56 protein-coding genes are annotated in these 57,671 nt (G+C 40.9%); 32 read left to right on the top strand and 24 right to left on the bottom strand.

Annotation, left to right across the window (positions count from 1 at the left end; all coding sequences use genetic code 11):
• Window positions 1-968: 968 nt before the first annotated feature.
• Both RMZ43_RS33100 and RMZ43_RS33095 read left to right on the top strand, forming a co-directional pair.
• Window positions 969-3,509, top strand: a complete 2,541-nt coding sequence (locus tag RMZ43_RS33100) for a beta strand repeat-containing protein (RefSeq protein WP_322655850.1) — start codon at window positions 969-971, stop codon at window positions 3,507-3,509.
• 552 nt (window positions 3,510-4,061) lie between these two features.
• On the top strand, window positions 4,062-4,403 hold the full coding sequence (locus RMZ43_RS33095; protein WP_322655849.1) for a BON domain-containing protein: 342 nt from the start codon (window positions 4,062-4,064) through the stop codon (window positions 4,401-4,403).
• A gap of 318 nt (window positions 4,404-4,721) precedes the next feature.
• On the opposite strand, the gene RMZ43_RS33090 is transcribed toward RMZ43_RS33095, so the two are convergent.
• Both RMZ43_RS33090 and RMZ43_RS33085 read right to left on the bottom strand, forming a co-directional pair.
• Window positions 4,722-7,310 carry a DUF3987 domain-containing protein gene (locus RMZ43_RS33090; RefSeq protein WP_322655848.1) on the bottom strand — a complete coding sequence of 863 codons (2,589 nt, stop codon included), beginning with the start codon at window positions 7,308-7,310 and terminating at the stop codon, window positions 4,722-4,724.
• A 343-nt stretch (window positions 7,311-7,653) separates the two neighbouring features.
• Complete coding sequence (locus RMZ43_RS33085) at window positions 7,654-7,908, bottom strand: helix-turn-helix domain-containing protein (RefSeq protein WP_292788834.1); 255 nt, start codon at window positions 7,906-7,908, stop codon at window positions 7,654-7,656.
• Between the two features lie 109 nt (window positions 7,909-8,017).
• Between RMZ43_RS33085 and RMZ43_RS33080 the strand changes: the two genes are divergently transcribed.
• From RMZ43_RS33080 to RMZ43_RS33045, 8 genes are all read left to right on the top strand, one after another.
• Window positions 8,018-8,431, top strand: coding sequence for a hypothetical protein (locus tag RMZ43_RS33080; RefSeq protein WP_322655847.1), 414 nt, complete (start codon window positions 8,018-8,020; stop codon window positions 8,429-8,431).
• A 2-nt stretch (window positions 8,432-8,433) separates the two neighbouring features.
• Window positions 8,434-9,141 carry a hypothetical protein gene (locus RMZ43_RS33075; RefSeq protein WP_428850961.1) on the top strand — a complete coding sequence of 236 codons (708 nt, stop codon included), beginning with the start codon at window positions 8,434-8,436 and terminating at the stop codon, window positions 9,139-9,141.
• A 183-nt stretch (window positions 9,142-9,324) separates the two neighbouring features.
• Window positions 9,325-10,005, top strand: coding sequence for a hypothetical protein (locus RMZ43_RS33070; RefSeq protein WP_322655845.1), 681 nt, complete (start codon window positions 9,325-9,327; stop codon window positions 10,003-10,005).
• 68 nt (window positions 10,006-10,073) lie between these two features.
• The gene (locus tag RMZ43_RS33065) at window positions 10,074-10,652 is read left to right on the top strand and encodes a hypothetical protein (protein WP_322655844.1); all 579 of its coding nucleotides are present in this window, start codon (window positions 10,074-10,076) and stop codon (window positions 10,650-10,652) included.
• Window positions 10,653-10,880: 228 nt separating this feature from the next.
• The gene (locus tag RMZ43_RS33060) at window positions 10,881-12,314 is read left to right on the top strand and encodes a hypothetical protein (RefSeq protein ID WP_322651698.1); all 1,434 of its coding nucleotides are present in this window, start codon (window positions 10,881-10,883) and stop codon (window positions 12,312-12,314) included.
• 117 nt (window positions 12,315-12,431) lie between these two features.
• A complete protein-coding gene (locus RMZ43_RS33055) occupies window positions 12,432-13,715 on the top strand; it encodes a hypothetical protein (RefSeq protein ID WP_322651697.1) in 1,284 nt (427 codons plus the stop codon).
• A gap of 90 nt (window positions 13,716-13,805) precedes the next feature.
• Window positions 13,806-15,578: a tetratricopeptide repeat protein gene (locus RMZ43_RS33050; RefSeq protein WP_322651696.1), complete on the top strand. Its 1,773-nt coding sequence runs from the start codon at window positions 13,806-13,808 to the stop codon at window positions 15,576-15,578.
• Between the two features lie 192 nt (window positions 15,579-15,770).
• The gene (locus RMZ43_RS33045; protein ID WP_322651695.1) at window positions 15,771-16,169 is read left to right on the top strand and encodes a hypothetical protein; all 399 of its coding nucleotides are present in this window, start codon (window positions 15,771-15,773) and stop codon (window positions 16,167-16,169) included.
• Between the two features lie 56 nt (window positions 16,170-16,225).
• On the opposite strand, the gene RMZ43_RS33040 is transcribed toward RMZ43_RS33045, so the two are convergent.
• The 4 genes from RMZ43_RS33040 to RMZ43_RS33025 form a co-directional block, all read right to left on the bottom strand.
• The gene (locus RMZ43_RS33040) at window positions 16,226-17,056 is read right to left on the bottom strand and encodes a hypothetical protein (RefSeq protein WP_322651694.1); all 831 of its coding nucleotides are present in this window, start codon (window positions 17,054-17,056) and stop codon (window positions 16,226-16,228) included.
• Window positions 17,057-17,280: 224 nt separating this feature from the next.
• Entirely contained in the window at window positions 17,281-21,252 is a 3,972-nt protein-coding gene (locus tag RMZ43_RS33035; RefSeq protein ID WP_322655843.1) for a DUF3466 family protein, read from the bottom strand.
• A 644-nt stretch (window positions 21,253-21,896) separates the two neighbouring features.
• Window positions 21,897-22,643, bottom strand: coding sequence for a hypothetical protein (locus RMZ43_RS33030; protein WP_322651692.1), 747 nt, complete (start codon window positions 22,641-22,643; stop codon window positions 21,897-21,899).
• Window positions 22,644-22,687: 44 nt separating this feature from the next.
• Window positions 22,688-23,422, bottom strand: coding sequence for a hypothetical protein (locus RMZ43_RS33025; RefSeq protein WP_322651691.1), 735 nt, complete (start codon window positions 23,420-23,422; stop codon window positions 22,688-22,690).
• Window positions 23,423-23,510: 88 nt separating this feature from the next.
• On the opposite strand from RMZ43_RS33025, the gene RMZ43_RS33020 reads away from it, so the two are divergent.
• The 6 genes from RMZ43_RS33020 to RMZ43_RS32995 all read left to right on the top strand — a co-directional run bounded on the left by RMZ43_RS33020 (window position 23,511) and on the right by RMZ43_RS32995 (window position 28,621).
• Window positions 23,511-24,002: a hypothetical protein gene (locus tag RMZ43_RS33020; protein ID WP_322651690.1), complete on the top strand. Its 492-nt coding sequence runs from the start codon at window positions 23,511-23,513 to the stop codon at window positions 24,000-24,002.
• A 508-nt stretch (window positions 24,003-24,510) separates the two neighbouring features.
• Window positions 24,511-24,780, top strand: coding sequence for a hypothetical protein (locus RMZ43_RS33015; RefSeq protein ID WP_322651689.1), 270 nt, complete (start codon window positions 24,511-24,513; stop codon window positions 24,778-24,780).
• Window positions 24,781-25,332: 552 nt separating this feature from the next.
• Window positions 25,333-25,809, top strand: coding sequence for a hypothetical protein (locus RMZ43_RS33010; RefSeq protein ID WP_322651688.1), 477 nt, complete (start codon window positions 25,333-25,335; stop codon window positions 25,807-25,809).
• 9 nt (window positions 25,810-25,818) lie between these two features.
• Window positions 25,819-27,828: an NACHT domain-containing protein gene (locus RMZ43_RS33005; protein WP_322655842.1), complete on the top strand. Its 2,010-nt coding sequence runs from the start codon at window positions 25,819-25,821 to the stop codon at window positions 27,826-27,828.
• Between the two features lie 175 nt (window positions 27,829-28,003).
• A complete protein-coding gene (locus tag RMZ43_RS33000; protein ID WP_322651686.1) occupies window positions 28,004-28,249 on the top strand; it encodes a winged helix-turn-helix transcriptional regulator in 246 nt (81 codons plus the stop codon).
• Between the two features lie 222 nt (window positions 28,250-28,471).
• A complete protein-coding gene (locus tag RMZ43_RS32995) occupies window positions 28,472-28,621 on the top strand; it encodes a hypothetical protein (RefSeq protein WP_428850960.1) in 150 nt (49 codons plus the stop codon).
• Between the two features lie 80 nt (window positions 28,622-28,701).
• On the opposite strand, the gene RMZ43_RS32990 is transcribed toward RMZ43_RS32995, so the two are convergent.
• On the bottom strand, window positions 28,702-28,830 hold the full coding sequence (locus RMZ43_RS32990) for a hypothetical protein (protein WP_322651684.1): 129 nt from the start codon (window positions 28,828-28,830) through the stop codon (window positions 28,702-28,704).
• A gap of 173 nt (window positions 28,831-29,003) precedes the next feature.
• On the opposite strand from RMZ43_RS32990, the gene RMZ43_RS32985 reads away from it, so the two are divergent.
• Complete coding sequence (locus RMZ43_RS32985) at window positions 29,004-30,437, top strand: cytochrome P450 (protein WP_322651683.1); 1,434 nt, start codon at window positions 29,004-29,006, stop codon at window positions 30,435-30,437.
• Between the two features lie 132 nt (window positions 30,438-30,569).
• Complete coding sequence (locus tag RMZ43_RS32980; protein ID WP_322651682.1) at window positions 30,570-31,043, top strand: hypothetical protein; 474 nt, start codon at window positions 30,570-30,572, stop codon at window positions 31,041-31,043.
• Window positions 31,044-31,143: 100 nt separating this feature from the next.
• Here RMZ43_RS32980 and RMZ43_RS32975 read toward each other — a convergent pair whose 3' ends face one another.
• From RMZ43_RS32975 to RMZ43_RS32930, 10 genes are all read right to left on the bottom strand, one after another.
• Window positions 31,144-31,518 carry a hypothetical protein gene (locus tag RMZ43_RS32975; RefSeq protein ID WP_322655841.1) on the bottom strand — a complete coding sequence of 125 codons (375 nt, stop codon included), beginning with the start codon at window positions 31,516-31,518 and terminating at the stop codon, window positions 31,144-31,146.
• An 84-nt stretch (window positions 31,519-31,602) separates the two neighbouring features.
• Window positions 31,603-31,899, bottom strand: coding sequence for a hypothetical protein (locus RMZ43_RS32970; protein WP_322651680.1), 297 nt, complete (start codon window positions 31,897-31,899; stop codon window positions 31,603-31,605).
• Entirely contained in the window at window positions 31,896-32,531 is a 636-nt protein-coding gene (locus tag RMZ43_RS32965) for an AAA family ATPase (protein WP_322651679.1), read from the bottom strand. Before RMZ43_RS32965 ends, RMZ43_RS32970 begins: the two co-directional genes overlap by 4 nt.
• A 192-nt stretch (window positions 32,532-32,723) precedes the next feature.
• A complete protein-coding gene (locus RMZ43_RS32960; protein ID WP_322655840.1) occupies window positions 32,724-33,278 on the bottom strand; it encodes a hypothetical protein in 555 nt (184 codons plus the stop codon).
• A 3-nt stretch (window positions 33,279-33,281) separates the two neighbouring features.
• On the bottom strand, window positions 33,282-35,696 hold the full coding sequence (locus tag RMZ43_RS32955) for a type I restriction endonuclease subunit R (protein ID WP_322655839.1): 2,415 nt from the start codon (window positions 35,694-35,696) through the stop codon (window positions 33,282-33,284).
• Window positions 35,697-35,766: 70 nt separating this feature from the next.
• The gene (locus RMZ43_RS32950) at window positions 35,767-36,144 is read right to left on the bottom strand and encodes a XisI protein (RefSeq protein ID WP_322651677.1); all 378 of its coding nucleotides are present in this window, start codon (window positions 36,142-36,144) and stop codon (window positions 35,767-35,769) included.
• On the bottom strand, window positions 36,132-36,548 hold the full coding sequence (locus RMZ43_RS32945; protein ID WP_322651676.1) for a XisH family protein: 417 nt from the start codon (window positions 36,546-36,548) through the stop codon (window positions 36,132-36,134). Before RMZ43_RS32945 ends, RMZ43_RS32950 begins: the two co-directional genes overlap by 13 nt.
• 96 nt (window positions 36,549-36,644) lie before the next feature.
• On the bottom strand, window positions 36,645-37,940 hold the full coding sequence (locus RMZ43_RS32940) for a restriction endonuclease subunit S (RefSeq protein ID WP_322655838.1): 1,296 nt from the start codon (window positions 37,938-37,940) through the stop codon (window positions 36,645-36,647).
• Window positions 37,940-38,938 (bottom strand): hypothetical protein, encoded by a 999-nt coding sequence (locus tag RMZ43_RS32935; RefSeq protein ID WP_322651674.1) that lies wholly within the window; start codon window positions 38,936-38,938, stop codon window positions 37,940-37,942. The genes RMZ43_RS32940 and RMZ43_RS32935 overlap by 1 nt, the downstream gene beginning before the upstream one ends.
• Window positions 38,929-40,275, bottom strand: coding sequence for a type I restriction-modification system subunit M (locus RMZ43_RS32930; protein WP_322651673.1), 1,347 nt, complete (start codon window positions 40,273-40,275; stop codon window positions 38,929-38,931). The genes RMZ43_RS32935 and RMZ43_RS32930 overlap by 10 nt, the downstream gene beginning before the upstream one ends.
• 212 nt (window positions 40,276-40,487) lie before the next feature.
• Here RMZ43_RS32930 and RMZ43_RS32925 point away from each other — a divergent pair, with 212 nt between their 5' ends.
• From RMZ43_RS32925 to RMZ43_RS32895, 7 genes are all read left to right on the top strand, one after another.
• The gene (locus tag RMZ43_RS32925) at window positions 40,488-41,360 is read left to right on the top strand and encodes a hypothetical protein (RefSeq protein ID WP_322651672.1); all 873 of its coding nucleotides are present in this window, start codon (window positions 40,488-40,490) and stop codon (window positions 41,358-41,360) included.
• Window positions 41,361-41,815: 455 nt separating this feature from the next.
• The gene (locus RMZ43_RS32920; protein ID WP_322651671.1) at window positions 41,816-42,088 is read left to right on the top strand and encodes a hypothetical protein; all 273 of its coding nucleotides are present in this window, start codon (window positions 41,816-41,818) and stop codon (window positions 42,086-42,088) included.
• Window positions 42,085-42,450: a clan AA aspartic protease gene (locus RMZ43_RS32915; protein ID WP_322651670.1), complete on the top strand. Its 366-nt coding sequence runs from the start codon at window positions 42,085-42,087 to the stop codon at window positions 42,448-42,450. The genes RMZ43_RS32920 and RMZ43_RS32915 overlap by 4 nt, the downstream gene beginning before the upstream one ends.
• Window positions 42,451-42,499: 49 nt before the next feature.
• Complete coding sequence (locus RMZ43_RS32910) at window positions 42,500-42,622, top strand: hypothetical protein (protein WP_322651669.1); 123 nt, start codon at window positions 42,500-42,502, stop codon at window positions 42,620-42,622.
• A 238-nt stretch (window positions 42,623-42,860) separates the two neighbouring features.
• Window positions 42,861-43,247, top strand: coding sequence for a hypothetical protein (locus RMZ43_RS32905; protein WP_428850959.1), 387 nt, complete (start codon window positions 42,861-42,863; stop codon window positions 43,245-43,247).
• A 287-nt stretch (window positions 43,248-43,534) separates the two neighbouring features.
• Window positions 43,535-43,801: a hypothetical protein gene (locus tag RMZ43_RS32900; RefSeq protein WP_322651667.1), complete on the top strand. Its 267-nt coding sequence runs from the start codon at window positions 43,535-43,537 to the stop codon at window positions 43,799-43,801.
• Between the two features lie 510 nt (window positions 43,802-44,311).
• Window positions 44,312-44,827 (top strand): hypothetical protein, encoded by a 516-nt coding sequence (locus RMZ43_RS32895; RefSeq protein ID WP_322651666.1) that lies wholly within the window; start codon window positions 44,312-44,314, stop codon window positions 44,825-44,827.
• Window positions 44,828-44,965: 138 nt separating this feature from the next.
• Here the strand turns inward: RMZ43_RS32895 and RMZ43_RS32890 are convergent, their stop codons facing one another.
• The 3 genes from RMZ43_RS32890 to RMZ43_RS32880 all read right to left on the bottom strand — a co-directional run bounded on the left by RMZ43_RS32890 (window position 44,966) and on the right by RMZ43_RS32880 (window position 46,533).
• Entirely contained in the window at window positions 44,966-45,160 is a 195-nt protein-coding gene (locus tag RMZ43_RS32890) for a hypothetical protein (protein WP_322651665.1), read from the bottom strand.
• Between the two features lie 74 nt (window positions 45,161-45,234).
• On the bottom strand, window positions 45,235-46,164 hold the full coding sequence (locus RMZ43_RS32885; RefSeq protein ID WP_322651664.1) for a tyrosine-type recombinase/integrase: 930 nt from the start codon (window positions 46,162-46,164) through the stop codon (window positions 45,235-45,237).
• 210 nt (window positions 46,165-46,374) lie between these two features.
• Window positions 46,375-46,533: a hypothetical protein gene (locus tag RMZ43_RS32880; RefSeq protein ID WP_322651663.1), complete on the bottom strand. Its 159-nt coding sequence runs from the start codon at window positions 46,531-46,533 to the stop codon at window positions 46,375-46,377.
• Between the two features lie 131 nt (window positions 46,534-46,664).
• Between RMZ43_RS32880 and RMZ43_RS32875 the strand changes: the two genes are divergently transcribed.
• The 7 genes from RMZ43_RS32875 (at window position 46,665) to RMZ43_RS32845 (ending at window position 52,893) form a co-directional block, all read left to right on the top strand.
• On the top strand, window positions 46,665-47,237 hold the full coding sequence (locus RMZ43_RS32875) for a ParA family protein (RefSeq protein ID WP_322651709.1): 573 nt from the start codon (window positions 46,665-46,667) through the stop codon (window positions 47,235-47,237).
• A gap of 2 nt (window positions 47,238-47,239) precedes the next feature.
• Complete coding sequence (locus RMZ43_RS32870; RefSeq protein WP_322655837.1) at window positions 47,240-47,710, top strand: hypothetical protein; 471 nt, start codon at window positions 47,240-47,242, stop codon at window positions 47,708-47,710.
• Window positions 47,711-47,728: 18 nt separating this feature from the next.
• Window positions 47,729-48,007, top strand: a complete 279-nt coding sequence (locus RMZ43_RS32865; protein WP_322651661.1) for a hypothetical protein — start codon at window positions 47,729-47,731, stop codon at window positions 48,005-48,007.
• A gap of 30 nt (window positions 48,008-48,037) precedes the next feature.
• A complete protein-coding gene (locus tag RMZ43_RS32860) occupies window positions 48,038-48,259 on the top strand; it encodes a hypothetical protein (RefSeq protein WP_322651660.1) in 222 nt (73 codons plus the stop codon).
• Window positions 48,260-48,631: 372 nt separating this feature from the next.
• On the top strand, window positions 48,632-49,279 hold the full coding sequence (locus tag RMZ43_RS32855; protein WP_322651659.1) for a hypothetical protein: 648 nt from the start codon (window positions 48,632-48,634) through the stop codon (window positions 49,277-49,279).
• Between the two features lie 1,148 nt (window positions 49,280-50,427).
• The gene (locus tag RMZ43_RS32850; protein WP_322651658.1) at window positions 50,428-51,630 is read left to right on the top strand and encodes a DUF7453 family protein; all 1,203 of its coding nucleotides are present in this window, start codon (window positions 50,428-50,430) and stop codon (window positions 51,628-51,630) included.
• Between the two features lie 942 nt (window positions 51,631-52,572).
• Window positions 52,573-52,893, top strand: coding sequence for a hypothetical protein (locus RMZ43_RS32845; protein WP_322651657.1), 321 nt, complete (start codon window positions 52,573-52,575; stop codon window positions 52,891-52,893).
• A gap of 449 nt (window positions 52,894-53,342) precedes the next feature.
• Here the strand turns inward: RMZ43_RS32845 and RMZ43_RS32840 are convergent, their stop codons facing one another.
• From RMZ43_RS32840 to RMZ43_RS32825, 4 genes are all read right to left on the bottom strand, one after another.
• A complete protein-coding gene (locus RMZ43_RS32840; RefSeq protein ID WP_428850958.1) occupies window positions 53,343-54,449 on the bottom strand; it encodes a WG repeat-containing protein in 1,107 nt (368 codons plus the stop codon).
• Between the two features lie 167 nt (window positions 54,450-54,616).
• Entirely contained in the window at window positions 54,617-54,841 is a 225-nt protein-coding gene (locus RMZ43_RS32835; protein WP_322651655.1) for a tyrosine-type recombinase/integrase, read from the bottom strand.
• A gap of 591 nt (window positions 54,842-55,432) precedes the next feature.
• Window positions 55,433-55,561, bottom strand: a complete 129-nt coding sequence (locus tag RMZ43_RS32830) for a hypothetical protein (RefSeq protein ID WP_428850957.1) — start codon at window positions 55,559-55,561, stop codon at window positions 55,433-55,435.
• A gap of 483 nt (window positions 55,562-56,044) precedes the next feature.
• Window positions 56,045-57,439, bottom strand: coding sequence for a hypothetical protein (locus RMZ43_RS32825; protein ID WP_428850956.1), 1,395 nt, complete (start codon window positions 57,437-57,439; stop codon window positions 56,045-56,047).
• Window positions 57,440-57,671: the final 232 nt, after the last annotated feature.

Below are 57,671 nucleotides of genomic sequence, written 5' to 3'. Positions count from 1 at the left end.
TTACTAGACATGCAGTACAGAGAGAGCGATCGCGGTGAGTGAGAAATCCCGACGTGAATAATCGCTTTAATTCGTCTTGGGTTAATATCTTGCCTTGTCCGTTGCCGCTAACCTTCATTGAGAAACTGGAAAATTTTTCTTTCTCCCTATTTCTAAAATCCCCTTGAAAACTGCTTCACAACCTTAACTTGTGACCAATGAATACCATCTGATCTACCAGTTGTAAATTCCTTGATTGGAATTGTCCAAACCCGAAGTGTAGTTAGATCATACCGGAGCAAAGCAATTTACTTTACTTTAAATCAAGAGTGAAGGCTCATGAACAACCAACCAAATCAAAAAAGTTACACATCACAAGAAACGCTATGTCCGATCTGCGATTCACAGAATTTTACTTGGGGTCGTACTGTTGGAGAATCAGCAAATCTCTGGGTATATTTTCGTGCTGATCAGGCTGGATGGGGAGGAGGTGAAAAGCTACGGGCACGTAAATGCCTTAATTGTAATAATGTTCAGTTATTTACATAGGATTAACTGGTGAGTAGCTACCAGTATCCATTAGTGAACAAATACTTGGCATTACTTACCAATCAAATGACTGATGATGCTGTAGAGATTGAAGATACTTTACTATAACCCATTTGTGAAATCGAAAAACGCTCCTCCTCAAAGCTGAAAACTACTCATCACCTTCGATTAACTCTTGTGGATCATCGTCCGATAACTACCACCAGTGCTTGTCCAACGCGAGATTCCTAATGAGGAGCGATGAATTCCTTGACATAACGACAAATTATTTGTCACCGATCTAAATCCTTCTGCATCACTTATCCAAGCGATTTCTACGTTTGGAATGTTTTGTAAAAAATGGTATGTTTTGTCTAAACCCTTAATTTATCTTTTCCCGAGTTGATATATTAACTACGCAGTCAATAACTATTTAATAACTACATGTGGGAGAGGTGATTATGGCTAATTCATTATTCAATTTCCTTAACCTCTCTGATTTAAATGGCACTAATGGCTTTATAATTAACGGCATTGCAGAAATTGACGAATTAGGCAACTCAGTCAGCAATGCAGGGGACATCAACAATGATGGCATTGACGACCTGATTATTGGGGCATCGCAGGCCTCCCCCAACGGCAACTTTGCTGCTGGGCAAAGCTATGTAGTATTTGGGGGGAGGAATCTGGGCAGTAGCGGCAGTCTCAACCCCTCTGATTTGAATGGCACTAATGGCTTTATAATTAACGGCATTGCAGAATCTAACTTCTTAGGCAACTCAGTCAGCAATGCAGGGGACATCAACAATGATGGCATTGACGACCTGATTATTGGGGCAAATAATGCCTCCCCCAACGGCAACTTTGCTGCTCGACCTGGGCAAAGCTATGTAGTATTTGGGGGGAGGAATCTGGGCAGTAGCGGCAGCCTCAACCCCTCTGATTTGAATGGCACTAATGGCTTTTTAATTAACGGCATTGCAGCAGGTGACAATTTAGGCAACTCAGTCAGCAATGCAGGGGACATCAACGCTGATGGCATTGACGACCTGATTATTGGCGCAAGTGGTGCCTCCCCCAACGGCAACTTTGGTGCTGGGCAAAGCTATGTAGTATTTGGGGGGGCAAATCTTGGCAGTAGCGGCAGCCTCAACCTTTTTGATTTGAATGGCACTAATGGCTTTTTAATTAACGGCATTGCAGCAAGAGACTTCTCAGGCTACTCAGTCAGCAATGCAGGGGACATCAACAATGATGGCATTGACGACCTGATTATTGGGGCAAATAATGCCTCCCCCAACGGCATCACCGAAGCTGGGCAAAGCTATGTAGTGTTTGGGGGGAAGAACATCGGTAGTGATGGCAGCCTCAACCTCTCTGATTTGAATGGCACTAATGGCTTTTTAATTAACGGCATTGCAGAAATTGACAATTCAGGCATCTCAGTCAGCAATGCAGGGGACATCAACGCTGATGGCATTGACGACCTGATTATTGGGGCACTATATGCCTCCCCCAACGGCAACTCTCTTGCTGGGCAAAGCTATGTAATATTTGGGGGGAAGAACATCGGCAGTGGCGGCAGTCTCAACCTCTCTGATTTGAATGGCACTAATGGCCTTTTAATTAACGGCATTGCAGCAGGTGACAATTCAGGCTACTCAGTCAGCAATGCAGGGGACATCAACGCTGATGGCATTGACGACCTGATTATTGCGGCATCAGGGACTGGGCAAAGCTATGTAATATTTGGGGGGAAGAACATCGGCAGTGGCGGCAGCCTCAACCTCTCTGATTTGAATGGCACTAATGGCCTTTTAATTAACGGCATTGGATCTACAAACATCTCAGTCAGCAATGCAGGGGACATCAACGCTGATGGCATTGACGACGTGATTATTGGCGCACCTCTTGCCTCCCGCAACGACATCTCTGGTGCTGGGCAAAGCTATGTAATATTTGGAGGGAAGAACATCGGCAGTGGCGACACCCCTGGTAAGCTAACTGGAACTCCTGGTGCAGATACTTTCTTTGGCAGACCTAGCAACAACATTGATGGGTTAAATGCTAACGATACCCTAACAGGCAACGGTGGTCAAGATAAGTTTGTTTTTCACTCTAGCGATCGCAATGACATTATCACCGATTTTGCTGGCGTAGGTCAGGGCTACAACCCATCATCGGCTGTGATTGCCAATGTTGATACACTGCAATTTATAGGTAATGGCTTAACTGCCCAAAATCTGCAACTCACTCAAAAAGGCAACAACTTAGAAGTTACCTTTGAAAATGTTGCATCCACCAAAGTAACTCTGCAAAACTTCCTCTTAGAAAACCTGGATAACCTGCCAGTAATTTCTTCAAAACCTGCACTCGGCAATATTTTGTTTGATGGGCAAACTAGCATTACTGATAGCTTTGATGTTATTGATGCTAATTCCACTCAAACTAGCATTTTCAACAGAAACACTGTCACTTTCCTTAATGATTTAAATAATAACATCACAGGTTTTGATAACTCCAATGATGTGATTAATGGTCAAGGGGGTAACGACAAAATTAATGGCTTGAGTGGCAATGACTTGCTACGAGGTGACGCTGGCAATGATATTCTCATCGGCGGTGCTGGCAATGATACTCTTGTCGGTGGTGCGGGTGCTGACAATTTCCTTTACAATACCAATGCTCACTTTGCCTCGGATGCTGTTGGTGTAGATACCATACGGGACTTTAACAGTTCCCAAGGTGACAAGATTATCTTAGATAAAACTACCTTTAATGCAATCGCTTCTGCTGCGGGAACAGGTTTTAGTAACGCCAGTGATTTTAAAATCACAACTTCCGCCGCCACAAGCACGGCGAAAATTGTCTACGATTCTGTGAGTGGACAGTTGTTCTACAATCAAAATGGCAGCGCGGCAGGTTTTGGCTGTGGTGGTTTATTTGCAACTCTAACTGGTGCCCCAACTCTTGCAGCATCAGATTTTATCTTGCAAGCCTAACACTAGAGAAATAATGGCAGATTCAACTTTTAACCTCTTGGATCTCAACGGCACTAATGCAGAGCTATTTAATTCCATTCCCAGGATGGGAATGGGCATATTTCCGACAAAACAAGACTTGGCTTAAACCATTGTTATACAAGGATTAAAGCCGAATAGCATTAAGAAAAGCTTTAAGCGATGCTCTGTAATCATTACAGGCATTTATACCCTTAAGCAGTCAAGGAGTAGTTGCGATCGCTATTTTTTGTAAGTGTTGTGAATGGAGGCAGTAACTGTGCGGGTTGCTCAAAAAACCTGATCGCCCCGGTCGAAGTGAACCACGGGTTCGCAAACGTCGCCCAAAAGCCAGCCTTTAATGACGAAACCTCGGCATAAATTACGAAAGCAATTTAAAACTGCTTAACCACAAGTGTTTCAGCTTTTCTTAGTGCTATTCGCTCATAAAAACTCACAAACCTGTGATATAACCTCAGCCTTGGTAGTAATGTTGGGATGATTAGTTGTGTTTGGTAAAATTCTCTGTGTAAATCAAAAGGGGAATATTTAATTATGGGTTGGTTACAAAGACTTTTTGGTATGGAAAAACCGGATGATGCTCAAGTCAATCCGGAATCAATTGCTGCTGATGACTCAGGGGAAGACATTGCACTAGAGCGAGTGGGATTAAATGGAGAATATGACCAAAGTGGTTTAGCAAAACGAGTTGCGCTTGCTTTTGACGAAGACTCGCAGTTTGATGATATTGATTCGCTATACGTCGCTCAAACAGGCAGCACAGTTGTGTTAAAAGGGCAAGTCCCCAATCAAGAAATTTTAGATCAAATGGTGGAGATCGCAAGTGGGGTTAGCGGTGCTACCGATGTCAACACAGACCAAGTTACAGCCGGCTAAAATATTTTGTAACCTCATTCCCAGTTTTAAGACTGGGAACGTATTCCGAGAGGGCTGCTGGCTCTGGTTAAGAAAGAAAAGGCGGAGCCTCTCAGAATCTGTTCCTAGTCTGGAGGCGAGAAATTTAACAAGCCTTATTAAGAAGCAGCGTTCATAGTCGATAAAATCCCACTACTGGGATTTTAAGTATTACTTTGTATCGATAGCAAAACCTACCTTAAACCATTGCTATACAAGGATTAAAGCCTTATTCTTCTTGCGTTGGTAAAGGAACTAACACAATCCCCTCTTCAGTTATTTCAACTCCTGGTGTACGCGCTACCCCATCACAAAGACTTCGCGGAAATCGACATCTTTGTTGCCCTCCTCGGTCATGAGGGTAATAAATCCATTCTTCAAGTTGAAGCTAACCATCTCCCCAATAAACTTGATAACGCCACTGAGCGATCGCACTTCTACCTGGCACCCAATAAACCCTTCAACATCTCCGCCGTCTTGTTCAAACTGCAACAGTGAATAGGAGTTGTCGCTCTCAGCTTCAACGCTAGGTATTGCCTCCTCCATTATTTCAGACTCATCAATCACAGCCTCTTCTCCGTGGTCTAAGTGTAAAGTGCTATTGGCACCGGTGACACTAAGCTCTTGGCAGTGATTATCACTGACATTAACTTCTTCGGCAGATAGGCAATCTAGCCCGTTTTCTTCATCTGTGGCAGTGGTGTCACTGACCCTAAAGGCATTTTCTGAACTATCTTGCTTTAATGCAATGAATTTTACACAACGTCCTACCCGTGTAAGCAGTCCATAACCCATTTCCACCAATTTATTAAATAGGTCTTGAGTGTACGCGGCCACTTCTCTACCTGCTGCTTTGGCGCGGGTCTTGATGCTGTTCAGGGGGCGGTAAATGTCCCTGGCAGAAACACCATCCTTAGATTTAGAAGCGCGATCACAAATTTGCAGCAAGATTGTACTAATTTCATCGCTGTTGCTGACTTTCTCTTGTAAGACATGAAAGGCACTGCGATAATATTGTCCAAGCCTTACAGCCCTTTCTAGCGTCTGCTTGGTAAGGACTTTGACGTTCTTGGATGGGGAATAGAATTGCTCAATCAAATGTAAATTTAGGGCAATTCTCAAAATCTGGGTAGGAAGTTTTGACATCCAGGTGCGGATAGCTGGGTGAACAGTTTCCTCAATTTGGTTGCCAAGCACGTCAACTACCTTCTTGTAATATGCTTTTGCTTCTGGACTAAGCTCTACATTGGTTTCTGGTAATTCTTCTAAAAACTGATAAAGCAAGGGCAAGCGTTCACTAAGTTGGCAGAATCCCTCTACATATCGCTGCCTTCTGGCTTTAGCAACTGCAAAAAGTATTCGAGCTTGAAGTCCATTACTATCGTCGGCATCGCTGAATATTTTACGAAAAACCCCAGGTTGGATTCCCCCGCTCAACGAAATAGCTGTTTTATCAGCAAAGTAGCTGTCCGCTACTCCTACGCGGTCAACGCAAATCCCGGCAGCATCCCAAAGCTTGAGCAGAACTTGTAAACTTTCATCATCACCTTTAGAAAATTGCCCCAAAGAATTGAATAGCCCAGCTATCTCATCTCTGGCCCAGAGTGCGCCATGCCCTTTATTTTCAGATGAGCGTTTCAGAACAGCTTGAATGGTCGCCACGTCGTACATGAGCTTTCTTAAGATTGGTGGCACTGGCATCTCTTCATCTTCTTGTTCTTTCCCCCGCGCCTTAAGCTCTTGCTCGTAAGTCTTGTACTCTTCCTGGTAGCGTTCCATCGCATCAGCTTGCATTTTTCGCAATGGTGCCACGACAAGACTATCTGCACGGGTTTTACCACCTCCGGACTCTAGGACTACAACCGACCACAGTACAGATGGGATTCTGCGAGAACCTAGAAGAAGATTAGTCTTAGTGCCACCTAGAGACGCTACAGCAGCCATTAACGGTTGCCAGATTACAACTGGATCAACATTCAAAACGTCCGCATCATGGATTAAATCACGGGCTAATGGTGCAGGTAAAATAGCCTCCCAATCAATTTGAGTGTTATCCCAGTCCATGAGGGCTTTTAGTCGCATCTCATCTTCTGGCGAAACTTCATCTAGCCTTACCCGTTCTCTAGCAACGATTTTCTCAAACAGCTTTGGATTAATCCCTGATTCAGTACAGAGTAAGTCTAATTTAAAACTCTCTTGGATATCGCTTAAATTGGAGCTGAGAATACCAGTGACAGCAGTGCCAATAGCCTTAATCTCTTTGCTCTCATAAGAATCTACTGTCACTGGTGGCACTGCCAATAAGCTAGTGTCACTGCTGCCAATAGCCTTTTCTACTGAACCAGATTTCTCTACTGGTAATAATTGTTCCTTTTTTAACTTCCAAATAATCTTATTCCAGTCATAAGAATTTTCACCGCACCGCACCCGCAGCATACCAAGCTGGGTATTTAGCTGGGAGCCGGACTCGTAAGTTATTACCACCTGGGCTATCTGTACCGCTTCTTGGAGAGTTAGCTTATTTTGTGATCGCCGTTCTAACCACTTTTCCCAAAGTTGGGAAAATTCTACAATCTGACCAGCTAATTCGCTTGGTGATGAAGATTCATCTGCCGCCAAAGTTGCGATCGGTAATTGAGTCTCGTAAATTTCTGGGCTGTTACCAGACGCGAGTATGCGGTAAATCCCTTGCCACACGGCTGCTTCTGGCGTATCTCTATCCACCAGAATAATGTGCATCCCAGGGGATAGAGTTTGGGGAACATTCAATAAGTCTCCTGTTGCAAACCGTCCAGCCAGAATTACTATCGAGCTTAAGTCGCTAGTCCAAAGACAGGGTGTATCATTTGAGTGAAATGATACACTTGTAGATGTTATATTAAATTTCAATTGTGTCGCTCCTTTCTAGCGATACTCCCGGTGGCTGGTGACACAGCATGACCGGGTTTTATATTGGTTTTACACTTGTGAAACTAAACGTACCAGAATACGGGGGTTTTTAATTAAAAAATTACCTTGCATATATACTTCGTAGCTTCAAATGCAAGCACAGCAAGGGTCGCAGTTGTCGCATAACACTTAGACTTCGCAAAAATTGACATAGAAGACACCGAAAACGGCGGCGACACAGCGCGATCGCAGGGCTGGAAGCATTGATATTTCGTTGTCGCTGTCGCTATTTTGCAACTTAGGATTCATAAAAAATTTGCATATATAGTTCATAGCTCATAGTTCATTCAAAATTTACCCCCAAGTCAATACCAAGAGCGGCTTCGATTTTTCGGATTACTTCCTCGCTTACGCTTGCATAAATTTGTTCATTCTCCAGTTGATACCAGTAAGTCCTGGAGACTCCTGATTCACGGCATATTTGGAGCAATGACCGACCATCGCCCTCTCGCGCTTTTCTGATGCGGTCGCCCAATCCTGGGAACTCCCGAACCATTTCAACTACTCGCTTCACTTGCACGAAAATTAATAGATCCATATATTTTCTCAACATCATCATATTTTATTTGTCTACGAACAGTTGCCCTATGTCTACGGATAGTGTACAGTAATTTTGGGTTGAATTGCAAATCACGTTTTCGTTGCTTATGAAGGAATCAAGTCAACCAGATTATTACAGAAATGCTTTTGAGACGATTTCAGGGACTTTGAACAATAGGAGATGGAAGCAAGTTAAAAGCGAGTTAGAACGCTCTGGATTAGTACTTAATCTTAAATCTGTGCAAAGCTATGCACTGCTGAAAACCCAATATCCGCGAACTGTTTTAACAAAAAAAGCAATCAAGATAGTTGAGGAATTTCAAGATAGTCATGACTCAACAGATGAATTTAGCGGAGAAGAATTATTGGTCATCCTCAGAAGGATAAAGCCAAAAGTAGGTGATCGGATGCTAGCTAATTTTTTCTATAAAGCGTGTTTACAGTTTGGTAAACAGAATAGATACACCTTGGCTGAGGCTTCAAAAGTTGTATTTTTTGCTGCAATCACAAGGAATAAATAGACATGAGCAAATGCTTGAAAAACAAAGTAGACTCTATCCGCCGCACTCTCAAAAATAATGCCTTAGAAGTTTCAGCAGCAGCTATTGAATCAAAAATTTTAGAGTTGTACCCCAACTACGAAACTGATTGGAGTAGTGATGTTCGCGCAGAAGTGATTAAGGCTATCACCCAAGACCACCAATCAACTGAAATAGTAAACTATGCATCCCCCGTCCAAGAACCCCTCACCCAGCACCAAGAGTCTGAAATCTTTACACAGGAGAAAACAGTAAACGCGATGCCTACGGTGGTAAACTACGCCCTACCAGAAACTAATAATAGTCATTCGCTAGCTGTAACCAATGCTGACAAACAAGCATTGGTATCTACTCAATCTCTGGCACTGGGCTTTGAACTGAGTGAACAAGAATGTTTACTAGTTGCCGATAATGTTGATGATGTTTTCAATGATTATGCAAGTTTTTTAACCGGCGTAACGACTGCCATTAAAGGCTATGTAGATCATCGATTTAATGAGGCGGAGAGCGCCTTAGATACCAATGCTGATGCTGTGCGATCGCACATAGCGGATAGGGCGGCTAGGTTAAATCAGAAAGTAGAAAATTTCTCAACTAATGTCAAAGCGGATATAGGAGGTATCCGCCAAAATATCAAAAGTTCAAAAGTCAATATCTTATCAAGATTCGCATTACCCAGTAAAACAGGGTGAAGGCTACACAATCAACTTTAATCCTTATAGAGCAGGAATAATCATTGTAGCTATTGCCAGTTTACTATTCATCCTACAAACCTACGATGACTGGAGGCTATCACAATTCCGAGTTAAGCGGATAGAGTACAGGGATTTTGTAGACCCAAATAAATATTTAGAAATACCGAAGGAGTTACCAAAATGGTGAAAAATAATTCTCAACTGAAACTGAAAAATCATGTCACACCCAAAGCACGGAGGATTAACCAAGTTCTCAAGACTAAGTTTGGTGTAAGTCTGGATGATTTTACAAATGCAATGATGGGGGACGTTACCAGCGCCCAGAGAATTGGAGAGCTAGCACGGCAAGGCAGATTATCAGTAGAATTCGCACCTAAACTAGCTGAAGCATATCATCAAATAATAAACGGCACTACTGCCCAAAATAAAGCCATTTCTGAGGTATTGGTAAATGCTGGTAAGAGTGCGATCGAGATTGATAAGGCAACAATGAACGCCACGCTTGCAAATGCTCAGTATGGTCATAAACGCAGTGAGCTAGCTGCTGAATATATAAATGCTCGTCACACCGAGAATCAGCGTCATAACTACCAGATGAATTACACCCAGATTAAGGGTTATATCGATGCTTACTTGGTAGGAGTTGATAACCAAGCTAATCTAATCGACCAATCGAACAGACCTGAAGTTAAGCAAATAACTGCCAATGAAGCTTATCAATCTAAGGTAATGAGTGAAGCGCTGAATCGTGGTGATGATGCTCGATTTGATTTGATAACTCAGAAAAAATATCAACCTAATACAGTACGCGGAGTACTGGTTGAGAAGTTCACAGCTATTAAATCAGCATTAGGATTCTAATTCAAAAACAAATATTTGAGCAACAGTGAACTGCTCAGATATTCCTCACAATCAAGTTTAGTATTCTCATGCTACCACCCAACAATGATGAACTAGATAACCAACTGGATCACGATAACAGTGTGGGGGTTAACCAAGAGACAGCGCGGTATTTACAGCATATTGAATCCAAACTGTACGCTGATATTGAGACTAGGAAACGTATAGATAGTGGCTTGCTATTTCTATCCTGCCAAGTTGGATCAGCATCGCTGGCTTGGTTGTTATTCTCGTTGCAAATATCAATCAGTATTATCCTTGCAATGTCTATGATATTGGCACTATTGCCAGGATTGATCGATTGTGGTGAAAGTTTTCACTTTGAGTTAAGTTCGGAACGTTGGTCATTGAGTCATGCCAAACCATTGGTAGCACTAGGTAAACTCGCAATCGGTGGAGTAATTGGGTGGAACTCTACACAAAAAATCGTCACAGAAGTTAAGTTTACCGAAATCCAGATCCAACAAACTTACTCAGAAATTAAATCATCACAAAATACAAATACTTTCACAATTCCATCGGGGGTACTAACACCAGTGATATTCGGATTGGGATTAATTGCGATCTGGGTGATAACAATTCCTTTAAGAAAAAAACCAAATGTATAGAGAAAGAAACTTTTTAACAGTTATAGGCGGAATTATCCTGGGAATATTTGCTGTAAATAACCTGTTTACGGATGCTGTAAACACTGCTGAAAACCTTAAGCACATTACCTCTTGGGGTAAACGGGCTGGGTTGGATATTCAAATACTCTCATTCATCCAATACGTGCTACTCCTGCTTAATGTTTACTTCCCAGTGATTATTTTTTTGGGATTCCTACTTATAATTCTATGCAAGAGATAGAAGCTTTTAATGAGCGATTCAAAACAGAGCGCAAGATTGCCACAGTTGGTATTGGTTTTTTGCTGATTGGAGGACTGAGTTTAACTTTGCCACTCTGGAATGATGCCAGCAAGTACAGTGAAACATTGTTCTGTTTCTCAGCTAATAACCAACCTTGCAAGGGTGAGCAAATTAAGCGTGGTATTTCCTGGATGATAGAACAGGAGCGCAGGAACTTAACTTTTGATGAGCATGTAAAAACATTACGTATATTACCTGCTGAATCCCCTAATGCACCTTTATATGGTTTAGCTGGTACAATCGCGCTCTTAACTGCTTATGGTGTCTCTAAGACACTTACAGGTAGCCAAGAATCAGCTATTCATAGCCAATTTTCATTGCTAAAAATTAAAGCATTTGAGAACGATTTGATAGTCGATAACCATTTAGATTTAACTAAATTCTCAAAAGAGCAGCAAAGCAGGATAACTAAAGAAGCGATCGCCCGTAATAGGACAGAGACGATAGAGGCTATGAAGTCACCCAATGAATTAGCGTTGGATGAGATTAACGGTCGGTTGCAGGGTGAACTTGCGCTTAAAAATCACGATTTAAATTTATCCGAGTTAGATAAACAAATCATAGATAATCGGCTGACCATTGCGAAAGTGACAAAGGAATTAAATAAGATTCAAAACAGCAAGCAGGACTCTAAAACTACTCAAATAACTACAGATGAGGCATTAAAAACCAGCTTGGTCGATGCGCTCAAATCTCACGAAGATGGTTGGTTATGGGCTGTTCTCAAAGCATCCAAACCCTTATGGATTATTGGAGAGCAAGGCACGGGCAAAACTAACACTTCTGTAGCCATTGGGCTAATTCGCAAATACTGCTTAGGTATCCCAGTTTTTAGAATTGCTGATCGACATCTCAATGGAGCTAACAGCAAAGTTTGGGCATTGCTAGAATCCCAATTAAAGGCTGACAACGATTCAGCAATTATTGAAGTTCTTCAAAACACCTACGAGCGCAGATTAGAGCGGATTGGGCAAAATTTAGATGATCAGCAAGCTGAACAATTCTTACTTGATGAATTCACCCATTTAAAAGATATGGATGAAGACACTGTTAAGCGCTTTATAAAATCAACCTTTTCGGATACTAGGAAGGCCAAGGAAAAATTTATTGGGGTTACTCACCTGGGAACAAATGAGGCTTTTGGAGAGGGTACAGCCGCTATGAGAAAAGCTGGCAGCATTTTAATTGAGAAATTTACAGCCGATGGTGAAAAACCATTGTCTAGGGTAGTCATCAAGCATGGTTTAGTAGATGCCAGAGGAAACAAACTAGAAGATGTTGAGCATACCCTACCACCTTGGTTTGAGGCTTTCAAAATTCACCAGCATTTCAAAGATAGACCAATAAATTTTGAGGATTAATCGATTCTCGATAGCATGGCTGTTTATTGATAATAAAATCCCCCTTAGCCACCAAATATAACAATCGGGATGTTCCCTGTTTAGCAACAACTGTCAAAATATTAATCTGGAGCAACAATGTCGAGAATTCCGCCCCAAATAGAACTAAGAGACGACTGCATTGTTATCAGAAATTTACAAATTCGCCTGTTTGAAGCGAGTGATTATCTGCATCAAGTGCCAGATTATGAGCATGAAGCTGCTTGTGTTAAAGCATTTGAAATGGGCTTTTTCTGTCTCCAAAGAACTGAAAATCTTAATGATACCCAATTTGTCAAACAACAATTTAATGCTTTATTAAATGAATTATATCAAGCTGTAAATGAAATACCAAACACTATTTCAGCACAATTGGCTAATAAAATTGGTACAAGCGAAGGTCAACTCTTAGCTCCTTTACAGGGTCAAATCAACCTTACTACAGCAGTAATGGATGCACAAATAAAAGCCGTGAGTGATTTTCTCAATCAGGAATTTAATCCCTCACAAGAAACCTCAGTGTTTGGCAGTGCTGTACAGAAAATCCAAAACTTGCTGGATGAGAACCGAACCGATTCCTTGCAGGGTGTATTTTCGGCAGCGATCACAAATATAACCGCAGAGAATAGCGTTTTGGCTAAGTCCGTTAGGGCAGTTGTTACAGAAGCAGTAAAACCATTGGCCGATGAGGTGGAGAAGCTTGCACAACAAGTTCGAGAAAAAGAACTGATTGAGTTGACGCTGGAGCAAACGATCGCAAAGGGGGCGAGTTTTGAAGAAGCTGTTGTTGCAGAATTAGAGCCGTGGGCGAAATTATACGGGGCTGAAATTACTCATATTGGAAAGGACAAGCAACCAGGTGATATTCTTCTTAAATTCAATGCCAACTCAATAGCAAGCGTGGATTTATCATTAGTAATTGAGGTTAGGAATAGGGACTCTGCAAGCTGGGGGCGTAAAAGAATTTCTGAGCAATTAACCAAGGCAATGATGAAACGAGAAGCAAATGCGGCTATTTTTTTAAGTCGTAGCCGTGAAGGTTTAGCGCAAGAAATTGGTGGTTGGGGAATAGGAACTTGTGAGCAGGGGCAGTGGGTAGCAACTACTTACGAAAGTCTCAGTCTTGCTATCCAATTCCTTATTGTCCAGCAGCAATTAGCGTCTCAGCCAACCTATAACTTACAGATAGACTGTGCTGTTATAGAAGCGCAGGTACAGCAAATAAAATTATCGCTAAATTATCTTACTCAAATAAATAGCTCGTTGACTAAGTTGCAAGAGCATTCATCAGATATTCGAGCAAAAGCTAGGGCTATGAGAACTGAAATTCGGAATGCGCTGAATTCAATTTCTGAGTCCATTAGCAGTAATCCGCAGAGATAATTTTAATTCCCAAGTGGGTGAAAATAACCAGGACACCATTTAATTTGTCAATATACAATTTATATTAATTATGAATGACGAATTAAAATCATGTGGTTAATAGCTGTTTTTATCTGTCTTGGTTGGATATTGTCTTTATGTTTGCATGAATTTGGTCATGCACTACTAGCATATTGGGGTGGCGATACTTCCGTTAAAGATAAGGGATATTTAACCTTAAACCCACTCAAATATACCGAGCCGAGTTTGAGTTTGGTGATCCCACTATTTTTTCTCCTCATTGGTAGTATTGCTCTACCTGGAGGAGCAGTTTATATTAATCAAAATCGATTACGCGATCGCAAATGGAAAAGTGCTGTTTCTGCTGCTGGCCCGATTGCGAATGTGATTTTAGCTTGCTTACTGGCCCTGCCTTTTCAATTGGGTTGGTATTCCTTGAGGCTACAAAGTCAAAATTCGGTTTTGTTTCTTTTTATTATTTCACTAGCTTATATAATTTCTCTGAATACATATATAGTTTTAATTAATTTATTACCTATTCCTGGCCTTGATGGCTATGGAATTATTGAGCCGTGGTTACCAAAACCAATTCAACAGCAATTTAACAAGTTTAGGAAATATGGAATTTTGGTGCTGATTGGTCTGTTATGGTTTGCTAGACCTTTCAATAGATTTTTATGGAATTTTACTAACGAAATTAATCAATTTTTGGGTGTTCCTCTGGACTTAGCCTTTATAGCTGGTCGGATATTTAGCCAGTCTTCACAGTATTTAGTTATAGGAATAATTTTGCTGTTATGGATATTTAGAGATAAAAACCAAGATTTACAGCGTCAAGGCGATCAGTTATTTTCTTCGCAAAAATACGAGCAGGCTATCACCTGCTACAACAAAATTGTTAAAAAGCAACCTAAAAATGCTGATGCTTGGTATTGGCGAGGCTATGCGCTTTATTTTTTAAATAAGCATGAGGAAGCGATCGCCTCCTTTGACCAAGCTATTCAAATTCAACCAGACTACGCTAAGGCTTGGTTTCGGCGTGGTTATTCGCTTTATTGCTTACAAAGATATGCAGAGGCAATTACTGCCTACGAAAAAGCACTCTTAATTAAATCTGACGATTCAGAAATTTGGTATTACCAAGGGATTGTTCTTAAAGATTTAGAAAAATACGAAGAAGCTTTAGCAGCATACGACCAAGCGATCGCCATCCAGTCAGATTTCTACCAAGCTTGGTCTAATCAAGCCGAAATTCTGGCTTTATTACAGCGTTATGATAGAGCGATCGCTGTTTATGACAAAGTGATTGCAATTAGACCAGATGACAGCAATACTTGGTGGTTACGAGGAAAAGCCTTAGGAATACAGCAAGATTATCAAGCAGCTGTAGACTCTTATGAACGAGCAATCGCTATCTATTCTGACTTTTATGGTTTTTGGCTAGATCGTGGTAATGCACTTTATTACTTACATCGGTATGAAGATGCGATCGCTTCTTATGACAAAGTTATTCAACTCAAATCAGATAATACCGACGCTTGGAATTATAAAGGTGTCGCTTTAATGGAATTACAAAGATATGAAGAAGCGTTAGTTGTCTACAACAAAGCAATTGAAATCAAGTCGGACTATCCTGATTACTGGTACAACAAAGCTTGTTGTTATGCGCTGCAAAGTAATGTAGCTTTGGCAACTAAAAATTTACAAAAATCAATAAAATGTGAACCAGATAGATTCTGGGAACTTGCTAAAACTGACCCAGACTTTGATGGAATTCGGGAGCATCCGCTTTTTAAAGGTTTAGTTGATAATGTTTTTGACGAAAGATTTAAAGCGCAGTATATTTCTAAAGAGGATAGTTAAGCTGCTGCTATATCTGAGGCTAGCGCAAGTTCATAGACACGTACAAACTATGGTTAAGAAAAAAGATTTAGAAAAAATTGGTTTGGAACCACAGCCACTTACCATAATCAAGGTGTTGACCCAAGAGCGATCGCCATCTCGTTCAAGCAGTTAGCAGAGAATCACCCAGAGGCGGATTTACGAATTGTTGGCATGGAAGTGCGAGGTGAAGATAAGTTTTTACTTCGTGCCAAAACCGCATCTACGGCTGATAAGTCTGAACTGAGTGCAGAATATTTTGACACTTATAATCAGCTTAAGGGTTTACCAGAAGGAGAAATTAAATTACTGTTAGCAGAAAAAGATAATCAGATTCGCAGATTAGAGAATATGGTAATGACGGCGCTGGAGCGTCCTAGCTTTTATTCAAACATCCAAGTAGAAGAGGTTGGTACTATGACTAGCAACCCCGGCGGATTTTCAGTTGGTGGTTCAGTAAGCGGTAATGCCAATAATGTCCAAGGTGACGGCAACTCAGTAGTTGAAGGAGATACAACAATGGCTGGCGATCGCAGAGTCTATGGTTTATTAATCGCCGACCTAATTTACTGAACATGGCTGTCAGCAGAGCGCCCTCGGCTATTTGCAAACTAACAAGCACAGAAATCTTAATAGTATCCTTGAATTTCGTACAGAGGGTCAAGTTGCCGATAATGTTCGGCAGGTTGGAAATACAGCAACCGTGCCCCGTCCGCAGCAAGTTGCTGTTGCTGGGTGTAAGCTAGATAAAACAAATTATTCTTCCAGAGATGCCAATAAGAGGGGGAACCCCCCAGCAGAGGCTCTAAAGCTTCATCTATTCGCCGATAATGTCCCTTGAGTAATTCTGCAATTTCAAATTGGGCATCAAATGGCTCCTCCTCGGTTCCTATCAACATATCTAATTCTGACAGCCTTCTGTCTTTCTCCTGTTGCTGTTCGGGAGAAGGAGGTTTCACAACTGCCTGTATTTCCTCTGGCATATCTAGTAAGAAGAACTGTGAGCGTTCACGTCTATTAATCTCTTCCTCATAAAACTGGTTTTCTTCTTCTTCTATACGGTCAACTGTACCAGAAATAAACGTCTGACCCATAGCATCTGCTTCCAGAAGGATACCATTGTGACCGTATGCGCCGAAGTGAAAAGCATTGCAATCAATTTGCATAGCTAGTTCTGATAGGCGAGGGCGAGAAGCACCCCTCGCACGACGGCATAGTAGTTCATTCGGTTGAGTTTTCACTATAGTCCATCCCGAAGCGCCAACGAACAGTGCAACAATCCATAGTTCGGGCAACAGCAGCCAGGGAGTATAGCTTAGTTCCTCATTTGATAACCGTTGAGGTGGTTGGGAAATGCGACGGCAACCTTCAAGCTCCAAGATCCGAGTTATAGCGAGTTCGATTGAATCTAAATTATTTGACTGGATACAGGTAGTGTAATTTCGGAACTCAATAAACACTTCCAACCTCCTATAGTTAAAATTATTAAAGTCTCACGCATCACTAGCTTATGCTTAATTTCAAACTTGGCTTTGTCGGTGCTGGAATAGCTAGGGAAGCGATGCGGTAGTAGTCAAAGGAGATAGTGAGCAACCTTTGATGGGAAGTAATCTTCTGTAAGGCTAGTGTTCTGTTTGGGAAACCAGACTTACAGTGCAATGATGATATTCACATACTAAGAACGCTACACATCCGCAGGTCTACGAGGTAGTATATACATAATATCGACATCTGGATATGTGGTTTCATACAACCTAGAAGCTGCTATAGCAACCTTTTGATTGTCAAAAGAAATGAAGAATTTAAGTTCACACAACTTGGCTACCAAATGCCTGTAATAAATTTCTTTTTCTAGTTCTACTTGTTTATACCGCTCTTCAGGAGTTAGTTGTTGACGATTTTCGGCTTTGATTAAAAAGTACTGAGCTGTCTTTACTTCCGCCACGGAGCCAAGGGGTTGCTCGTTCAATAGGAATGCTTTTCCTTGATTTTTAACTATGCCGTCATAAAAAGCAAAATTTGCAAATGAATTCCGCGCTATTACAAGGAAGTCACCTTTAGACCCCGTAACCCAAGTAGCGTAGTCATCATGATCTTCATAACCACCTAAGTGCCGATCTAATTCAAGATTAAAGCATCCATGATCAGAATCTACTTTACCTTTAGTGAAAACCTCTTGTTCTGTTATCCTCTCTGGATTGTTTTTGTTATGGATAAGCACATTCAACCTTCTCTGCTGTGCTGTGTTTAATTGCTCAACTAGCTCACGTTCTTTTTTGTTACTGCCGTAAGCTTTTCCTGTAATCGGATTTGTATCAGCTGCATTTGATGGATCTTTTGTAGGTTGATTATCATTTCCTTTGAAGATTTCCTCTATTACTTGATATAATAGAACACCAGTAGATTTAATAAGTTTAGGTATTATACCTTCATCATCGAATGCATAAGGGCCGTAAATGCCTGCTGCGGTACCATTAATACTTGCATCCCCAATAAGGAACTTGGACTTATTAGATTTAAGAACGCCGCTGTCGTAAGCAATACTAATCAATCCTTTTTTCTTGACACCAGTGTAGATGCTGTAGTTAGCATTGTTAATCTGGACAGAACCAGTAACTCTAACCGAGCCATCAGCTTGTACGTAAATTTTGCCACCAGTGTTATTTCCGTCAGAGCGGAGATACCCAGTTGTAACTGCTCCCTGAGAACTGGCGATCGCAATTACTCCACCGTTTGAGATGATGTTTTGGCTAATAACATTGCCAACAGAAGAGAGATATATATCACCGTTATTGGTTGTAATATCGCCTTGTGTAGTAACAGTACCTTGCTTGGCAATTAGGGCAACTTTACCCCACTGCGAACTGATTTTATCTGTAGTCACGTTCTGGTCAGCTTGTATAGCTACTTGACTACCACTATTAATGTCAGTGGTAGTGACACTGCCTTTACTGCTAACTAAAGCAACTGTACCGAATGCTGATACAATGTTTTGAGCAAGTACATCTTGAGTAGCACCAAGAGTCACATTATCAACGCTAGCGATCGCACCTTGGGCTTTAACATTACCACTACTGCTAATCAAAGCAACTGCACCATCAAGTGATGTAATATCTTGAGTAACTACATCTTTAAAAGCCCCAAGAGAAACATCACTATTACTGGTAATTGCACCATTGACAGTAACTGCACCCTGACTGGAGTTAAGAAGAACTACATCATTGGCAGACTTAATTTTCTCGGTGGTGATGTTCTGTTTGGCTAGAGCAGTTACACCATAATCACCAATAATTTCCCCAGTGGCAGTAATAGCCTTAGTAGCACTAATCAGACTAATTCCAGCGTTTGTGGAAGTAATGTTGTGAACAACAACATCTTTAAGAGCAGTAATATTTACATCACCATCTTTGGTTTGAATATCACCCTGTGTTCTAAAAGCTCCATCACTCAAAATATCTACTTGTTTAGCAGTGATATTACCAGTAGTGACATCGCCTTTAGAATCGTACTTTTTATCACCAATTTTACCTAAAGAAATATTTACATTACCTGAGTCAGCAGTAGACAAAGAAGCTGTGGTAATGTCATCAATAGCATTTAGAGTAATATTGCCTTGACTAGTGATATCACCATTAGCCGTGAAAGTTTTAGTACTATTAACCGTCAAGTCCTTAAGGCTAGCATGACCACCAACTGCATTATTGAAAGTAATATTGCCCAAACCTCCTGTCAGACTGAGGGATGAAGCACCTGCACTGTTACTATCGAGAGTATTTTTGAAGGTAATATCGCCGCCCTTAGAAGTGACAGTAGATTTAGCAGAGTTAAAAGTGTAAGCACCAGTACTGCTATTGAGGATTGTCGGGCCATCAAAAGTAATATTGCCGCCTTTGGTGACAACATTGGAGCCAGTGAGATTAATCTTAAGTCCCTGCAAGAAGACAGAGCCACCTTGAGTAGAAATATTGCCTACAGTAATGCCATCCTTGGGTGTTGCTGTTGTAGAAATGGGGTTAAGAAGGAAAGCGTGATCTTGTTCTCCAATGCTGCCATATCCTACAATTTGCGCTTTGTTATTAATAGCTATTGCCCCCTCTAAAGTCCAGCCTGATTCTTTCGGAATCAAACCGTTGAGGTCAGTCATGTGACCATCACTATATAGGAAAGCGTGTTCTAAACCATTATCATTTTCAGAGAAACCAACGACTTGACCAGAATCGTTAATATCATAGCCATAGCTTTGGCTGTCTCCAAAGGGAGTACCTAAGTCAACCATCTTGCCATCACTGTAGAGAAAGGCATGTGTCGAGTAATCATTCCGATCGGAAGATCCGACAATTTGACCAGAGTTATTAATGGCATTGGCATTGCTGAAGCTGCCACCAAGAGTGCCTAAGTCAATCGTCTTGCCATCACTGTAGAGAAAGGCATGTCTTTTGTATTCATTAGTTTGGAACTGACCAACGATTTGTACGGAGTCATTAATGGCATTGACATTGCTGTACCTGCCACCGAAAGTGCCTAAGTCAGTCATTTTGCCATCGCTGTATAGGAAGGTATGTAGAAAGCCATCATTTCCATAAGAACTTCCAACAATCTGACCAGAGTTATTAATGGCTTTGGCACTGCTGAAACCATTAATAGTACCGAGGTCAGTCAGATGACTATCACTGTAGAGAAAAGCATGTCCATAGTAGCCGGAGCTACCAACAATTTGACCAGAGTTATTAATGGCCGTGGCATCGCTAAAGTTCTGCCCAGGTAGGGTACCCAAGTCAGTCATCTGTCCATCATTATAGAGAAAAGCATGACTAAAGTTACCAATGCCATAAGAGCTACCAACGACTTGACCAAAGTCGTTAATGTCCGAGACGGAGCTATAGCTCCGTCCAGGCAAGGTACCCAGATCAGTGACCGTGTAACTACCAATGGAATTTTGTATACCACTTAATCCTGACTGCAAATTAAGTCCAGGGTTGCTAGAAGAAGCAGTATTTTTCAGTGTAATATTCCCAGCACTGATACTACCTTTCGTTTGAACCTGAAGTGAAGAACCAGTATAGTTGCCAAATTTAATATTATTGAATGCAGATATTTGGACTATTGTTGATGCATTAGTACCTGTGAAAATAATTTGCTCAAAACTAGAGTTTCTAAATACTTCACCTATGCCATCGCCCGATAGAGAAAAGGTTTCTGGATTACCCAACGCATCTGTGATGGCTAACTGAAAATCTTGGTGACCATCGAAGTCACCAAACTTTCCGACTGAAATCAGGGAATCACTAAGCGAGTCATTACTGGGAATGTTAACTAGGGAGGCAAAATGCCTCCTTCCTGTAAGTGGATCAAAGTTTGTTGTGCTGTAATTGGTGATATTACTGCCAGTAAGTGGTTTGGATGGTACAGAAGCAGTCAAAGTTGATTGCTGGAACAACAGTGAGTTATCGTTATCAAGGAAATCGGGCTGAGGAGAAGCTACTGCTGTATCTGATATTGAGAGATGGTCGAATCCAAAAGAAACAGAGGCTGTTTTGCTAGAATTATTATCTAAAGCCGAACTCAAAGATGCACTGTCTAATAAAGACTTTGTGAGTCCTCCATCCAGACTGTACGAAGACACGTTATTAATCAAGAATGCATCAGGGCTTTCCATTACAAACCTCTTGTAAGTACTGAATTATTTAGTAATAAAATTTGATAAAATACTTTGCTCAACTAAAGTGCTAGTTTAGTAATTAATCATCGCCTCTTTTGAGGACACAACTTCCTTAGTAAAACATGTGCAATTCAAGCCGGGACTTAGTTATTAACACAAACCGACTATTAGTAAACAGGTATGCAAAGATTTATTTACAACCATAGCTTGGCATACTGTGTACAACAATTGACAAGATTTAAAAGTAACCTTTAGAAAAAAAACATATTTATATTGTGAAGTAATTAGAGTAACGCGGTAAATAGACTTCTGATGCTATAAAAGTTTAATAGGCTTTTAAACATACAAGTTAGCGGTAATCTTGTATGAAGTTTTTGACTAGACTGTTTTTTTTAACCTAACTTCTTTAAATACTAGGGTATTATTTCCAGACACATTAGCTTGATTATGGTCAGATTTTTTAATCCTAATTGTCAATAGACACAATAGTATTTTTACTGATGGGAGCAATTTGATTAACAATTCTGAGAATGACGAATAAGCCAATAACCGCCGCACAGAGCCAAAAATCGCATATTGTGCGTTAAAAAATTAATATCCAGTTGAAAGAATTAATGCCCGTTCCCCTAACGCTTCCAAGTTTATGAGTTTTGAAGAATATTGAACATTCTTCGGTCTAAATCTGTCCGATGAACTGGACGGTTAGGGATTGCGACAATAGCAAATATCGGCTCTACAAATAGTTCTACTTCATACGGATAATCTACAAGATACATTTCTCGATGCTTCAATGTCGGAGGCTTTTCTTCTATGTCCCACATTCTCGGAGTAATCAAAACTGACTCGATGAATTTATTTGAGTATTTTAGTGGTTCATAATCACTCCACAGTTGGTTTAGTATTCCCTGTATTTCTGGATTATCCTGCCATAACTGCGGCGCTTTATTCTCTTGAATAAACTTTAGATCCATGCCGGGATAATCGGCAAGCGCTTCAATATAAACCTCTTGTTTGCGATTTAACATTGCTCGATAAACAAGAGATTTTTGCTCACACCAAAGTTCATCACAAATGATGTTATCTGGATCATGCTCACGACCACCATCAAATGCTTCCTTCTCTGCGTTTATATATCGTTCAATTTCAGCATCGATATCTGGTACGTGCCCAAGTAGTCGGGTATCATGCCCAATTAGTATGCGTCTTAGCCACTCGTGCCAAGATTTTTGTGTCATCCCAAGAGACTGAAGAATTCGATTACCGCCAGTGTGTTTATCGAACGGGGGCACTTGCAGTCCGTCTTGTACGAGTACCCAGAAGGCAAAGTCAATACAGCTGGATGAGCCAGTAATTATATCTCCAATAGTCGAGTCATCGCTTGTTATCATCTGTTTAAATTAAAGCTTAAAAACAATATACTAGCCTTCGCTTACTACTCCCTAACAAGTCGTTCAATTTCATCAATTACCGATTGAATGTTAAACCCTGCTTCTTTAGGTATACCGATAATTGTGTTGATGCCAATACTACATTTAACAACTTCTGGATAATTTACAAAGTAAACTTTGTATATTGAATCAATCTCGCCACTTGGATAGTTAGTAGGTGTATGAAGCAATTCATGTATATTGGGATTACGCTTAAGGGTACTTTGGTAAACCTCCCACGCCTCAATTATTCTGGTATCTTGCATCCATTCTTCTTCTATTCCATCCTGAAGGGGAGTTGAGTATTCCTGGGCTACTTGCCGATACTGCTGATCAAACCAAGTTATCCGTTTAACATAAATTTCACGAATAGCTGACCAATCTAAATTTTCAATTAGCTCAGGAGAGAACATTTGACGACAATCGTCATTTTCAATTAGCTCAGGAGAGAACATTTGACGACAATCGTCAACCTCCTTTTGAGCTTCAGATACGATATCGTCAACTCGCCAATACCATCGAGGATCGTCCTTAGCAAGGGTTTGATTGAGCCAAGAGCGCCACTCATCAAGTGTAATCAGATAACTCGTTACCTGGGGGACATGATAATCAAAGGGAGAAAATCTGATATCCGTTTTAGCTAGTAGAGAGATCAGAAAGTCCACCTTGCGGCTGAAATCAAATTGAATTACACCAAACTTGTTACTGTTTTTTTCCGGGTGAGATAAATTTAAGACCATAATCTTCTTTTTAACTAAATCTCTTGTTGCAAGATAATTATGATAGTAATCTACTAGAAATGGAGTTCAACATAGTTAAGGGTGTACTATGTGGTTTTGGGATTTTGAATCGGTTGAGTACGAGGTATTTAAAAAATACGAACCAGCGCTGGTAACTATCGATGTGAATTTTGCAGATGCCGAAGTCCAAGATGCACTTGAAGGTTGTTCGTATGACTTAGAGGATGCCTTGCGAAGTGCAATTGAATATGCCCTGTGGTTGAGCGAACATGAGAAAGAGATTTTCCCCAATGCTTTATTAATCCGTGCGCTACAGGATAATTGGAAGCCGAAAGCATGGCGCGATGAATATTTAGAAAGGGAGATGTTCTCTTCACCTGGGCAACGCTGGTGGAATGCGGCAGAAAAAATGTGGGGACGCGATGTGCGGAATCAGTTGGTTGTTGATGTATTTTTTGAGGGAGGTGGAGAATTTATAAAATTCAGCAATGGTAAAGAGATCCTTGTAAAAACTGCATGGCTCTGGGGATGGGAGCGATTGCTTGAGTATGCCAGCCCAATACCTGTTTCATCGATATAGTAATTTAATTGATTAAAGATTTACAAGTGTGCGATTCCTGAAGCTGAATTTATCGCATCTGGAAACATACGCTGATAGGAGCAATTTGATTAACAATTCTGAGAATTAACGAATAAGCCAATAACCGCCGCACAGAGCCAAAAATCTCATATTGTGCATTAAATAATTCATATCCAGTTTAAAGAATTAATGCCCATTCCCAATTTGGGAATGCTCAATCAGGTTCCGGCATTTATGAAAATTTATCTAGTCCTTTGCTTGCTCCCTTTTCTTCTGGAGATTAAGTTGAGAGAGTTTGGTATAGGCTCATTCCTTGTTGAAACAAAGCGATCGCCGTTTCTAACTGATATCTCTGCGTTACCGCCTCACTATCTCTTTCATGTCTACACAGAGGGTGTAGACGGTTTCCGAAGCTGTGGCGATGAAGATTCTGGCGATAAGATTCTGGAATTTGAATTTGATGCCGTGTATTTACTCCATGAACAAATCAATTCCATAACTTACCTCTATGAAATCTCTCACCCCAGAAGTAATTCGAGCTATAACCCCCATGTTTATAGCAACGATTGGAGCAGTCATTGCTGTTGCTGTTATAGTCTCGCCAAACGGAAAGGATGCAGGCCAATTCTCTGCGGGGCTTGGACTTGCAGGAACAGCAATAGCTGGTGCTGCTGGTCTTGCTCAAAGTAGCAAAAATGAGCCGGACTTTTCAGTGAGCAAGCAGGGAGACAACTTGAAAGTTTCAACCCCAAGCCCTGAACAAGCGGATGGACACTAAGTTGTCTAATAAGAGTCTGGGGCACAATTCTATTTATTTTTTGAGCCATTGATTCCTAACACCATTTTTTTCTTGTGATCAATGGTTCAAAAAATCGATTACGTCTAGGCAAACTTCTTAAGAATCTGTAAGGATTCGCTAGAACTAAGTTGAATCATTCCAAACTTGTTTTTATGTTTCTCCAGGTCAGATAAATCTGCAAAGTACATAATATTTCTCTAATTATTGGGTAAAGAAACAATTTTGATACTTCTTAGGTGAGATTCTCTCAAAATTGTTTCTTCAAACTAGTTAATGATTTTACCGTTTAAAAACAGCAGGTTTACACTCTGTTGAAAATTCACGCACTTGATAATGATATACACCCCCTGTTAAGGTTGCACCTCGTACTATGGTATTTATGACTTGCAATTTACATTAAATTCTGACGGAAGAAATAGAAAATTAACTTAAACCGTTAAAATTCTGGAATTGCTTATGGTATATCTGTATCCAAAATAGAAATGCGCTACTAGCCCTAGTTTTTATTCAAATGTAGAATAGGTAGGTACTATGACTAATAATCCCAGTGGCTTTTCAGTTGGTGGTTCTGTAGGTGGAAACGTTAATAACGTTCAAGGCGATAACAACCGCGCAATTCAAGGTGAGAATAACCAAGGTGTGCTTGGTGATGGTAATCAGGTGACGCAACATAACCAAGTGGGTGCAGAAACCTCTGAATCTCTCACTAAAGAAGATGTTGTCAAGTTACTGGCGCAACTGGAAACTTTAATTAAAGGTGCAGAACTTCCAGCCGACACTAAAGAAGAAGTAATTGAAGACTTGAGTGCAGCGAAGAAAGCCACAGACAAAGAAGAACCAAATAAACAACGTGCGTTAGAGCGTTTGGGAACTGTGGCAGAAACACTTGAAAAAACGAGTAAGGGCGTGGAAGCTGGTCAGAAAGTCTGGACAATAGCTAAACCGATTATTGTGAAAGTTGCAACTTGGTTAGGCATGGCTGCTGGTTCTCACCTATTGGGGTTATAAAACTGAATTATGAGTCACCAGCCACCTGATAACTCTGAACCACAACAGCCTGATGCAAGCTCAAGGCAGCAGGCTGATAGTTCCATACCTCAAAATGTAGTTCAAGGTAATCAAAACCGAGCCGTTCAGGGTAATGATAACCAATCTGTTCTGGGGGATGGCAACACAGTAGTTCAGGGTAATAACAACTTGATGCTCGTCGTCAAGGAATTAATCTTTGGTCAACAGCTAGCACCCGTAGGAAATCCCGCACGAGAACACAATCAACGGTTATTACTTGCAGACGTAAAACAGGAAGTTACAGCACGATTAAGGCAGTCTCTACACAATGCCGTGCTGATTAATTTGGGGAAGGAATCACAACCGCAACAAGTAAAAAGACCTTGGGATGCTGAAATAAAAATTGGCTTAAAGCCTGCTGTACCTCTCCCAGATACCACAACAATTTTGCAAGTTTTTGATTCAACAGAAATTGCTGGTAAATTGTTAATTTTAGGTGAGCCTGGGTCAGGCAAGACTACCACACAATTAGAACTGGCTCAAGCTTTAGTTAGCCGTGCAGAAGAACAGCCTGATTATCCCGTTCCCGTTTTATTCAACCTGTCCTCATGGAAAGATGACCGACAACCTCTAGCTGATTGGTTAGTGGCTGAACTTAAATCTAAACATTGTGTCCCAATCAAACTTGGTAAAGACTGGGTAGATAATAAACAATTACTACCATTGCTTGATGGTCTGGATGAACTTGAGCCACAGCGTCAAGAAATTTGTGTTGATGTAATTAATCAGTTTTTAACAAGCGAAATTAAACCTCTTTATCTAGTTGTTGGTAGTCGGAGTGAGGAATATAGGAACTACGCTACTCAATTACAAATTAACGGTGCTATATACTTACAGAATTTAACCACCAATCAAATTTGTGATTATCTAACCTCTATAAATTCTATAGGAGTTTGGTCAACCATCAGTAGCGATTTAGATTTACTAGACTTGGTTAAAACTCCCTTACTACTCAGCATTACTGTTGTAGCATTTCAAGAAATAAATGTTGAACAATGGCAGCATTTGAACTCTACAGCAGAACGTCATCAGTATTTGCTAGATGCCTATGTAGGGCAGATGTTGACACGGGACATTAACAGTAGGGCGTATTTGAAGAACAAAACTCCTAATGCTAGACAAACGCGAATGTGGCTTGTTTGGTTAGCTCAACAAATGCAGCGAGAATCGAAAACGGAGTTTTTGATTGAAGAAATGCAGCCCAACTGGATTAAAAAATCTAAAAGATTTAGCTATAGGCTGATTTTTTGGCTGATAGCAGGGCTAATTTCTGGGCTGTATAAAGGGCTAATTTTTTGGCTGAGTGGAGGGTTTGATGGGCTGATGATGGCAGGTTTGATTTTTCTTCAGATTACAAATAATGTGACAATAGATATAAATGAAAAAGTTTTTATCAAAAAAATAAATCAAGAAAATATAATTTCTATGACTTTGGGGCTAACTGGTGGGCTGTTTGCAGTGCTTACTAATTGGCTGTTTGAAGGGCTACCTAATGGGCTGAATAAAGGGCTAACTTATGCGGTGATTGGAGTGGTGATTGGAGGGCTGATTTATGGGTTTAATGGAGGGCTGATTGGAAGGCAGGTTGATATTATAGAAAATAAAAAATATCCTAATCAAGGTATTTGGAAATCTACCTACAATACTGTTTTTTTTGGGCTGATTGCAGGGCTTACTATTGGGCTGTTTAATGGGCTGTTTAATGGGCTGTATGGAGGGCTTGTTATTGGGCTGTATGGAGGGCTTACTACTGGGCTGAGTTTTGGTGGTATAACCTGCATTCAACACTTCACGCTACGCCTTATTCTCTACCATAACGGTTACATCCCCTGGGACTACGCCCGTTTCCTCAACTACAGCACCGAGCGCGTATTGCTCCAGCGTGTAGGTGGTCGCTACCGCTTCATCCATAAACTGCTGCAAGACCACTTTGCCAAAATGGAGTTCAGGCGAGATTAAGAAAATATATTAACGAAAATATATTAACGCACACAAGTTCCGAGAATAAAATTATTCGATTTACTTGATATAATAAGCGAGTCATACGACTCAACGCAACGCATCGCATCCTAGTAGCACATCAGCCTTAACAAGCTTCTCACGCTACTAATTACTACAAAAGGAGCGATCGTACATGAAAGTAATTTCTAATTCCCTCATAGATATCTATGGGGAATTAGCTCAGGCTAGTTCTTGGATAACTGCCAAGGATCTGGCTGAGGCTACCAATTTAAGCAGACCTACAGTCAACCGATGCCTGAATTACTTAATTCAAGAAGGGTTGGTTGTTTACAAGGATGTACGTCCTGCTTGGCTCTACAAGTTAATGTCCAAGCCCAAAAATCCTAAATTGTTAGCGCGGCTGAAAGCGCTTCGATAGGAACCAAACGCCCTCGGACTATACCTTGGGCGTTTGGTTTTTATTGGTCAACGTATCTAATCACAAAAAATAGAGAGTGGGACGGGAAATTACAAAGCTTGTATATCCCTAATCTATTTCGATGAATTATTGGTTAATGAAGTCAGTTTCCCAATGCTGGGATTTCCAGGTAATAAAACCGCCAATCACCTAATTTATTTTGTTATCAGGAGTGCTATCAGTATGGTTAAGAAAAAGGATTTAGATAAAATTGGTTTAGGAACTAACCCCCTTAAGTTTGATGATTTCGTTGCCCGTTGCCCTGAAAAATTAGAACTTAGAGATGGGTACATGGGACAGTCTAAGCAAGATGCCAGATTTTTGCAGTGCTAAATTAGACTTATTTTATCCTCTCAGATTTTCAGCAATTCCCAACGTTGGGAATTTTATCGCTCTTACATTCCCATAATTGGTTATGGCTTCTGCAATAATGCAAGATTTCGCACCTCATCCCGATCGGGAACTTTAGCCATCGCATTATAAAGGCGATCGCTATTTCTGAGATGTCCCCAAGTGCTGGATAATGGGTGTGGTATTGTCAACAACCATTCCCAATACTAAACAGTACAGGTTTTCACGTACAAGGCGTAAAAATAGCCTATCAAACGCTACAATTACTGGGAATGAAAGTGTGGAGTAATAGCACTGCATACACCTTCCGAAAGTGCGCCGGCATCTCCACCTATTTGAACAAACCGAGAACACTAGAATAAATTTGAGCTTCGCTGCCGCTATGCACAACATTGCCAATGCTGAAGAAGTAAAAGTAATTGAGGATGGGCAAGCGCCACCTACTGGCACTACCACTCCACCAAGAAAGCCAAAGTGGTATGACACATTTAGCTACATTGCGAATCCGGATCGATTCTGTCGCCAAAATTTGCAAGAGTATGGCCCTATTTTTAACACAGGAGTCTTTGGTCGCACTACCATCTTTGTAGGCGACGCTAAAGCTATTCAAATGGCATTTAATGGAGATTTGAGATATACAGAGATTGCACTGCCAGCAACCACAATGGATATGTTTGGTGAGTACAGTCTGTTTCAAAGACCCGATTTGCATCGTCAGCGTAAAAATGCACTCGCACCCGGAATGACTGGTCGTGTACTTGATGGCTATACACCGCTAATCAATGACGTAATTGTGCGTGGGATGAATAGCTGGACTACCCCCAGTACCATAGCGGTATACCCGGCAGTGGAGAAGATTTGCTTTGATATACTCACCCCTGTGCTATTGGGAATCAGTTTAGATGACTCTGCTCCTCTCTCTTTCAAAGGACTACCAATTACGTCAAAAGCAGAGTTAAAAGCTCTGTACAAAACATACTTTGATGGTTTCTATGGTTTGTCTCAATGGAAGTCTCCCTTGACAAAATACGGGCGTGGGCTTTCGGCACGTACCAAACTCTTAGAATTTATGCGTGCTGTGGTGCAAAGGCGGCGAGGTGAGGACAAAGTTATCCAGCCCACGGCTGATTTCCTCTCAATGATGCTAGACAGCCAGCAAGAAAATCCCGATGGAGTATTTAGTGATCAGTTAATAGAGAATCAGTGTTTACTGCAATTATGGGCATCGGATTATGAGGTATCCGGGCTGATATCTTCGCTCATGTACCAAATTGCCCGCCATCCGCAAGTTATTTCACGACTGCGACTTGAGCAAGCCACTCTTACAGGTGGAAACAGTCAAGTCACTATGTTCTCACCCGAACAGTTAAAGCAAATGGTATATTTAGAGGCAACAATTAAGGAAACACTACGTACTCTACCACCCAGTTCTACAGCCAGTCGTCTACTCACCAAGTCTGTGGTACTTGATGGCGTACTCTATAATAAAGGCTGTGTAATTATTGCAGAACCACGAATCGCACACATTACACCAGAGTACTTTCCCGAACCAGAAATATTTGCACCAGAGCGTTTTCTGCCGTCACGTAGCGAAGACAAGATGTATCAATTTATTCCCTTTGGTGGCGGTGTCCATGCTTGCCTGGGAGCGCAGATGGCGATCGCAATTACAAAAGTGTTCGCGTCTCATTTGCTACAAATGTTTAACTGGGAAGCAACAGGCGAAGCCAAGTTTGTCCAGTTTCCTCTCAAAAAGCTCAGGGATGATTACCAAATGAAGTTTACACGCCGAGTTTGACTTTCTCGCAAAATACGGCTTTTTCTTCTGACTGATAGTGTAGAGCAACGAATTATTTGACCGCAGCGACTTTCTTATAAGTTAAGTTCTTTATGCCTGTAAGCTTTACTATCAGGGCATCTAATTTTAACAATGATAAAAAAATTACCCAGAGGCATTAGTAGAGGTATTGGATTTCGGGATTTGAAACAGTTTCGTGCTGACTGCTATGAAGTTGCACGTACCATACATGCAAAAGTTTTAGAAGTGAGAGAGGGTGGACAGTACAGAAATTATCGCTTGTGCCGTATGCAATTGCGGGAATATCATAACTGTAACAGTATGAATGTCACCATCCTGCTAAATTATTATATGCTCGCTTTCAGCAGCACAGAAGATATACCATTTGTTTTTTTTGATGTGCCACTATTGCAAGCTGCATTTGAGTCCTTGGAGTATGAGGTGCCTGCATTTGAGTCCTTGAAGTATGAGGTGCTGACTAAAGAGTATTTAGAAACTGATCCAACAGAAGAACATGTTGCAGATTTGAGTGCAGAAGAGTTAAAAGATTATCGATACTGGACACCGAATCAAATAGGACAAATCATTTTCAATCACTGGGATTGAAACCTAATAACGATTGGCTAGTAAAATATTCAATACTTGGTAAGCCAAATTCTCATAAGTAAAAAAAAGGATGGCTCGTGCCACCCGTTAGCTCACTAATTCAATAGCCAGTACTTCTTTTTAGGTCTTCCCGTTTCCAAGGATCAGTTTCTACCTCTCGCAGCGATCGCACGGTGATTGGATAAATTCGCAATTGCGATGTTGAGTCACCGTCCACAGAAGTGATGTTAATCAAATCCAGTAATTCTTGTGGACTCATCGCAGGATTTTCTCGGATACAGTCCATTAAAGAACCTGCAAATTTTTGTTGACGATGCTGCCAATCATGCGGATATGCTCGGTCTAGAAACCATTTCCATTTTGATGTGTTGGACAGCATGTGTTCGGCAATCTCTAGATCAGATTCTGCCTCTACGACAATAAACGAACTGTCATACACGCCTTCATCGATTACACAAGTCACTAAAAACAACATCGCATTATATAACTCTAACAGTAAAAATAATCCAATACCAAGTCTCCACAAATAAGTAATTAAGTTAAGTAATTGAGTAACTCATTACTCTAGATCAATCCCCTCAAACGCTTGCTCTAGAAGAACCCGGAGAATTTCAGCTTTTTTCCTACCTGTTCGGTTAGCCAGGTTAGTAAGTTTAGAGTGCATTTCTGGAGATAGATCCAGACTGACGCGAATAGGTTTTTCTCTTGGTGTAGATTGTTGAGTTAATTTCTCTAATAAATCGTTAGATTGCAACTTTTGTTTTTTAGCCGCGCCAGTCGTTTTTTTATTCGGTTCGTCTTCAGGAAAAATGAACTTAGCGGTATCATCGTCTAGCCTTTTTCGTCTAGTATTCATTTCAGTAATCCCAATATCTCTTTGCACAATTGCTCAAACTCTTGAGCCGAATCTTCTGCTTTTTTCATTTCAAAAATGGTGCATTGTTGAGTAAAGCAATCGGCAATGGCTTGCTTATTGTGGATCACAGTTTTGAGTAACTTCACGTCGGGAATTTGACTGAGCAATGATAATGCCTCTTCTTTTAGCCTTGTTCCTTTTGATGCGCGGGAGAGGAATACTGCTGCTATTGGCCGCCCCCCAGTTATTTTTTGCGCGGACTTGATCAGCCTTATTGCCTCTGAAGCAGAATGCAGATCCAATCCAGTTGGTTGAATGGGTGTTACCGAAACATCCGATAAACACAAAATCGCTCGTGTTGATTCGGTCGTGTTTGGCGCACCATCGACAACTACAAGCTGGAATTGTTCAGCAAACTCTGGCAATCTCTCGATCAGCTCGTTAGCGTCAGTAATTTTTGATGTGGGTATTTGGTTAGACAACAGGGACATCCAAGTTGACCCACTGCTTTGTGGATCTGCATCGACAAAGTGTATTTTCTTGCGTTTGCGATGCAGCCAAGCGGCTAGATGGACTGCCCCCACTGTTTTTCCGCAACCGCCCTTCTGATTGCAAAACGAAATAATGGGCATTTCCTTAACTCAATTACTTAATTGAGATAAGTATAATCCCAGTAATGGAAGGATGTCACTGTGATCGGAATGCAGTTGGTTTTCTACTTAATTACTTAATTACTTAACTAGTTTGAGTAAAAAAGATAAAAATTCAGGTTTGTGGCATTCCCAATTTTGGGAAAGTTACTCTCAACCTTATTGACAAGCTCTCTATCCTAAAAGCTGCTGGAATCCATCTAGATTACCTTGAGCAAGTAACTGCATGATGCTGGCATCAAAGGCCCGTTTAAATTCTGGGTCAGATGCGTAACGTTTGTACAAGTCGAGTTCACGTTTGCGTTCTCTGTTGATCGCTTGTTTAATTAATTCTTCTAAAGCAAGACGGCGATTTTGTTCGTCTGGGTTGTTGACGACTTGATTTTGGTAATAGGGGTTGTCAATTACGTGTCTAGCTATATTAATGAATTTCACCCGTTGTTCTTGCGGAGTAGCATCCCAGCCTGTAAAAAATCGATTATTAAAGGCGGATATGATTTCATCAAGGGGGTCTCTTTGTGGTGCATCGTCATGGTAGCCGCGTAAATTGGAATTTTGCGGGTCAATTTCAGATTCCGAAGCATCAAGTTCAATGGTGTGATTTAATTTAACTCGCTCAATACCATAGGTAGAGAGGTCTACACTTTCCAGGAGTTCATCGAGTTGGTCTTGGTCGGGGTTTTTAACTGCAAGTTTGGGAATAAGGAATTTCAGGAACCAGTGCAGCATTTCTCACTGGATGTTGTTATAAGGAATGATACAGGCTACTTGGCTGTAGATTTTAACGAACTGTTTTGCTTTGATTTTAAAGTCGATTTTTGCTTCGTCTTCGAGTCTTAATTCTGCGTTGAAACGAGATGCGGCGGTGTCGATGAGAGGACTGAGTTGTTCTGCTTCGGCTTTGTTGAAAAATAATTCGTTGAATTGTTCGACTTCATACCATTCGTAAACACCCACATCATCTAAAACTTCTTTGAGATCGTGGAGGACATTAACATCGGTGGGTTCGCTCAGGGATGTGGCAGTATAAAATGGGTCAAAAGCGATTTTGATGTCGCTGACGGTGTTGTAAAAATCGAGAACGAAGGTATCTTGTTTACCCATTTTATCGTTGCAACGATTGAGGCAAGATAGGGTTTGCACTGCCAGCACCGACTGCAATTTTTTATCAACATACATACTGTGTAGCAGGGGTTCGTCAAACCCAATAAGAAATTTATTTGCAACAACCAAGATTTTGTAATCGTCTTTTTTAAATTCGTCGGAAATATCTTTGCTGGGGAAGCCGTTGATGATGTCTTTGGTATATTCAATGCCGTCTACTGTTTTTTTACCAGAGAAGGCAATGATTGCTTTAAAAGGTGCGTTCGCCTGTCTTAACAGTTCGCGGATGGCGAAGAAGTAGCGAATGGTAGTTTCAATGTTGCGGGTAACGACCATCGCTTTGGCCTTGCCCTTGAGCTTTTTGGGTACCCATACCTGTTCGATAAAATGAGTAACCATAATATCGGCTTTAGTACCAATGGTTTGTTTATGTCCTTCCACATAAGCCCGGAGCTTTTTCTGGGCTTTGGCAGTGTCAAAGATGGGATTATCTAAAATGGATTTTTGAATTTCGTAATAGCTTTTGTAAGTAGTGTAATTGGCTAGTACGTCAAGAATAAAGCCTTCTTCGATTGCTTGTTTCATCGAGTAGAGATGAAATGGCACGAACTTACCGTCTGCCATGCGCCGACCGAATTTTTCTAAAGTTGCGTTTTTGGGTGTGGCAGTAAAAGCAAAGTAGGAAGCATTTTTACCAACTTTGCGCCCTGACATTGCTTTGAGAATTTTGTCTTGTAAATCTTCGGGTTCTTCCTCATCCTCTTCTTTAGCGAGAGTCATATTCAAGTTATCAGCAGCCTTCCCGCTTTGTGATGAGTGAGCCTCATCGATAATTACAGCAAAAGTACTACTGCTCAAATCCTCAATGCCGTCAACAATAAAGGGGAATTTTTGAATTGTAGTAATAATAATTTTTTTACCGTTCTCTAGAGCAATTTTTAATTCTTGGGCATTGGTGGCATGGGCAACGATGTTTTTTACTTGAGAGAAATCTTTAATATTATCTTTGAGTTGTCTGTCAAGAATGCGTCTATCTGTGACAACCACAACCGAATCAAACAGGGGACTATCTGCACCTTTAGCGTAGAGTTCGATTAACTGATATGCCGTCCAGGTGATGGAATTAGATTTACCCGAACCTGCGGAATGCTGAATTAAATAAGTCTGTCCTGTGCCCCGTGTTCGGGCATCCGTGAGGAGTTGACGAACGACATCAAGTTGGTGATAACGGGGGAAATAAAGGTTTTTTTGAGCAAGGGGTGTTTTGGTATCACCGGGGATGAGAATGGCGAAGTGTTCAATAATGTTGGTAAAACTTTGGCGGGTGAGAATAGATTCCCATAAGTATGCAGATTTGTGACCATTTGGGTTGGGTGGGTTGCCCTTGCCAAAATTAAAACCTTTGTTGAAAGGTAGAAAGTAAGTTTTCTCATGGTCTAATTTTGTGGTCATCCACACTTCATCGGTATCAACAGCAAAGTGGACTAGACAACGACTAAATTGCAGCAGTGGTTCTTGGGGATTGCGGTCTTCGCGGTATTGTTTTTTGGCGTGGTAAACACTTTGACCCGTCCAGGGGTTTTTTAATTCCATCGTGGCGATCGCTAAACCGTTAAGAAACAGCACAATATCAATGGATAACCCTGCATCGCTTTCAGAGTAATGTACCTGGCAGGTAATCGAAAAGATATTTTTTTCAAAGTTCTCTAAAACAGCCGGATTTGTCTCGTTGTAGGGGAGGCTGTAAAGCAAGGTCAGGTGAGCATCATCAATGGATAATCCTTTTTTAAGAACAGAGAGGATGCCATCTTTTTTGATTTTGCGATCGCAACGTTCCAGAATTAGGCGTTGCCAGTTGGGACGGTCTTTGAGTTTGGCCAGTTCTTCGGGCTGGGTAGTTTCTAAAAAGCGCCAGAATTTCTCCCGGTCGATAGCAAACTCTCGATCAAAATCTGCGGGGTTTCCTTCTTCGTAGCCAGCGCGTTCAACGAGTGCAGTTTTGATACAGTTTTCCAGTGCTTGCTCGTTGGTTTTGCTAACCATAGGAAATCCGTTATATTTTATACGAGTATTTTTCCTATGATAATTCTTTGTAGCCGAGTGTGCTATGTGTCTAAGTGATCGCAAATTCAGTGAGTGGGCGTTTACTAGGGTGATGGAAGCCTAAAATAATATCGGCTTTGGGGATACCTGCTGCCAACAAGTCATCAACAATCCCCAAGTCGGTGCTGTCTTCTTCCACCCAAATTTTACCGTTTTGAATCTGAAGGTATAGAATAATGTGCTGCACTCGTTTTTTAGCATCCCAACCGCACCGTAACCACAGGTATTGGTCGTGCTGTTCGTCTAAAATCAGCCGATCAGCTACACTGGGCAAAACGCCATTGCTAATTGTAGTTTCTGTGGTGTTAGCGGTTTGAGAATTGGCCATCTCATAGTATTTTTTAATGGTTTCTTGGATAGCATGGCGATAGCGGATTAATGTATCCATTGCACGATTTGCTCCTGTTGAGTATCTACGGCAATTAATTGCAGGTTGTTTTGGCGGGTAATGAGTTGGACTGATGGACGTTGAAAAAAGTTGAAATAAACAATGTCGTCAATTGCTAAGTACAAATTATATTCAGGTTCGCTAACTTGGATGAGGTTGCGATAGACGATGTACTGTCCAAGGGCGTTGTGGAAGTCGTACATCTGAGATTTACCCACAAAGCTTTTAATTTCAACAACAATTTTCTGCCCCTGGCGTTCTGCGGCAATAGGTTTTTCTGCGGCTAAGTCAGCGTATAGTTCAGCGTCTTCATATTTAATTATGTAAGGGTCAGCGATTATCAGCCACCCATCTTTAATCAGAGCATTTTTTACAGCATCGTGATAGAGGTCTTTGGCTGGCATGGGGTGATTTCTTAGACGTGAGGTTCGGGTTTTGGGTCTTACAACATATATAAATAAGATAGTACGTCACGCTAGGGCTAATGTAACTTAGTAGCTTTACATTTTCATTTTTCCAGTGACGGCTGACGCTATTATGTTGCATCTAAATTCTTCTAATAGCAAAATTTGCTTATTGATAGTTGCAATAGATGAGTCGGTCTGAGCATCATTCTCTTTAATAAAATTTATGATGTTTACTTGTTCATCTTTTGGGGGGATTGGGACAACGAAAGCACCCAACTTCTCCGTTGGTAATGTTTTAGTGCCATGTCCTGATTCTTCTAGCAAGGTTGACAAGTTTTTATTGACACCTTCTATTAAAAAAACTAGATATTCTGGTAGACAATGCACATTAAGCACTAATGCCTTCATATCCTGATTAATTGTGACAGAAAAACAAGTTAAAGCTACAGGGATCTTTCGAGCAAGTATCATGCCTCTAACTACAATAAGGACAGCATTAGTATCTAAAAGTTTAATTGTAGTTTTTTTAAGTGCTTTTTGTGTAATTTTATCTTCTGTATCTTTTATATAACGAAATTTCATATCTTTGGGAGAAACCCAAGGAATATCACCATCCCAAAATTCAGATTTTTCTTTACTTGGTGTACCACCACTATAAAATTTTGCAATATGTTTAATTTTTGCTGTAGCCCAATGCTCAGGAATCTCCCCAAACCACTCAACTCCACTATCCCGCATGGATGCTTTAGGGTTTAGCCCTTTGGTGACAGCTTGATTGATGAGAATGGCTTTTTGCTCTTGCAGTAGTTTGATGAGACGCTGTTTTTTGGCGATCGCTTCATCAATTTCGGCAGTAGTGCGCTCTAGAAAAGCAACTATTCGTTGCTGTTCTTCAGAAGTAGGAAGTGGAATACCAATTTTTTTTAAATCCTCATAGTGCATATCCCATTGTCTTACTCGGACACCATAGGACAAAGCATTATAAACACCTATGTAGGGCTTTGAACGCACTAAATAATGCAAAAACTTAGGTTCAATTTTTTCTGATTTTACTCGGCATATAATGTAGGCAGGACTCACGATTCCTTGATAATCACTAATCCCCATTGAGCCTTGCCATGCCTTCATTTTGTTGATAACAAGGTCGCCGATTTCAACAACTTTGTAGCTAGAAATATCTAATCCAGTTGCATTGTGGTTATCATCACGAGAATCTTTGAGCAAAACACCATATTCTCGGTAAACCGAGAGGACTGGCAAATCAGGTCGATTCCTTTCACATTTTAATTCAGTCACCGCACGGATATTTTGTAAATCCCAATGACTTGGAATTTCGCCCAACCACTCAACCCCACTATATTTATAAGTCTCATACTTCGGGAAAGCCATTACTCCACCTCCCCAAAACTTACTAACCGTTTTAACAACCCTTCTGTCTCACGTTCCAATTGCAAAATCTCTGCTGTTACTTCCTCCAGTGTTCTCAACGGCTTGTGCTGATAAAAATACTTATTAAAACTAATCTCATAGCCAATCTGCGTTTTATCTAAAGCTATCCACGCATCAGCCACATGAGGACGCACTTCCCGTACAAAGTAATCATGTATTTGTTCTTTTAACGGCACATTTTCTGTATCCCGCAACTCACTATCCGACTCGTACTCTACCCATTCCCCCGCTTTCTTCCCAGTCCAATAACCATAGTCAGGTAAATTATCCTCAGTGGTTCTCAACTCCGTCAAAAAATCACTCAGTTGATTACCTTTTAACTTGTGTACCTTCTTCACCACCCTTTCGGCGTTCTCATCCCGCCAACTGACAGCATTTAAAATCTGATTTTTCTCACTGTTGCTCAACTTAATGTCCAACAACTTCAATGCTGTATCAACAGCAGTTACAAATACATTAAAATCAAGTGATAATTCATCCTCCACCGCTTCCATTAAACGCTCTCCCACAATCATGAGATTGCGTTGTGCTTCCCAAGTCTTGGGCGATAATAAATCTTTCCTGGCTTTGGGGGATAGGGTAATTTGTTCACTCTCAATATAGTCCTCAATCGCCTTTTTATGCACCTCTAATTTTGTATAAGTCTCATCACCCCATTGCTCATAAGCCCATGCCATCACCTCACGCAGCGCAGGCACATAACGCAACGTAGCCACCCGTTCCGGTGTAAATTGCGCCGCCAGTCGTAAAGGGCGTTCCACTGTAATTTTGTAAAAACCAAAGTCTTTGTTATCAAACACTTTAGAAATACCTTGATTGGGCATTTCTAAATAAAGCTGGGTGATTTTTTCAATATGCTCAGTTGCAAACTCGCAATTCTTCGCTCCCAAATTCTTGCGTAATTTTTGATAAAGTTCTGACGCATCAATCAATTGCACCTTGCCCTTTCGCTGAGGTACTTTGTTGTTAGACAGAACCCAAATATATGTGTAATCCCCGTGTTGTAGAACAAATTATTCGGCAACTGGATAATTGCTTCCAACCAGTCATTTTCAATAATGTAGCGGCGAATATTACTTTCCCCGCTTCCTGCATCCCCAGTAAACAGCGAAGAACCATTGTGAACTGAAGCAATGCGGCTGCCCAAAGGACTCTCATCTAGCCGCTTCATTTTGCTGACCATATCCATCAAAAACAGTAATTGCCCATCGGAAGAACGGGGAATCGCCGGAACTACTTCTAATTCACCTTTAAAATTTTTTAGTAACACCTCGAAGCGACCGTCTAAAACATCCTTCCCATCGAGAATGTATTTTTGGTCTGACTTATACGACTTCCCATAGGGCGGATTTGACAACATAAAGTCAAACCGCAGACTGCTAAATTCATCCGTTGCTAGTGTCGAACCAAACTTGATGTTCTCTGGGTCGTTGCCCTTAATCATCATGTCCGACTTGCAAATCGCGTAGGTTTCGCCGTTCACTTCCTTACCATAGAGATAAACCGCCGCCTGCGATTTAATTTCCCCTTCTGAAACGGTAATAAAATCCTGGGATTCCGTCAGCATTCCTCCCGAACCGCAAGCCCCGTCATACACCGTAATTACTGGTGGTAGTTTATCCTTGACTGGGATAAACAAGAGGTGAGTCATCAATTTAATAACTTCGCGGGGGGTGAAATGTTCACCGGCTTCTTCGTTATTTTCTTCGTTAAACTTGCGGATTAATTCTTCAAATACATAACCCATTCCCAGGTTACTCAGTCCTGGTAGTTTTCGCCCATCCGGGTCTAGGGTATCGTGGGGACTGAGGTTGATATAAGGTGAGGTAAATTTCTCCAGCACATCCAACAACACATCCGCCTGCACCAAGCGCCGGATTTGGTTGCGTAGCTCAAATTTCTCGATAATTTCTTTAACGTTATCGCTAAAGCCATCTAGGTAAGCTTTGAAATTCGCTTCTAAAATTTGGCGATTATTAGAAGCAGTCTTGACCAATTTCTTTAATGTCCAATCGGAAGTATTGTAAAACACATAGCCTGATGCTTCTCGCAAGCCGATGGAGTCAAGCACCGTAAAACCCGCTTCCTCGCGCTGAAACCGCACTTCTTCCAGCACTGCATCTTTCGTCTCTTCTAACAAACAATCCAGCCGCCGCAGGACAAACATCGGCAGAATCACATCCCGGTACTTACCCCGCACATATACATCCCGCAGACAATCATCAGCGATTGACCAAATAAAAGAAACGTTTTTGTTTTGCAGTGATAAATCCATCTAAAAAGTAACCGGGGCGTATAGCTTGTGACCATCATTCATGGTATTACTTTCTACCCCTTTTGGCTAAAGCATCTTTCCCCTGTCGTTGAGCTAGATCGCTAATCTCGTGCTGGTTGCTCGGTGCCAGTTGTAACTAATTTGGGAGGAATGGGAATACTGACTTAAGAGTGAGATAAACACAATACTTAAATAAGGTATAGATACACGCAATGGATTGGTTGCCAGAGAGTCTGCTTGAAATGCACTTTCATCGGGCGATTGTTAAAGAGTATGAAAAACGATTTGGTGCAAAATGTATCAGACTCTTAAAACCTTCTCCTCAAAAAGAGGTATGGGTTGGTTTTGACCAAGGTTGGACAAAATCTGATTTGTCCCAGCAGGATTTATTTATGCAACTCCGTTCTGCTATCTCAGACGGTAGCTCAAAATTATCTAAATTCTATTTTGGAGAGTTTTTACAATTCAAAGTTGTAGAAGTAATAACTCGAAGGAGTCAAAATCTTCCTCACGGGTTTACAACACCATACTATCGTTCAGCCTTGTCACTAAAGCCGAATAAATCGACTAATAAATCTCAACATGAAACTTTATGTCGATTGAGTCAGATAAAAGGTGCAAAAGTTTACTATGCCTGTCCCATGATTTTTGACCAGGATATATTGTGGGAAGATCCAAATCTAAATTTATTACGGCTTGTGGATGTGACAACAGCACCAAAAGGTTGGCTCACAAATGAATCACATCACATTGTTTTTCAAAATCCAAACAGCCGAAAAATAATGTGGTGCAGCGACCCAGTTCCAGGCTCTGCATTGTCTTTTGAAGAGCATTTAGAACTTGAGAATCAACTATCCCCGTTAAGTGGTGAGCAAACAATATCGTTGATTAATCGTACATCTGAAGCCTTAAGAATTGAAAATCAAGAGGAATTCTTTCAACCCGGATTATTTGATGATGTCAGAATAATTGAAAGTCAAGTAGAATTCTTTCAACCCGGATTATTTGATGATGTCACTCGCCGAGAATCAATTGTCACTCGCTATTTGCCAGAATCAATGTCCCTTTATGAGTTTGAGTATTAGATTACTTAATCATCTTATATATCTCTTGTGGCGTTAAACATTTCTGCGATCGCTCTGGTACATAATTGGAGCAATGCTTGCGGCAACCCCTTTGGTGTATGTAAGAGCAAGCTCGCAGTTCTCTCCCGTTTCTAAATTCTAATTCCCAAATCTCTACTAATAAGTAATTGAGTTAAGTAATTGAGTAACTTATTCCTCTAACTCAATTTGCTAAAACGCTTGCTCTAGAAGGACTGGGAGAATTTCGGCTTTTTTCCTACCAGTGCGATTAGCTACTGGTAGTGAGTTTAGAGTTAATGATTTACTTAATTACTTAACTTATTTTAGTAAAAAGGATTAAAATTCAGGTTTGCGGCATGACCATAGATTTTTGGCTACCTGTTAAGAATAATAAACGCCTTTATATAGTTCTGAAACTACAATGATTTCAGAAGCAATTATTTGGTGAAGTTGTGATGCAATCAATTTTCTGGAGTGTAGAAGAAGTAGCCCTAAGAGCTAAACAGTTTTACGAAAACGGTATTCGTCAAAATGTCGAGTCTGGTGACAATATCGGCAAGATGATTGTGATTGATGCAGAAACTGGTGAATATGGGATAGATGCAACTGGTGTAGAAACAGCGTTAAAGTTAAAACAGAAAAACCCTAACGCTAGATTGTTTACTATACGGATTGGTTATGATGTCGCTGTAAGTTTTGGTGGCGCAGTGGAGCGTACTGCTGAATGATTTATGGAAAAGTAATCGATGGTAGAGCAATAGTTCCAGTGGTTTTTCGTTTACCTGAGCAGCCAGATTTTAACTTGGATTTTGTCATTGATACTGGATTTAATGACCATCTTACTTTACCATCACAGGCAGTCAGTGCGATGAATCTTCCCTTATATTCTAGTACCGAAGCAAGGTTAGCCGACGGTAGTCAAGCTTTATTATCTATACATTTGGCAACAATTGTATGGGACGGTATAGAAAGATTGATTCCAGTTTTAGCTGCTGGTTATAAACCTTTGCTTGGGACTTCTCTGATGGCCGGATATCATCTAGAAATAGATTTTCAAGACAATGGTTTAGTTTCCTTAAAGAAACTCTAATCGATTAGTTGTTGTTTGCTAAGGTTCTGAATTATTAGAAGAAGTTCAATTGTCCTATATAGAAATTAATATAGACAAAGCCTATATACAAACTTACTCCGGCAAGTACCAACTGCGATCGCTCTCTCTTGGCATGGGCAAAGGATATTTGGTGGTTTGTAAACTGGCGTGACCATGCAGCGAAAATGTTTTTTGGGCATTTTTCGAGGTAAAAAGGCTGAAAACTACCTTTCAGAGCGGCTTTGAACGCTTTTTTTGTTGGCTGACGTGGGAACAAAGACAGCCGATGATTGCAGCCCAAGCTCACAGAAACTTTAAAGCAAGATCAGTGCCTTTGCTGTATCAGTCTTTAGCACGACTCAAGTAGAAATGAAGTAACAAATTTTATTCTACTAATCAGTATTTCTTTTATGAAATTTTCGTCTAAAGTTTTGGTAATTTTAACTTCAACTTTTGGTTTATTTTCAATCAATTTTGCTGTTTCTCTGCCTGCAATTGCGTCAGTTACATGTGTTGGTGGGACAATTAGTAATTATCCAAATGGTTCGTTGGCAAGTTGTATTCTTGGACAAGATACGACCGTGCAGGTTTCCAGCCCCAGTTCCGGGTCATCTAATTTTGAGTGCCAAGCTCAACAATCTATCTCTTTTGATGAGAAAGCACAGTTTCAAAGTTGCCAGCTTTCACAGGAAATCCAACTTAGAAAAGGTAACTCAATTGAAACATGTCCAGCAGGATATAAAGTAAATGTTTCAATTGCACCCAATGGTGTTCAATCCACTAGTTGTAGACCCTAAGAGGATGTTTTAGAAGTAGAGGCTATTGGGCATTGAGCTAGGATGTTTGTAAAAACCTGCATTCCGATTTGGTTCAGAACAACGGTTCTGAACCGTTGCCAAAATCGCTATGCTTCCCGTTAGTTGAATGGTTGGGCGGTTCAAGGGGTGGGTTCAGCAATCGCAACTTCTAACTTCCGACTTCCACCAACTAGTAAGTGAAGTTGTAAGTTGAAGTCGGAAGTTACTGCAACGTGCAGCGCTGCTATGAGCGCGAGAACGAGGGTTTTAGTTGTGAATAATTACCCATGAAACATACACAAAAAGCGATCGCATTTTTTAGTGTCATTGCCATACTGGGAGGTAAAGTTAATGCTATGCCGCCTGCTAGCTCCCGTATTGTTATAGCAAGCAAAGGGACAAACATCAGTCAGGCTCAGGAAAAACTTGATCTGGAACTGCTAGCTAGAGCTATTACCGCTTTTTTACAGAGCGATCGCTATCTGACAGAATCTGAATCCTTGGTGAGTATCAACAAAGACGGTTTCGATAATTCGCCGGAAAGAAGAAAATAGGGAGGTTCGAGTAACTTTCTACCCATTACAGGAAGTGAATGCCTTTGGGGTGTTCTTGTAGATTTCAAAGCTGGACGTAGTGACAAAGAGGGTTTTAAATGGTTTAAGCAAATGGTCAACAAGTGCAAGTGCGATCCCGAACATTTAGGCAAATTGTACGAATCGATTCACTCAAAACTGGCAATGTACGACCAACTAATGGATAGCGAATGCAAACGTTTAGGAATTTAAATGCTAAATTGCATTCCCATTTAGTCAAACTACAATTATTTAAAAATAATTCTGTAAAGCTAGTTCATCCTTAGTTAATATTTACACTCAACTGAGGATGAATTAGATTTTTATGATGCTTTGGGTTTAAATGCAACAGGCAGAATTGTTGTGTAGGGATTGGGCAGCGTGAGGTTTGATGCCATGTCTGGGCTGCGATCGCTCCATAGCATCTGGGCTTTGAAAAAACGGATCGCTTTTCATCTATCATCAGTTGATTGCTATCAAAACTGATATCAAATGGCTGACGACAAAACCCCACCGAGCGAAATGATTCGCGTCCCTACTGCCTTAATTGGAGCAGTACGCCAACTATCTAAACTGCACAGAGAGGGGCATACAATTTCCTTGCTGCAAGGCTTAGAGGAATTAATATCTAAATTTGATAGCAAGATTGATATCAATAATTCCGGCAGATTGGATCAGAAGCTAGAAAATCTGGAATCCCATCTCGACACTAAACTAGAAACAATTACCAAGAAGTTGGAACTCATAGAGAAGGCAATGGCGGATGGTAGATACAGCAACACCAGACCTCGAAAACAAGCGCACCCGTACCAACAACCCCAAGTTGAACTCCTTCCCAGAAATAATGAAAGTTTAGCCCAAAGGCTTGCTGTAACCCATCAAAGTCTCATTGCAGAAAGGGAAAACAAGAGCGTCAAAGAATTTATCAGTTGGTCGCGTAACCGTGACCCCATGAGCGTGGGGTGGGAATGGAATGTAAAAGACGGACTTTACCATCCAGTGAAATAATTTCAACTGTTTCCGCAATAGGGTTCATTTAAGCCCCGATAGTAATTAGCGATCGCTAATATGTAGGTGGTTGCCATTGCCTTTAGCACTATCCCTTGGACAATCGCGCAGACACAATTGGCAGAGCGCCCGAATATCTTACAGTCCCTTAGAAGCTGCTATCTTTCGCAGGCTTTCTACTACGAGATACCCTGAATTTTGATTCTTGTTCTCCAGCAATATCTGCTCAATCTTCTGCCGCTCGGCAGTATCAGCGTCGAGGTAAAAATTAAGCAATAGCTCCACAAACAGCTTGTTATTGTTAGCTGCCTGAAAACTTAAGTCGTTAAGCATTGTAAAAAATGGTGGTTTTACATTTAGTAGTCTGTTTCAATTCTCTTCATAAATAACAGAATAATAATCTGTATTTAAACCCGTGGCAAATGTAAAGCACTACTGTCACCGGGGCGTATATGAATATAACCTGCCGTTGTGGAAATATCGGCGTGTCCCATTGTTTGCTGGATTAACGGAACTGGAGTACGCATCTCAGCATTGTGCGTCGCATGGCTATGCCTAAACCAGTGACAGCTAACTTTCTCCATCAGCCCCGCCCGTTCTGCTGCATCTTTAATAATAGGATCAACATTTTGACGATGAAGCGGCTTGTTCTTCCCGTTACGACTCTTGAAAACATAAGCATCCTTGGGCGCGTCTCCTCTGTAATTTATTAATTCCTGCCACAGATATTCCGGCAGTAAAATGTGACGGGACTTGTTACCTTTACCCACAACGGTAATCTGCCCCGTGAGATCGCGTGGTGTAAAGTCCTTCCATCTCAAACCGACTAACTCCGACACCCGCAACCCAGCCACATATAAAAGCTTTAATATCAATAAATCCCTAAGTTGTTGAGCTTTATAACGATACTTGGCTCGTTCGGTGAGGCGAATCATGAGAGCGATGTCAGTTAAAGTCAGCACCTTTTCATGCAATCGCTGGTCAAGCTTCTTTAACTTGATAGCAGCACCGGGGTTTACCTTGATGTAACCAGTTTTGTAAGCAAACGACAGTAAACTTTTGACCGCAGCCATATAGGTTTTGATAGTAGGCGCTGCCAATCCCCGGTTATGCAAATACTCAGAAAACTCCACTAAATCTTCCAAAGTTGTGTGAGCGATCGCCTTTCCTACCCCTGCCAAAAATCCTGTGAACTGCACCGCATAGCGCAGATAACATTTTTGGGTACTTTGCGGTTTATCGTGTAGCCACAGTTGAACTAAGCGCTGCTGGGCATCAACCGGTGCTAAATGAGCTAGTTGTTTACCTCTGGATTTGACTACGACTACTGGTGTCATAATTCTCGGCGATATCAAAAAGACAACGCTAATTTTGTCTCCTTCATACACATACACTCCTTTGGTGACAACCAGAATCCTTTCTACTAAATTCTTTACTAATCCCTGATATCAATTCCCCCAAAACTGCTTTTTCTACAACCAGAACCCATATTTAAGTATTTTTATTGCTGATCTTGGGTGTCCTAAGCATCCCTCCCAAGCCTTAGCCTAAATCCACCTCAGACTGCGATCGCCGAGCAGACCGAAGTGGAATGTACAAGGAAACTTCCAGATTCCCAAAACGGGAATGCCAAGAATTGCTTGTATGCGGTGATCTGCCCGAATCACTCGGCTTTTGAGCAAGTCTAGAAAATGGCGATCGCACACAGATAGTTTTTGCCTATAAGATCACCTAACCACCCCAAACCTTTATTTCTGGTAAACAGTGCGAACTGATGACAGGGGCTGGCACGAGTCCTGTAATGCTTATTCTGCCGTTGATTAATAAGTGCGCTTAACTGTTTCCAGATATACACACATTTGGGCGCGATAATTTATTTTTAATCCCGTCCGATGACCAACTCGATACCGTGCAGGATTATTTATCTAACAGTGGAGTAGGTGCAACCTTACTCAAGCGGCGATTGGAAGGCATCAGCAAAATATTCAAAGTGTGCATAATTGATGCCCCACCTCAGCGATCGCAAATTTGTTTAACAGTGATCGGCGCAGCAGATTATTTGATTATTCCCGCAGAGGCATCAGTTAAAGGTTACGGTTCACTCGTGCGGACGCTCGACTTATTGAACGGCTTGCAAGATGTCGGTGCAACGGATGCCCAAGTATTAGGTGTTTTACCGTTCCGCGATCGCTGGTTTGGTAAAACGCAAGCGCAAGAAAGTCGGGCGGCTGTAGATGGTATGCGCGACGAAGTGGGCGCTGAGTTGGTTTTACCTTCAATCCGCGAGTCAGAACGCTATAAACAAGCTATCAACAAACGTACAACCCTCTCGCAGTTGGGATATAACGATTTGGAATATCCATTTGAAATTTTAGTTGAGAAAATTCGTACTTCACTTGGGGCTAAATAAAAATGTCAGATAACGTACTCAACCAACTACGCAATAGACGTAATCGCCCGATAGTTGAACCACGCCAGGATGCACTCGTTTCTAAAGTACAATCCCAAACAGAGAAAAAAAACTCACCACAAGAACCCAGCACAGTTACCGAACCAACCAACCCAACTCCTGCACCAGCAGACACAATCGCCTCACTCCAAGCCGAACTTGAAAAATATCCCGAAACTCGAAGGCATTCAGCGATCGTCTTAGAAAAAGACCTCGACCAAGAATTAACACGATTTTGTAAAGAAAGGGGAATTACAGTTGAGCTATTTCTAGAAGCAGCATGGGCTATTGCTAGTGCCGATAACACGCTTGTTGAAAAAATTACTACAGAAGCCAAGCACCGTTATGACCAACGTAAGCGAGTTGGGCAAACTAAAAGGTTAATTACAATGTTAAGCAACTCTTCCAAAAAGGATAACGTATCGTCCCAGTAAAAAAGAGGAGATTTAAAAATGACAGTCTCTAAAATAACTGACCTAATAATCGCTTATCAAACAGAAATTTTTTCCCCAGAAGGAGATGACATCCACTTAATAGAAGGGCGAGTTTGGGAATTAGATCAAAATCTAGAATTAACCACTGAAGAAATTTTTGAGATTGTGTGTCAAGAATACCACCTGAATCCTGAGTTGATAGAAAAAGAACTAAATTGTAAATGCCCATTTGCATTAGCTGGCTTTTTAAGGGAGTTCAAACCGCTAGAACTTTCCTATTATTTGAAAATCGAATAAATGGTTGAGTTAGATAAACAATAGTCAATTATGTCAACAATTCAACGCTTATCAAACGGATTAAACCTAATTGTTAAGTACGATGAATTAGCCAATGTTGGTATTGGCTCAGATATGAACGAGCCGGGTATCATTTATGTAGAGGATAAGTCTTTGAAAACTTATACCAATATGTCAGAACTTGAACGTCATAATATGAATTCTTGGGGTTGGAAGTGGGATCATGGATTGTGGATAATAAACCTAGACTAAAAGATTATTAGTGACCCTGACAGAGGCAAAAGCAAGCCGGGTGCATTTATCAGGGATAAAACCAAGGTATGGATTACGCCATCTTGTTTAGCTGATTGTAGAGAGAAGTCCCAATTGCTCATATAGTAGGCAGTGCGGATGATACTAAGTGGTATGCACTGTGCGGCAAGTTGCTACTCCATTTCGGCTATACTTTGGCGAAATGCAAAAATCAACTCCTTAACTTTCCCTAACTTATCCTCATCGACTCCTAGAAATTTTACTAATAGAGTGAAAGTGTTCAAGAAAAACCGACTCTTGTCAAAGCCAAAACAAGCAGACCTTTCAGAAAATCTTGAAACAATTATTAGTGAAAACAAGGAGCAATTTATTATGAAAAAATCTACTCTTGTCAAAGCAACAATGGGTACTATCTTATTGTTAACAACAGGTATATTCAGTGTTACCAACGTTAATTCGAGTCAGGCACATTCAGCAAACCAAAAACTCAGGTATGGACAAACATACAAGCTCGTTAATGGTTACGACAATTGGCAAGGAGGTTATTTAGACACGCGGGGAAGAAATTGTTCTGACAATCTGCTGTGTGTTTCTACAGCCAACAACCCCAACAGAGATAACGGTAGTGGGTCTTGGAAGATTCTATCAAAAACTGGCAAAACAGGAGTTGTTGAGTCGCTTGATGACGTTTACTTGCAAAATCAATATGATCAAGGTGCTGGTGGTTACTTAGACACGCGGGGAAGAAACTGTTCTGACAATCTTCTGTGTGTCTCTACAGCCAACAACCCCAACAGAGATAGTGGTAGCGGAACCTGGAAGATAATTTCTAAACACAAATCTTCAGATGACTTACGTGAAGGTCAGCCTGTTCAACTTGTGAATGGTTATGGTAATGGTCAAGGAGGTTATTTAGATACCAGAGGCAGAGGTTGTAATGAAAATTTGTTGTGTGTCTCAACGGCTGCTGGCGCAGATAGAGATAGTGGTAGCGGAACTTGGAAATTTATTAAGCAGTAAATTTTAGCTCAAAAACAGACTATCACTAAAAACTTCAACTATTAGCAGCGTTGCTGAATTTAAGTAGGACTTACCCACTGAAGTCCTGAGATTCAGTAGTATTGCAGGTCGCTATAGATAATCCCTCTTCCAGATTGGTTGAGGGATTTTTGGTGAATATTCCCAATTTTGGAAAAATGTTTTGTTCAGGATTTATATCCAGTAGTGTTGAATTTCTAGGGTGTGGTGATTGCCTTTTGTGAGGAGATTTGGGACAAATGTAGTGAGAAAATAAGCAAAATTTTCTCACTACAATAGAAAGCACATCAAAAACCTAAACTCCAAACCTATGCTAATTATTTTTCCCATTTTGGGAATTTAGAAAGGATTTATAAACCCTCAAAAGCCTCAGAAGCTACAATAGGCAATAGCTTGATGGAGGTTTGTTAAATATTGGTGCTGGTTGCTTCTGCGATCGCTCCTCGTTCAATTTCCTTGGCTGATTTTTAGACTGGAAATCCGACAATAACCATTCTCCCAAACACCTGCTACTTCGTGAACCACACACCTCAATTAAGCAGGGCTTATCATTCACACCCCTAAAAATCCCAATCTCACACCCATTGATAAGTTTGGCAAATATCTATATCTCTATACACCAGTCTGTACAAGGCTTGGAGGTTACTCCTTGTAGTGATAACTTGAGGCGGATTTTAGCACTACAAGCTGAGGGGGTACAAAAAAGCGCTCCCCTTAAACCGCAGCAATTGGTTATCAAGGTAGATGATTGAGATCAATTGTGACATCGTTGTTTACCGATCAGGGAAGGGCGATCACCCCAATTAAAAAACCCTAATTATCGAGAGTAGTGGAGGCACGATTTTTCCCACATTCCGGAAAAGCGATCGCTCTTACGAGGATCGGATTTAATATCACGGTATATCGTGAAGAGAAGAATTCTCTTGATTTTAAGCAGGAATTTAGTCTGTTTTTATCCCCCCCTCAAGAGTAATTATTTAGTTAGCAACGGGAAAGCGATCGCCGAGCTTGGAGTTATCTGCTGATGGCTGTTGTTGACATAAGCGATACTCCAAAAAATAATCTTATGGATTGACGTAAAATGAGATGATTATTCAGTCAAAAACTTTATCTAATAACGTGAGATTGTCATGAATACTTACCCAAAGTTTTTTACTGCTATAGCTAGTATCTTTGTCAGTCTAATAGCGATAGAAGTGAAATCGGTATATGCAGGCACATTTACTTTTACAAAAATCGCCGAAGTTGACAACAAAAACTTTTTTGATGTTGGAGGTGGCCCTATAAATGATAATGGTACAGTAGCTTTTGCTGCCAACACACCTTCAGGTACAGGTATCTTCACTGGTAACAGTGGAGCAATTAGCCCGGTTGTCGCCCCCGATCCACGAAACTCTTTTAACGGTGTAGCAATTAACAACAGTGGTACGGTAGGCTTCGGAAATGCTGCTATTGAAGCTCAAGAAGGTCTTTTTATAAGTAACGGTGAGACAGTTAGAACTGTTGCTACATCAAGCGATGGTTTGTTTACTCTAAATTTATCACCCAATGCATTTAATAACAATAATATATTAGTTTTCAGGCTTTTTAGGAGCTTCGATAGCACTGTAATTGTTACTGGTAGCGGTGGTTCTTTAACCACTGTTGTAGACACTAGTGGGCAATTTAGGTTTTTCAACCAAGATCCGGCAATTAACGACAATAATGTAGTGGCTTTTACAGCTTCGTTAAAAGATGGAACGCAAGGTCTGTTCACAATTCAAAATGGGTTAATTACTACTATTGCTGATGATACTAGTCTTTTCTCTGGTGGATTTTCCGATATTTCCATTAATAACAAAAATGCTGTTGCATTTAAAGCCTCTCTAGACAGTGGGGAAGAAGGAGTTTTTATAGGCAATGGTGAAACAACGACTACTGTTGCTAACACCAGTGGCTCTTTTAGTAGATTTACTAGACCCACAATTAATGACAATAATCAAGTAGCTTTCAATGGAACATTACGAAATGGGGCGGCAAATGCTTCTGTTGATGGTATTTTTACAGGTTCAGACCCGATTGCAGATAAAGTAATTGGCATAGGTGACTCTGTTTTGGATGGTACTGTAACCAATCTTTTTTTTGATGGAGGTCTCAATAATTTCGGACAAATTTCATTCTTTGCTACGATTAGGGATAGTAATAATAATTCGAGAAATGTTGTTTTACGTGCCGATCCAGTCTCGACATCAATTCCTGAATCGACTTCTAAATTAGGTTTACTAGCTCTAGGCACTCTAGGTACAGGTCTAGCCCTTAAAAGGAATCTCAAACAAAAAATAACAACAAAATAAACAGCTTTTGGCTCTCCAAAAAATAAAAGCACTCGTCCGTTGCTTTGATTCGGAGCAATTTAACTTTACTGTGATTTCAAGTAAAAGCTTGCTGAACTTAGAGGCTGAATAGCTGGATGCCTAAGCCAGGAAGTCACCCTCCTGACTCGGCTAAAAAACCCTGCATGAGAAGCTATATAATTGCTTGCCTCCTGGTGAAAATTTCCAGTCGACTGGAAAAATGACTCATTGCTCATGATGCGTTGCTGTTTTAATAGTGTAAAAAACTTGCACTATGTTTAAAGTATTGTCAGACATTATCCAGCACTTGGGGACAACCAGGAGCGCGGCGATCGCCTTTATAATGCAATGGCTAAAGTTCCCGATCGGGATGGGGTGCAAAATTTTGCATTATTGCAGAAGCCATAACCAACTATGGAAATGTAAGAGCGCTAAAATTCCCAACGTTGGGAATTTGTAGAGCGATGAATTATTTGACTAATAACGAAAAATTATTTGTCACCAATCTAAATCCTTCTGCATCGCTAATCCAAGCGATTTCTACAACTTCATGTCAGAAATCCTAAAAATTGGATGTCCTGACAGTAAAGCTTACAGGCATGAAGAACTTAACTTATAAGAAAGTCGCTGCGGTCAAATAATTCGTCGCTCTACAATAAATTAGTGCAAGACCACTTCGCCCAATTGGAGTTTAGAAAACCGTAGCAAGCAAGCCTGTGTAGTACGCTCCCAAGCCATACTCTGAGACAGCTTAACCCCGATGTCTTGAAAAGTGCTTCATTGCATCGTTAATGATTGTAAATGTATTAAATAATGTTATAGTACAGCAATTAACAGCACTTAGTACAGTATTAATAAGTTTAAAAGCATTGCTGACACTGCTTTAACAATTGCAAACTACAGCAATTGTAAATCGCTTCTCAAAAATTAAGGAGCATAGATATGAGTAACATATTGTCTGATTTATCTAATTTTAAAGAACTCGGATTCCAAGAACTCTCTGAGTCAGAATCTCAACTTGTAGTTGGAGGTAATTTATTTGGAAGTATTGTTGGCGCTGTTGCTGGTAGTTATATCGGCTCTAAAGCAGGACTAGCTGGTATTATTGCAGGAGGATTAGTTGGAGGTGCTGTAGGGTCTGTTGCGGAAGACTTCATTAACGGTCTATCCCGCCGGGAGCAAGTCGTAGTCCCAGTAACTGTATCTGTATCTGATGGGGAAACAACAACAACAACAACATCAGTGTCAATACTATCAAGATAATTGTAGAACGACGAATTATTTGACCATAACGAAAAATTATTTGTCACCAATCTAAATCCTTCTGCATCGCTAATCCAGGCGATTTCACAACTTCATATTAGAAATCCTAAAAATTAGATGCCCTAAGAGTCAGGGCAAACGCATCTAAATTACTCTTGATCACAACCAAGGTTAAGAACCAACAACAAAATCAGCATTTCTCGTTTGGTTTAGTTTCCAAGGCTTAAAGCGATCGCTAATTTTGTGTCAATAAGTAGCGATTAATGCGACTAATTTTGAGCTTGTTGAGAATATAATTCTTTTGTTGATATGATGCGGCCACCCTGCCCTAACAGTAAAGCTTACAGGCATGAAGAACTTGACTTATAATTTGTCGCTGCGGTCAAATAATTCGTCGCTCTACAACTGTTTCGGACAAAACTCAGACATTAGCTTAAGAGCGATCGCTCTCATTTAAAAGTTACAGGTTGCCAGACAAACTGTCCAGAATGATTAATAAAACCTTCACTAGCTGCATTAACCTTTACATAAGCTAGTCCATTTCTGAAAGGTGACACGCTGTTAAATTTTGGTTGAATAACTATCAAACCACTTCTATTGATGTAGCCCCATTTGCCTTTAACTTTTACAGATGCTAACCCCTCAGAAAAGAGTTTTGCTTCTTGGATCTTAGGATCAGAGGGAATAGCAATCTTTCCTTCCATATCAATATAGCTACATTGTGATAAACTTTTTGTTTGATTAGCTAACTTTAAGCGTACTGGTATTAATCCTTCTGCAACACCCTTGTCAAGACTGTTAAAATCAGTACCACAAGTCAATTTGAGTTGATTTGTTAGCACCTTGTTGGTTTGATCGATTAATATAATTTCCTCGCTAGTGTTCGAGTTATATTTAATAACTATAGCTCTGTTCATCACAAAGTCAGTTCCAGCCCAATATGAGGATTCAAAGGGAATTTTTAATTTTCCTGAGTGATCGATATACCCTACCAATGCTTGAAGACCTTCTCCAACTTTTACAAATGCCAAGCCATTAGAAAAACTTCTAACACTATCAAACTTAGGCTCAATTGCGATCTCTCCTTTAGTATTAATAAAACCCGATTTGCCTTTAACTACTATAGGAGCTAACCCTTCCTTAAAATCCCCATCAAAGCTCCAATTAGGTTTGGATTCAATTACCACATTCCCTCGTTTATCAATAAAGAAAAATGAGTTTCCTTCTAAATAAACTAATGCTAGTTTTTCTGAAAACGGACGAACATTAGTATATTTAGGAACAATTACAAACTCACCTTTATGATTGATAAAACCCCAACGTTCTCCAACCCTTACAGCTGCCAAGCCATCAGAAAAAGGCTTTGCTTCTAGAAACTGTTGTTTAATAACTACTTGACCTGCTTCATTAATAAAGCCGACACCATCATTGGTTTTAATAATGGAAAACTTCACAGTCTCATCAGAAATCTCAGGAATATATCCACTGACACCACATCCAGATATGAAGATGAGATAAGTGATCGCAAACAAAGTTGCGATTTTGCCTTTTTTCACGTTCATTTCTTTGTTTTTAAATTTCTGCGTGTATTGTAAAGCAAAGGTAATGACTTAATTCTACTTCTTACCCTTGGTTTTGCTTGAAAGCAGCAGCTTGTTTTGAAGTTCATATTTATCGGTATCTTCCCTAACTGGTGACACAAGTTCCGATGCCCTGAGATTTCCTAAATAACTTTCAGTGGTATACCAGCATTACTCATCTGAGTTAAAGCAGTCCTTCTAAAGCTATGACTATTCACCCCAAAAATATCTACTTGCTGACAAGCTCCTCTCAAAATCCTAGCGGCTGAGTCTTCGCTGATGTGTCCATCACTGCGACCGGGAAACAGATAATCATTTCCTGCCAGTGGGTAGTATTCAACCAATAGCCGCCGTAAATTTTCAATCACTGGTATAGCTCTGGTTGCGCTTTAGTGTTTGACTTTCTGATGACAAACTGCGGTCTAACGTTACCCTTGGGTGTGTAAATGTCTTGAGTTTGTAGCGTACAGCATTCACGGATTCTACAAGCACTAAACAGGCATACGGCGAACAAGGTGCGATCAGCCTTGCTACACCATTAGCACCATCTACAGAAAGCGTAAGAAGTGATTTATCTCTATACCAATCCGAAATAAGGAACAATGAAGTAAGCAGTATTTTGAAAAAAAAATGATTCTCGCAACTACACAAGGCAATGATTTCGCTTTTCCCTTACACTCAGAAACCTCAATAAATCAAGGTGGGTTAACAAAAAGAGAGTATTTCGCATCCCAGATAGTCGCTGGATTATTAAGCAACCCAAACGGAAGGTCAAATGATATAGCAGAAGATGCTGTAAATCTCGCAGATAGTCTTATAAAGGAATTAAATAAACAGCCCCCAACTATGCCTAGTTAACCCTTCCCAACTCGTTACAACCCTCCCAAATCCGTTACAACTTTTTACAACCGCAAGCCCTATTATTTAGCTTATAGAAGTGATTTAGCAGAGCTTTTAGGTTAGTCAGTGCGATCGCCCTTTGTTTTGTCTCTGATAGTGGGATCGCACTTTTGGGCTAATCTGGGGTCGAATGCTTTACAGTAAAAGTTTTTGGTGTGATGTCGAGATAAATCCAAGTATTTGTTCACTAATGGATACTGGTAGCTACTTACCAGTTAATCCTATGTAAATAACTGAACATTATTACAATTAAGGCATTTACGTGCCCGTAGCTTTTCACCTCCTCCCCATCCAGCCTGATCAGCACGAAAATATACCCAGAGATTTGCTGATTCTCCAACAGTACGACCCCAAGTAAAATTCTGTGAATCGCAGATCGGACATAGCGTTTCTTGTGATGTGTAACTTTTTTGATTTGGTTGGTTGTTCATGAGCCTTCACTCTTGATTTAAAGTAAAGTAAATTGCTTTGCTCCGGTATGATCTAACTACACTTCGGGTTTGGACAATTCCAATCAAGGAATTTACAACTGGTAGATCAGATGGTATTCATTGGTCACAAGTTAAGGTTGTGAACCCGGATTTCTCACAAAGCTTGAAGAAATAGGGGTCAAAAACTGCCAAAATGTATATTGCAAAGCAATTCCAGGAGTTTGAAGTATAGCCCTTAGTTTAGATCAAAGTGCTGTAGTCCAAAGAGCCATCTGCAAAGATAAAATTCTCAAAACCTGTTGTGGAGAGTGTAATAACATTTTTATTGTTATTGAAGCTGATGTTAGCTGGGTTTAGGGCATTGCCTGAAATTACACCAGAAAAAGTGAGTTCAGAGCGATTGAAAGCACTGAGGTCTAAGGTATCAAAACCTTTTCCACCATCCACAGTTCCAGTACCAAACCCTTTGAAGTAGTCATTTCCAGTGCCTAGATCAATACCGATACCGCCACCAATAGTAACTTTTTGCTGAACTTTATTGATGGTACTGGTGGCTCTGATTTTGTCATTGCCATCACCAGTTTTAATCATTCCTTTTCCATAAATGCCATAAGCAACACCACCAATTGTTGCTGTAGCCTGTCCGGTAAGGATGTCACAACCATTCCCAGCATCAATTACTCCATCGTTGGAGATGCCTATGACGATGAGGTTGGAGGCTAAACCTTTGCCAGAACCAGTAATAGTGTCGTTACCCTGCCCTGTGGTGATGATGGCACCTTTCATGTTCTGGATGCCAATTCCATCGCCAGTTCCATTACTGCTGGGGCCGCCAGTACCTGTGCCAGTGCCTATGATCGTGTCTTCTCCGTCTCCGGTATCCAGTTTCTTACTGTTAATGATGCCAGTCCCTACACCGCCAGTGCCGGGTACAACCCCATCAGTGGGAATGCCGGCAATACCGATGCCTGCGATCGTGTCTTTTCCGTCTCCGGTATCCAGTTGCCCAGTGTTGCTGATGCCAGTCCCATATCCACCGCTGCTGCCATAGCGACTGCCACCACCAGTGCTGCCCTGACCAGTGCTAGTGATCGTGTCATTGCCCAACCCAGTATTCAGTTTGCCAGTGTTGCTGATGCCAGTCCCAAATCCACCGCCGCCGCCAAAGGGAAAGTAACCGCCGCCGTTGCCGCCGTTGCCGCCAGTGCCATTGCTGATGATAGTATCGTTTCCCAACCCAGTATTCAGTTTGCCACTGTTACTGATGCCAGTCCCTGCACCGCCACCGCCGCCATTAGTGCCAGAATAAACAGTAGGCTCACCCGTGCCGTTGCCTCCAAGACCCCCAATACCGTTGCTAATGATAGCGTCGTCGCCCGACCCAGCATTCAGATTGCCATTATTGCTGATGCCGATTCCAGCACCGCCTTCGCTGCCATTCTTACCGATAGCACCATCAGCCCCTTTACCGCCAGTGCCGTTGCCTTTAATGGTGTTCTTTCCTGAGCCTGTAAAAATGAAACCTCCAGTTAAAATATCAATCCCAATTCCTGGAAATTTATTTAAATCTTCCCCTACTATTGTGTCGTTACTAGCAGTGCCTGTGAAATTGGGTGGAACCGTAAATCTAGGCATAATTAAAATCCTCTAAATTCAGATTAGTATGGTCAGTTGGTAGAGTTAATGGAAGCTATTATGCTGTAGAGCGACGAATTATTTGACTATAACGAAAAATTATTTGTCACCAAGGGACTTCCAGAAAATAAAATATACGGATGCGATCAAAGAGATGTAAAGGAATAGAAGCAGAATGAGGAGCAGTGGACTGGAACGGTTCATCTACATCTATATGCGCGTCTAGATTAGT

Origin of the sequence: Nostoc sp. CmiVER01, from assembly GCF_034531135.2 — a bacterium.
Classification (GTDB): domain Bacteria; phylum Cyanobacteriota; class Cyanobacteriia; order Cyanobacteriales; family Nostocaceae; genus Nostoc.
This window is presented reverse-complemented; position numbering and strand designations above follow the sequence as displayed.

Excerpts from the sequence above, each read along its gene's own strand:
- RMZ43_RS33100 (WP_322655850.1), top strand. The coding sequence starts at position 969 with ATGGCTAATTCATTATTCAATTTCCTTAACCTCTCTGATTTAAATGGC.
- RMZ43_RS33095 (WP_322655849.1), top strand. The coding sequence starts at position 4,062 with ATGGGTTGGTTACAAAGACTTTTTGGTATGGAAAAACCGGATGATGCT.
- RMZ43_RS33085 (WP_292788834.1), bottom strand. The coding sequence starts at position 7,908 with ATGGATCTATTAATTTTCGTGCAAGTGAAGCGAGTAGTTGAAATGGTT.
- RMZ43_RS33080 (WP_322655847.1), top strand. The coding sequence starts at position 8,018 with ATGAAGGAATCAAGTCAACCAGATTATTACAGAAATGCTTTTGAGACG.
- RMZ43_RS33075 (WP_428850961.1), top strand. The coding sequence starts at position 8,434 with ATGAGCAAATGCTTGAAAAACAAAGTAGACTCTATCCGCCGCACTCTC.
- RMZ43_RS33070 (WP_322655845.1), top strand. The coding sequence starts at position 9,325 with ATGGTGAAAAATAATTCTCAACTGAAACTGAAAAATCATGTCACACCC.
- RMZ43_RS33065 (WP_322655844.1), top strand. The coding sequence starts at position 10,074 with ATGCTACCACCCAACAATGATGAACTAGATAACCAACTGGATCACGAT.
- RMZ43_RS33060 (WP_322651698.1), top strand. The coding sequence starts at position 10,881 with ATGCAAGAGATAGAAGCTTTTAATGAGCGATTCAAAACAGAGCGCAAG.
- RMZ43_RS33055 (WP_322651697.1), top strand. The coding sequence starts at position 12,432 with ATGTCGAGAATTCCGCCCCAAATAGAACTAAGAGACGACTGCATTGTT.
- RMZ43_RS33050 (WP_322651696.1), top strand. The coding sequence starts at position 13,806 with ATGTGGTTAATAGCTGTTTTTATCTGTCTTGGTTGGATATTGTCTTTA.
- RMZ43_RS33045 (WP_322651695.1), top strand. The coding sequence starts at position 15,771 with ATGGAAGTGCGAGGTGAAGATAAGTTTTTACTTCGTGCCAAAACCGCA.
- RMZ43_RS33035 (WP_322655843.1), bottom strand. The coding sequence starts at position 21,252 with ATGGAAAGCCCTGATGCATTCTTGATTAATAACGTGTCTTCGTACAGT.
- RMZ43_RS33030 (WP_322651692.1), bottom strand. The coding sequence starts at position 22,643 with ATGATAACAAGCGATGACTCGACTATTGGAGATATAATTACTGGCTCA.
- RMZ43_RS33025 (WP_322651691.1), bottom strand. The coding sequence starts at position 23,422 with ATGGTCTTAAATTTATCTCACCCGGAAAAAAACAGTAACAAGTTTGGT.
- RMZ43_RS33020 (WP_322651690.1), top strand. The coding sequence starts at position 23,511 with ATGTGGTTTTGGGATTTTGAATCGGTTGAGTACGAGGTATTTAAAAAA.
- RMZ43_RS33015 (WP_322651689.1), top strand. The coding sequence starts at position 24,511 with ATGAAATCTCTCACCCCAGAAGTAATTCGAGCTATAACCCCCATGTTT.
- RMZ43_RS33010 (WP_322651688.1), top strand. The coding sequence starts at position 25,333 with ATGACTAATAATCCCAGTGGCTTTTCAGTTGGTGGTTCTGTAGGTGGA.
- RMZ43_RS33005 (WP_322655842.1), top strand. The coding sequence starts at position 25,819 with ATGAGTCACCAGCCACCTGATAACTCTGAACCACAACAGCCTGATGCA.
- RMZ43_RS33000 (WP_322651686.1), top strand. The coding sequence starts at position 28,004 with ATGAAAGTAATTTCTAATTCCCTCATAGATATCTATGGGGAATTAGCT.
- RMZ43_RS32995 (WP_428850960.1), top strand. The coding sequence starts at position 28,472 with ATGGTTAAGAAAAAGGATTTAGATAAAATTGGTTTAGGAACTAACCCC.
- RMZ43_RS32980 (WP_322651682.1), top strand. The coding sequence starts at position 30,570 with ATGATAAAAAAATTACCCAGAGGCATTAGTAGAGGTATTGGATTTCGG.
- RMZ43_RS32975 (WP_322655841.1), bottom strand. The coding sequence starts at position 31,518 with ATGTTGTTTTTAGTGACTTGTGTAATCGATGAAGGCGTGTATGACAGT.
- RMZ43_RS32970 (WP_322651680.1), bottom strand. The coding sequence starts at position 31,899 with ATGAATACTAGACGAAAAAGGCTAGACGATGATACCGCTAAGTTCATT.
- RMZ43_RS32965 (WP_322651679.1), bottom strand. The coding sequence starts at position 32,531 with ATGCCCATTATTTCGTTTTGCAATCAGAAGGGCGGTTGCGGAAAAACA.
- RMZ43_RS32960 (WP_322655840.1), bottom strand. The coding sequence starts at position 33,278 with ATGCTGCACTGGTTCCTGAAATTCCTTATTCCCAAACTTGCAGTTAAA.
- RMZ43_RS32955 (WP_322655839.1), bottom strand. The coding sequence starts at position 35,696 with ATGGTTAGCAAAACCAACGAGCAAGCACTGGAAAACTGTATCAAAACT.
- RMZ43_RS32950 (WP_322651677.1), bottom strand. The coding sequence starts at position 36,144 with ATGGATACATTAATCCGCTATCGCCATGCTATCCAAGAAACCATTAAA.
- RMZ43_RS32945 (WP_322651676.1), bottom strand. The coding sequence starts at position 36,548 with ATGCCAGCCAAAGACCTCTATCACGATGCTGTAAAAAATGCTCTGATT.
- RMZ43_RS32940 (WP_322655838.1), bottom strand. The coding sequence starts at position 37,940 with ATGGCTTTCCCGAAGTATGAGACTTATAAATATAGTGGGGTTGAGTGG.
- RMZ43_RS32930 (WP_322651673.1), bottom strand. The coding sequence starts at position 40,275 with ATGGATTTATCACTGCAAAACAAAAACGTTTCTTTTATTTGGTCAATC.
- RMZ43_RS32925 (WP_322651672.1), top strand. The coding sequence starts at position 40,488 with ATGGATTGGTTGCCAGAGAGTCTGCTTGAAATGCACTTTCATCGGGCG.
- RMZ43_RS32920 (WP_322651671.1), top strand. The coding sequence starts at position 41,816 with ATGCAATCAATTTTCTGGAGTGTAGAAGAAGTAGCCCTAAGAGCTAAA.
- RMZ43_RS32915 (WP_322651670.1), top strand. The coding sequence starts at position 42,085 with ATGATTTATGGAAAAGTAATCGATGGTAGAGCAATAGTTCCAGTGGTT.
- RMZ43_RS32905 (WP_428850959.1), top strand. The coding sequence starts at position 42,861 with ATGAAATTTTCGTCTAAAGTTTTGGTAATTTTAACTTCAACTTTTGGT.
- RMZ43_RS32900 (WP_322651667.1), top strand. The coding sequence starts at position 43,535 with ATGAAACATACACAAAAAGCGATCGCATTTTTTAGTGTCATTGCCATA.
- RMZ43_RS32895 (WP_322651666.1), top strand. The coding sequence starts at position 44,312 with ATGGCTGACGACAAAACCCCACCGAGCGAAATGATTCGCGTCCCTACT.
- RMZ43_RS32890 (WP_322651665.1), bottom strand. The coding sequence starts at position 45,160 with ATGCTTAACGACTTAAGTTTTCAGGCAGCTAACAATAACAAGCTGTTT.
- RMZ43_RS32885 (WP_322651664.1), bottom strand. The coding sequence starts at position 46,164 with ATGACACCAGTAGTCGTAGTCAAATCCAGAGGTAAACAACTAGCTCAT.
- RMZ43_RS32870 (WP_322655837.1), top strand. The coding sequence starts at position 47,240 with ATGTCAGATAACGTACTCAACCAACTACGCAATAGACGTAATCGCCCG.
- RMZ43_RS32865 (WP_322651661.1), top strand. The coding sequence starts at position 47,729 with ATGACAGTCTCTAAAATAACTGACCTAATAATCGCTTATCAAACAGAA.
- RMZ43_RS32860 (WP_322651660.1), top strand. The coding sequence starts at position 48,038 with ATGTCAACAATTCAACGCTTATCAAACGGATTAAACCTAATTGTTAAG.
- RMZ43_RS32855 (WP_322651659.1), top strand. The coding sequence starts at position 48,632 with ATGAAAAAATCTACTCTTGTCAAAGCAACAATGGGTACTATCTTATTG.
- RMZ43_RS32850 (WP_322651658.1), top strand. The coding sequence starts at position 50,428 with ATGAATACTTACCCAAAGTTTTTTACTGCTATAGCTAGTATCTTTGTC.
- RMZ43_RS32845 (WP_322651657.1), top strand. The coding sequence starts at position 52,573 with ATGAGTAACATATTGTCTGATTTATCTAATTTTAAAGAACTCGGATTC.
- RMZ43_RS32825 (WP_428850956.1), bottom strand. The coding sequence starts at position 57,439 with ATGCCTAGATTTACGGTTCCACCCAATTTCACAGGCACTGCTAGTAAC.